Here is a 57671-nt window from a genome sequence, read left to right as displayed (position 1 = left end):
TTTAAGATGAGGTAGAGACCGAAAATTCTGCCGGGAACTTTGATCCGCTTCCGCAACATCCATAATACCAGAAACAAAGCAAAACAAACAATGATCTCGTATAAAGCAGTTGGGTAAACAGGGGCAGGTAACTGATTACAATATTGTCCCACACAACCCGGTATAGGTACACCCTCTCCCACTACATTGTGCGGATACGTATAGGCCCACATCCAGTCGGGCAGCCAGCTGAAGGGTTTGGGATGCAGGTTCACAATACCCCAGTCACCATCACCACTTACCTGGCAACCGATGCGGCCCAGCGAATAAGCCAGCATCATGGTAGGTGCCATCGCATCGCACAGGTGTACTACACCGATTTTTCGTTTGCGGGCATACAGAACAATTGCAATACCGGCACAGATCAATCCTCCATAAAAAGTAAGTCCACTGAAAGAAATCAGGGAACCGATCGGATCCTTAACAAAATCATTCCAGTTCTCGAGATTGTGAAAAATCTTGGCACCAAGAAAACCGAAACCAGCCGCATAGATCACAATATCTCCCACCCTATCCTGTGGCCAGATGCGGATGGTTCTTGTTTCGGGTTTGGCTAATTTTTGTTTATTCTTCTCCCACCATTTCAAACCGGCAAATGCAAGGCCCACCAATAAACCCACCGGAAGATTTCCTTTGGCAGATAAAATAAACGATTGGGGATCATTCAAAGCATCCGCAATCGTGAAAGCACCAACGATCTTGTAGCCAAAAATAAATCCGACAATAAAGTTGATCAACAGTTCAGAAAAACTGGCCGGTGCACCTATGGTGATGGTTTCTTCGGTATGCACAAATAAACCCAGTTGCTGTTTTCTGCGGAGCTCCATCGTAAGTACCCAGGCGCAGATGATAAAAGCAAGTGCTACAAAAAAGCCAAAGGAATTCACCAGTTTCAGGCCGGATAATTCGATGCCAAAAAGATCCTGGAATACGTAGTATAAATTGGGATACATTATGATCGGGTCTTAATAAATCGTTAGAGCGGTTACCGCTGCAATGTTACTCAGAAATACTGATACATAAGTGACTGGAATGGCAGGCAGCTAATAAAACATCGCTAAAAAAAGCAAGGCCCCACTTTTCGTGGAGCCCATACTTACTAACCCATCTATAACAAAACTACATGAAAATTAATTACAGAACTCATCGAACATAGAAATTAAATGCTGCGCCAGCACCTGTGCCGGCCTGCCTTCAATCTGGTGTCTTTCTACCATACTCACCAGCTGGCCGTCTTTAAACAATGCAATCGCCGGTGAAGAAGGTGGGTAAGGCAATAAATGAGCCCTCACCTGGTTTACCGCTTCAATATCAAAACCCGCAAAACTAGTGGCCAGCCTGTCCGGACGCTTACCGGCATTCTGCACTGCCATCAATACACCTGGTCTACAACTACCTGCTGCACAACCACATACGGAGTTAATCACCACTAAAGTGGTGCCTTTTTCGGCCAGGGTCTTGTCTACTTCCCCTGCTGATACCATTTCATCAAAACCATTATCAGTTAACTCGGCTTTCATCGGTAACACTATCTCTGCTGGATACATATTCGCTCGTTTATTAGATTAGAACACAAAAGTACAACAAAAGTTGAAACACTAAAGGAGAATGAAAACAGTCGTTATGACACTATTTGAAATTAAAAAGCGACATAATGGCATAAATAAAATTCTCCTATATGCCAGAATGTAAGAAAGATAACAGGCAAATGTGATGGTACAGCATTTGTCCAATGATTGTTACCATATATTCTAAACAATTAAAACTTATAGCCATGACACTCGTAAAACAAAATCCAGCTTATCTCGGAAACCTGTTCGATGAATTGTTTAACCAGTTCCCTGCTTCCTGGGGTAAAGATGCACAGGCCCTCAGTTCAGCTCCTGCCAACATTCATGAGACCAAAGATGGTTACCACATTGAGATGAATGCACCCGGACGTAACAAAGAAGATTTTAAAATCAATGTGGAAGATGGTTTGCTCACCATCAGTTTCGAAAAGAAAGAAGAAACTGAAAAGAAAGAACATAAGACCCTGCGCAGAGAATTCAATTACCAGAGCTTTTCAAGAAGCTTCAGTCTGGATGATAAGATCAATTCCGCAGGTATCCAGGCTAAATATGAGAACGGTATTCTGAAACTGTTCCTGCCTAAAAAAGAAGAAGTCATTGTTACCCCTAAACAGATCGAAATTCTGTAACTGGATAACAGAAAATTACATACTGTTTCATAAGCAGTTGGTTTTGGTTTACGCCCCGTGTTTTTACTCGGGGCTTTTTTATGAAATTTTACCTCTAAACGTAATATTCCGGCTGCCCAGGCTACTCATAGGAAAAAGCTGTATGAACCGGTTCTCAGGTTGGTTATTCCTGCTCTTATGTACGTCATCGCTGCAGGCACAGCAAGCCCGCTCTTCCCTGTTATGGGAAGTGAGTGGAAATGGTTTACAGCAACCCTCCTACCTGTTCGGCACTTTTCACCTGCTTTGCAAGGGCGATTTTACCGTAACGCCCGAACTGGAAAACAAACTCAGGGCTTCAAAACAGTTTTACGGAGAGCTTAAAATGGACGATCCCGGACTGCTGCAGGCCAGCATGATGTCGAAGCTGATGATGCAGGGGCATACCCTCCAAAGCCTGATCGGAGAAAGGGATTATACCAACGTTAGCCAGAAATTTCAATCCATCACCGGCATGCCCATCACCCTCTTTAATACTTTCAAACCCTTTCTCAGTCTCAGCATGCTGGTGCAGAAAGGAGCAGATTGCCCAGACAAAGTGCAGCCCGAAACCGAATTTGTAAAAGTGGCCAAAAGACTGCAACTGCCTGTATTGGGATTGGAAACAGTGGAAGATCAGCTGAACGCAATTGACAAAGAGCCCCTCGACTCCCAGATCCTGTCACTGAAAAAGACCATTCTGAATTTTGACAGTGTAAAACTGGTGATGACGAAAATGATGGCAGTATATCAACTGCGGGATATTGATTCGCTGCAACAGTTTATCAACAGTTCAGGGGGAAATGAAATGTTTACGACCGAAATGATCAATAAAAGAAATGCCAACTGGATACCGGTGATGCAAAGCGCCATGAAATCCCAACCCAGTTTTTTTGCTGTGGGGGCAGGTCATCTGGGTGGAACAGCAGGACTGATCAGCTTATTGAAAAAAGAAGGATACCGGGTAACCCCATTAAAGTTTTAATTTAGCCGGATGTCCGCCGAAAAGGAATTTATTACTTTACTGAACCAACATCAGAAAATTGTATACAAGGTTTGTAACCTGTATATGGATCTGCATGCCGATCGTGAAGACCTTTTCCAGGAAATTACTTTACAGGCATGGAAAGCCTATGGCAATTTCCGGGGAGATGCCAAGTTCTCTACCTGGTTATACCGGGTGGCATTAAATACAGCCATCACTTATTTCCGGAAAGAAAAAAGGCAACCGGCTATTTATAGTACCGACAGTCTTCCGGAAAAACAACAGGAAGCGGCAGATCCGATTGAAGAACAGGTGAAAGCGATGTATGCGGCCATTGGTACCCTATCGAAAATTGATAAAGCAATTGTGATGTTATACCTCGAAGACTATGATTACAAAGAAATTGGTGAAATGATGGGGATCACCGCTAACAATGTGGCCGTTAAAATGAACAGGATTAAAACCAGGTTAAAGGAAGAAACGCAAAAAAACGCCGCTAATTACTAAGTTATTATGGAATTAGATGAACTGAAATCATTACTTAATCAAAAGCTGACCACCGCTCATTCCGGCAGGTCCTCGGATGATATTGCCCATCTCCTCACCCGGAAAACCAGTTCGGTTATCGACAAACTGAAACGGAGTCTCTGGATAGAGATCATATCCTGCATTGTCATCATTCTTGGATTCGGTTACATTGGTATTGCGGGCAGTTACCGATCACTAAGAATCTATTTTTCTGTATTTGCCATACTGGCCATTGTTTTCCTTTTCATTGTTATTTACCTGCTGAGAAAAACACAGGCGTTAAGTGCTACGTCCCTACCGGTTAAAAGCAACCTGCAAATGATCGTCAGCATTATCGAAGCTTTTATGAAAAGGTATTTCCAGTTTACCATCGGACTGATACCGGTTTGTGTAATATTTTCTTTTCTATTGGGATACAACGAACCCATGTCGATACCTGAAGTTGATAAAGTAACTTCTTCCCTGTTTACACATCTCTGGCAGATGCTGTTGTTTCTCGGTCTCTACATAGTGGCACTCTCTGTAGGTATTTATTATTTTACCAAATGGTACCTGCGGAAATTATACGGACGTTATGTGGCTCAACTGAAAGAGTGTATTGCTGAGCTCGAAGAACAACCCTGATCTTTATTCGCATCCCTGTTTCCGGCGTGTATCGATCAGGTACTGAATTTTCCAGTTGCCGTTCTGGCGGATCATCTGAAAGGAATTTACCCCACAATGACTGAACTGGCCGTTGAAATAAAAATGGTAGGGTGTCCATACACTGGCCAGCGGACCATCTATTTTCACCACATCAAATGTGATTCTTTCATCGGCAGCTGCTTTGGGCATGGTACCCACTACGGTGGCGAAATCAACTAATTTTTCGTTTTTGATCCTGATGCCGCCTTCTTTATCACGAACAATGGTTTGTAATAAAGCGCTATCTGCAAAACAGGCCAGCAAGGCTTTGCTGTCTGAATTACGCATTGCGGTGAAAAGGTTGCCGATGGCTACTTTTACAGAATCTTCTGCAGAAACCGTCTGGGCACTGCCGGTAGTGGTTACCAGGAGTAATACAACAAATAGTATTTTATACATACCTTGATTTTACCTAAAAATAAACGGAAAACAAATACGTTTCTGTTATTTGGGATGAATGACAGCCGAAGCCTTTAGCTGTGAAACGGGATTATTTGATAAATTGTAGCTTCAACACCCATCAGCTTAACAAAACCTACATGAACCGGTCAGAGATTCTTTTTTGGGTATGCACCGGCATTGTGTTTTACAGTTTCCTGGGATATGGGCTCCTGCTGCTGATCTGGGCCGGCATCAAACAACTGTTCCGGCCGGCTGCTTCTGTACCTGCCGAAGGCTTTGAACCTGCGGTAACCCTTGTCATCCCCTGTTATAACGAAGCAGCTGTACTGGACGAGAAGATCGCGAATTGCCGTTCACTGCAGTACCCTGCCGGTAAACTTACACTGATTTTTATCACAGATGGTTCCACCGATCAGTCGGTTACTATCATTGAAAAATACCCGGAGATCCTTTTACTCCATCTCCCCGAAAGAAAGGGCAAAACAGCAGCGGAGAACAGAGCCATGACATTTGTACATACACCCATTGTTATTTTTTCAGATGCCAATGCCATATTGAACCCCGAAGCCATCCGCCAGATGGTCATTCATTTTGCCGATGAACGTACCGGCTGTGTTGCCGGAGAAAAGAAAATAGCCGTTCAGCGTACAGCCAATGCCGGAACTGCGGGCGAAGGAATTTACTGGCGTTATGAATCCTGGCTCAAAAAACTGGATTCGCAATGTAACAGTGCGGTGGGTGCTGCAGGAGAATTGGTGGCCTTCCGGACAGCTTTGTACCGGCCTTTACCGGAAGATACCATACTGGATGATTTTATGCAATCCATGCAGATAGCTGCCGCAGGTTACCGGATCGCGTATGAGCCCAAAGCCAGCGCCACAGAAAAAGCATCTGCCAATGTGCAGGAGGAATTAAAAAGAAAAATCCGCATCGCCACCGGCAGCTGGCAGGCGATGAAACGTTTACGCAGCATTCTTCACTGGCAAAAAACACCGGCACTCTGTTTTCAGTATTTTTCACACCGGATATTACGCTGGGCAGTTACCCCCTTCCTGCTCATCGTTTTGTTATTGCTGAATCTATTTCTCTGGATAGAAGGGAACCGTTTGTATGAACTGCTTTTTTATTTACAGGTCTGTTTTTACCTGGCTGCATGGATGGGTTACTTACTCCGTAACAGGAAATTATCCCAGCAATGGATCTTTGTTCCGTATTATTTCTGTGTGATGCATTATGCAGTATTGGCCGGATGGATACAATATAAAACCCAAAGAAACCCGAACGGCATTTGGGAGAAAGCCCGCAGATCAGAGCGCTAATCTCGCTGTTAACTGGCTGCATACAGATTCCATCACCTGGTTTAACCGGCTGATAGATGCATCCAGTTTCCCGCCTTTGAGCTGATTGGCAGCCATTTTTTCTATAATCACCAGGTCCTGTTGTATCGAAACAATACCCATGGCTTCTGCAGTTGATTTCAGGCGATGTGCCAGTGATTTTACGATTGCCGGATCATCCTGTTCATAGGCCCTGTTCAGCTCTGCGAGAATGGGAGGAATGTCAGAAAGAAACAAACGGATCATCCGTTCCAGAAAAGCGGGATCACCCCGTCCCACTTCGTTGAGAAAAGCAAAATCGTAGAGTTGAGGGGTGCTTTGTGACACAGGCTTCTAATAAATTCTACCAAAAGATAACCCAAATTTCCTTTCGCAGAAAATTTGGGTCAGTATGTTATTGATAGCTATTGAAAAAGTATTACCTGAGATAACCCAGAATTTTGAGCATACTCTGTGCTGTTTGTTCTTTGGCATATACCCAGTCGATCAGCTTTCCGTTTTTATCATATTCCACAATCACGTGTTTGGGCGAAGGGATCAGGCAATGTTTGATACCACCGTAACCGCTGATCTGGTCCTGGTAAGCACCCGTATGAAAGAATCCCACATAGAGCGGTTCCTTGTTATCAGCCGCATCTTTCGGATCAGTTGAAGCAATCTTGGGCAGGAACACTTCATTGATATGTTCTTCCGAATCATAATAATCATGGCTGTCGCAGGTGATACCACCCAATACCACCCGGTGATATTCATTGTCCCATTTATTCACCGGCAGCATCAGGAATTTTTCCCCGATACCCCAGGTGTCTGGCAAAGTGGTAATAAAAGAAGAATCGATCATATACCAGCACTCACGGTCGTTCTGGATCTTCTGCCCGATCACACTGTAAATATGCGCCATACTTTCTCCAACGGTAAAACTGCCAAACTCTGTATAGATATTCGGCATCGGCACTTTGGCTTTTTTACAGGCTTTTTTGATATTACTTACGATCTCATTGATCATAAACTGGTAATCGTACTCAAATCCCAGCGAGTGTTTGATGGGGAAACCACCACCGATATTGATCGAATCGAGTTCGGGACAAATCTTTTTCAACTGGCAGTACAGGTTGATAATCTTATTCAGCTCTGACCAGTAATAGATATCGTCTTTAATTCCTTTGTTGAGGAAGATGTGCAGCATTTTCAGCTGAAACTTATCTTCATATCCTTCGATCTCATCTACATAAAATTCCAGGATATCCTTGGCCCTGATGCCGAGGCGGGATGTATAAAAAGGAAAATTAGGTTCTTCTTCAGCCGCCACCCGGATACCCAGACGGAAAGGCACTTTGGCACTGCGTTTATACGCCTGCAGTTCTTCTTTGTTATCGAGAATGGGAACCACGTTCTTGAAACCGGAATTGATCAGTTTGGCAATCCGCGAAGTATAGTTCTTCTGTTTGTATCCGTTACAAATGATATAGGTTTCCTTATTGATCTTTCTGCGCTGGTACAATCGGTTGATGATCTCGATATCATATGCATAGGATGTTTCGAGATGGATATTGTGCTTCAGGGCTTCTTCTACGATAAAAGAGAAGTGGGAACTCTTGGTGCAATAGCAATAAAAATACTCCCCTTCGTATTTGTGCTTTTTAAAAGCATTTTCAAACATCTTCTTCGCCTTGTTGATCTGCATACCGATCTTGGGCAGATAGGTCAGTTTCATCGGCGTACCATACTTATCAATCAGCGATTTCAGATCGAGGCCATTGAATTCGAGATAACCATCATCATTCTGGTCAAACCCTTCTTGTGGAAAATGGAAAGTCTGGTTAACCAGCGAAGTGTAGGTATTATTCATTTACGGGGTAGTGGGTTAGATAGTGAACATGGCTTTTTTAGCAGGTACAAAAATAACAGTTTGTTCAGTTTATCGGCCAAAAAAATAAACCCTGCTTTTACATCTCCTACTGCGGGATAAACAGCCCCGGCGCATACCACATACAGCACAAAAAAACCGGAACAGTTTACCTGTTCCGGTTACGTATGTTGGTAGCTGATCTTATTTTACAGAATCCACCAGCGCTTTGAAACTGGCTGGTTCGTTCATAGCCAGATCGGCCAGTACTTTACGGTTCAGATCGATACCTTTTGTGCTCAGTTTGTTGATGAACTGGCTGTAGGTGATTCCTTCGGTTCTTACAGCGGCGTTGATACGTGCAATCCATAACTGGCGGTATTCACGCTTTTTCAGTTTACGGCCCACATAACTGTAGGTCATACCTTTTTCAACGATGTTTTTGGCAACGGTATATACGTTTTTACGCTTACCGTAGAAGCCTTTTGCTTGCTTCAGGATTCTTTTTCTCCTGGCTCTTGATGCTACTGCATTTTTTGAACGTGGCATACTATAATTTTTTGGAACCGGTTGCTATACAGCGAACTGGTTGTGTTTTTGAATGATGGATAACTTTCTGATCGCTGAATTAGCCCTTTAAACGTAATAAACGCAGAACAAAGTCCTTATTGGTAGAACCTACCAGGCCTTTTTTGTTCATTGCTCTTTTGCGTTTTTTGGATTTTTTCGTCAGGATGTGACGTTTGAAAGCTTTCTGGAAAGTGATCTCTCCGGTTCCAGTAACCTTGAAGCGCTTTTTGGCGCTTGAATTGGTTTTTACCTTTGGCATGTTAATAATCTATTGAAAGATTACACCCTGCTGGCGTTCCTGCACAGGCAGGAAACTTGTTGAGCCATACGGGAAAATGGGCTGCAAAGGTAAGGAGATTTGGCTATATTTCAAGCGAGAGAAGGAGGATAATTAACAATTGGAAATTAGCAATTAAAAATCAACAGACTTACACATAGTATAAATTGTTAATTTTTAATTGCTAATTGTTAATTCAACTAGGATGCTGCTTTTTTCTTGCTGCTGGTCTTCGGTGTGAAGATGGCAAACATGCGCTTTCCTTCCAGTTTGGGCATGCTTTCCAGTACACCGGATTCTGCGAGGCGTTCTGCAAATTTCAGCAATAAGAGCTGTCCGCGGTCCTGGAACATGATGGCACGCCCCTTGAACTGTACATACGCTTTTACTTTATTACCGTCTTTCAGGAATTTTTCTGCGTGTTTGGCTTTAAAGTCGAAATCGTGATCATCGGTTCCCGGTGTAAAACGGATCTCTTTCACCTCACTCTGTTTGGAATTGGCTTTCATTTCCTTTTCCTTCTTCTTCTTCTCGTACAGGAACTTTTTGTAATCGATCACTTTACAAACAGGGGGATCGGCGGTTGGAGAGATCTCAACCAGGTCCAGCTCCTGCTCCTGCGCAATTTTCAGCGCTTCCATGGTGGAATACACGCCAACCGTTACATTGTCGCCAACCAGTCGAACCTGTGGTACCCGTATTCTTTCGTTGATACGATGTTCAGGCTCGGGTTGCCTGTTAAACCTGGGATTAAATCTTCCGCCCCCTCTTGGTGGTAATGCCATTAAAACTTGTTTAGTGAATAATTGATTTGTTGTTAAAGATATACAATTGGCGATTATTCGCCTGATTTACGGTTTTCTATTTCATCCCGGATCATTTCCACGAACGAAGCGATGTCCTGGCTTCCCAGATCACCCTTACCCTGTCTGCGCACTGACAACAGGTTTTCGTTCATCTCTTTCTCTCCTACCACCAGCATATACGGCACCCGCATCAGTTCGGTATCACGGATCTTTTTGCCGATCTTCTCCTGTCTGTCATCCACTTCTACCCTTACGCCTGCTTTTTTCAGCTGTTTCTGAACAGACAGGGCATAGTCCATGAATTTATCACTTATCGGAAGAACCTTTACCTGTAACGGTGCCAGCCATACCGGGAATTTACCTGCATAATGTTCGAGCAGGAAGCCGATAAACCTTTCATGTGTACCCAGCGGTGCACGGTGAATGATCAAGGGCACTTCCGGTGAATTGTCTTTATTGGTGAAAGAAAGGTTGAAACGGCGGCCCTGTGCAAAATCTACCTGGTTGGTAGCCAGTGTAAACTCCCTACCAATCGCACTCCAGATCTGTACATCGATTTTTGGCCCGTAAAAAGCACCTTCATCCTGCACTTCCACAAAGGGCGTTCCGCTTTCGATCAATACCTGGCGAACCATCTCTTCTGTCTCCAGCCATAGTTCGGGTTCATTGATATATTTCTGCCCCAGTTTAGCAGGATCATGTAAACTTAAACGCATCACATATTTATCGATCCCGAAGATCTCAAAATACTTCAGGTACATATCGTTCACTGCCTTGAATTCCTGCGCAAACTGTTCCTTGGTGCAATAGATATGTGCATCATTCATGTGCAGGCAACGTACCCGCATCAGCCCGAATAATTCCCCGCTCTGTTCGTAACGATAACAGGTACCATACTCTGCCAAACGGTAAGGTAGGTCTTTGTAGCTTTTCTGTTCCGCATCAAAGATCTTGTGGTGATGCGGGCAGTTCATTGCTTTCAGGTAGTATTTGGTTCCGTCCAGTTCCATCGGAGGAAACATACTATCCTGGTAGTAAGGCAGGTGTCCGCTGGTAATGTATAAATTCTCTTTAGCAATATGCGGGGTAACCACACGTTTATAACCGGCATCTTCTTCTGTTTCCTTGGCCAGTTTTTCCAGTTCTTCAATAATGATACTGCCATTGGGCATCCAGAGAATCAGGCCCGGACCAATATCTTCATCCATGGTAAAAATACTGAGTTCTTTACCCAGTTTGCGGTGATCGCGTTTCTTGGCTTCTTCCAGCATCACGATGTATTCGTCGAGTTCTTTCTGGTTAGGGAAAGTAACGCCGTATACACGGGTCAGCATTTTGTTTTTCTCGTTCCCCTTCCAGTAGGCACCGGAAATATTGGTGAGTTTGATGGCTTTGATAAAACCGGTTTCAGGGATATGTGGCCCGCGACAGAGATCGGTAAAAGAACCCTGTGAGTAGAAAGTGATTTCACCATCGTTCAGGTTCTGTAAAAGATCCAGTTTGTATTCATCTCCTTTCTCTTCAAAATAGGCAACCGCTTCGGCCTTCGGCATTTCCTTGCGGATATAGCGGTTACCCTGCTTGGCCAACTCATTCATTTTTTTCTCGAGCACCAGCAGGTCGTCTTCCGTCATTTTACGGTCGCCGAGATCCATGTCGTAATAAAAACCTTTGTCCAATGCCGGTCCTACCCAGAATTTCACACCGGGATATAACTGTTCTACCGCTTCTGCCATCAGGTGGGCAGAAGAGTGCCAGAAAGTGTTTTGTCCTTCCGCGTCGTTCCAGGTTAATAATTTCAGTGAAGCGTCGGTAGTAATAGGTCGGGTTGCGTCCCATACCTGACCATTCACACTTGCGGCCAATACTTTCTTAGCAAGGCCTTCGCTGATCGACTTAGCGATATCCAAAGCGGTAACACCACTTTCGTATTGTCTTACTGCGCCATCCGGGAAACTGATACTAATCATATTCTTGTAAATCAACCTCTTTTTTAGAAATGCAAAAGTAAAGAATAAACAGCACCCAAAACGGGGCAAGCTGGTTTTGGCCCGAAAAACCTTAACGCTTCTTTAGTAAGGGTTACTATATTGCAAGCGTAGATTTGTTATATGAGATTGAATTTGACCCTTTTCTCTCTTTTACTGCTCAGTTTTACCGCCCAGGCCCAGAAAATAACGGGGATCTGGCGTGGTTATTTCAGTTCTTCGAGCGGTATTTACCGGGAGGGGTTCAAGGAAGAGACCTATAAATACGAGATTCAGCTGGATCAACAATCCAATAACAGTGTAAAAGGGGTCACTTACTCCTACAAAACCACGGTTTTTTATGGAAAAGCGGAGCTGAACGGGATTTACACCCCTACTTCCAAAAGTATTATTATCAAAGAAATCCGGCTGGTTGACCTTAAGATCGGCGATAAAAGTGAGCCTTGCCTGATGACCTGTTACCTGGATTATTCCCGCATTGGCAGGCTGGAAGTGTTATCAGGAACCTTTATTTCTACCAATGTTAAAGACAAGGGTGATTGCGGCAGCGGCCGGGTTTATCTGGAAAAAGTGGTTGAATCCGACTTCAAAAAGGAAAATTTTTTGCTGAAGAAGAAACCTGCTGATACCAGTAAAACCCTATCGGGCCTGCTTGCCAAAAAAACATCAAAGCCAGCCACTAAACAGCCAGCCACCGGTAAACCGAAACCTGTTATTGCGAAAGTTGTTCCCAAAAACACCACTGGCAAAACCCCTGTTAAACCGGGTACCCAGAAAGCTGTGACTCCTGCCAAACCATTGGCGAAAACGCAAACTGCACCTATAAAAAAAACAGCAAGCCAAACAGCGCCACCGCCACCAGTACAAAAACCGGGAACAACAGCAAAGCCTGCAGACAGAATTCCCGAGCAAATGGTCAATCAACAAAAAGCGGAAGCAGTTACTTCGCCTAAACCCGAGAACAAAGAACGGAAAATGCCGATCCCGAAAGTATTGGTTGAGCGGGAGAATAAACTGGTCAGAACCATTACCACTTCTGAAGAGAATATTCAGATCCATATCTTCGATAACGGCACCATCGACAACGATACCATCTCCTTGTACCACAACAACGCGCTGGTGATTAGCAATGCCAAACTGGATATCCGGCCACTAATTCTAAAGATCAAATGCAGCATAACCGATAACCGGCATGAACTGGTGATGGTTGCCGAGAACCTGGGTGAGATTCCACCCAATTCCGCTATGATGGTGATCACGGCAGGCAAAGAGCGCTACGAAGTTTTCCTGGCTTCCGATGAACAACGTAATGCCAAAGTGGTCATCAACTATGTTCCCAAAGAGTAACTACAACACTGATTATAAACGAATATTCCAGGTTACAGAAGGCAGAATGGGAAACAAGGAAACTTGTTTGGCCGTTACTTTCAGGGTACCTGCTGTGGCTGTTCCTTCCTGGTCGTAATAAATGAAATAGGGATTCATGCGGCTATATAGATTATAAACGCTGAATACCCAGCTACTGCTGTATTTCCTGATCTTTTTAGGCGTTGGTGTATAGGTGGCGGAGATATCCATTCGATGATAGGATTTCATCCGGTAGGCATTGATGCGGCTGAATTCCTGCGTAAGCACTCCGGAAACAAAATAAAACCGCTCGGGCAAAGACGTTGCATTTCCCGTTCCGTATGTAAACACAGATCCCAGTTTCCATTTCGGATTGAGTTCATAACTGGCCACTATTGACAGGTCATGGCGGCGATCGTAACGGCTGGGATATTTCAGTCCATCATTCAGATCGGGAAATTTGCGCCAGGTCCAGCTCAGGGTATACCCTACCCAACCGGTAAGTCTGCCTTTGAGTTTATTGACAAAAAACTCCGCTCCATAACTCCAGCCCTTTCCAAACACAAATTCTTCTTCCGGATCTTTTAGGGAAGGCGTATATCCTTCGCGGTATTCGATCTGGTTCTCCATGGTTTTGTAATAGGCTTCCACAGAAGTTTCGAACATACCTTCAGCGAAGTTTTTAAAGTAGCCGGCTGCATACTGCCAGCTGACCTGTGGTTTTACGCGGATAGTACTGGGCACCCAAAGATCGGTAGGCAGTGTAGAACCCGCGTTGGTAACCAGGTGGATATACTGCAGGTTACGGGTAACGGCAAATTTGACAGACTCATTCTGGTTGATCGTATACCGAAGCGTAACCCGGGGTTCAATGCCACCATAGGTTTTCACATTCTGCCCGGGTCCGAATACGGTGCTGTCCTGTTTGTTGCCGAAAGCATCCCGTTGATACAAAGTATATCGTCCCACTTGCTGAAACATACTGTAACGCAGTCCCACATTCAATTTCAGTACAGAAGTAATTTCCCAGTCGTCCTGGATATAGGCCGACATTTCATTAGCGAATTTTTTAGAAGAATTATTCGGTGTAAATACCACACTGTCCTGGTTGCCGCTGAGAATATTCGGCAGAAAAGTATGGTAGGTATATTGTACCCCGAACCGGATCTTATGTTCGGGTACGGGATAAAAATCCACATCGGTTTTGGCAGTAAGGTCACGGATGCCGGAGGAAAGGTTGATATTGAAATTATTCTGTCTGCCATCCAGTGCAAAACGGTAATCGTTATACACCAGAGTGGTATTGGCAAATAGTTGTTTGTTGAAAACATGGTTCCAGCGCAGTGTGGCGGTAGAATTACCCCAGGGGATGGTTGTGCTGAAAGAACGTTTGGTATTGTTAAAGTTGAATTTATCTCTCCCGAAATAACCACTCAGAAACAGTTTATCTTTTTCTGAGAACTGGTAATTCATTTTGGCATTCAGGTCGTAGAAATAATAACCGGAACCATAATATTCACTGGTTTTGCTGATCATGGGTTTAGCCAGTGCATCAATATAGGTTCTGCGGGCAGAGATCATATACGAGGCTTTGTTCTTTTTCAGCGGGCCCTGGATAGAAAAACGGGAAGCGATCAGACCGATACCGGCATCTACCTGTGTTTTGTTCTGATTACCTTCTTTCATGGCGATATCTACCACCGACGACAGTCGCCCGCCATATTGCGCCGGCATACCACCCTTGATCAGGGTTACATTTTTAATGGCGTCTGAATTGAACACGGAAAAGAATCCAAAGAGGTGACCGGTATTGTACACCACTGCATCATCGAGCAGGATCAGGTTCTGGTCAGGTCCGCCGCCCCGCACATAAAAACCGGCATTGCCCTCGCCGGCATTACGAACACCCGGCAATAATTGCAGGGTTTTCAGGATATCCACTTCTCCTAAAAAAGCAGGTAAGGCTTTGGCCGTATTGATACTCAGTTCAAATTTGCCCATTTGAGCAGTCTTGATATTATTGTCTCTCCGCCTGCCATAAACCGTTACGTTATTGATCTGCGCTGAATTGGGTACGAGCAAAATATTCTGCTGGCGGTTATCATCGAGAGTCAGTTCAAATTCTTTGGTCTGGTAGCCGACAAAAGAACAGGCAAGAATGAGCTTTCCTTTTTTAACGGTGATCGAGTAAAAACCATACTGGTTACTCAGCACCGTTTTGCTTTCTGGTCTAACACTGAGACTGGCCCCGATCAGGGTTTCGCCGCTGAGCGAATCTTTGATATAACCATTCAGGGTGAATTTATCCTGTGCCACTGCCGTGATACCGGCCAAACAGCTAAGCCACAAAATCAATAATTTCCGCATAGTAGTCTTCTTCCAACAAAAAAGGAATGCTAATGTTGTCCGCAATACTTTTTCGTTCAGTTATAATTTGTGCCGCATATCAATGGTATCCTTCAGTTCTCCGCAGTTGAGCATTTTTTTAGGAATAAAAGGATTCCTGACTTCAATGCTGTTACTTAACCAGGTGGCACCCTGGTCGCTGAAAGCTTCAGCACAATAGAAATGATAGATCACCTGTCCGTCGTAATGAACCGTGCGGATCAGGTCGTACAGTTGCTCTCCCACCAGTTGAAAAGATCTGCGCTGTTCAGCGATCCTGGGCTCGCCCAGTAATCCTTTCAGCTCTGCAGAAATACCCAGGGAATAGGTTCTGGCAGTTGCAATCACATTGGTATCAGCCTTTAATTCATCCAGTTTCAGGCTGTCTGTGGCTACCAGCATCCGGCGCGAAGCCTGCACGATACCGGAGTCTTTTTCAGCGATAAACTGCTCTTTCAAAGCATAATATCCGTTCAGCACCTCCCCGAACGACTGATTAAACACTTCAGAATTAGCGCTTTGGGCCAGTGCCGTTTGTGCTGATGCCGTATTTGCCGGGGCTTTTGCTTCCTGGTCGCCGTTTTTGCAGGACACCAGTATCAGCAGGCCAAAAAAGAGCAGGTAAGTCCGCATAAGGAAAAATTTAGTCCCCAAATTTAAAGCAAATAGAATTGGGAGCTGTTTGCATTTACCTTTGCGCACTTAAATACTTGTTAAGAGATGTTGATAGGATTCCAGAATGTTACATTTGAGTTTGGTGCAAGGGTGATTGTTGAAGACGCCACCTGGCATATACAGCCCGGCGACCGGATTGGCCTGATCGGGTACAATGGTACCGGAAAATCCACTTTGCTGAAAGTGCTGGTGGGTGAATATACCCCCTCTAAAGGAACTGTAGAGAAAAGCAAGGAAACCACGATCGGTTACCTGCACCAGGATCTGCTGAGCTTTGATACCAACGATAATATCACCGAAGTAGCTTTAAGCGCTTTTGAAAGGGTGCGTGAACTGGAGAAAGAGATCGAGAAACTGGGACATGAACTGGAGCAGGATTCTGAGAACGAAGCCCTCCTGATCCGCTATACTGATGCCCTGCATGAACTGGATGTACTGGATGGCTATAATATTCACCACAAAGCGGAAGAAGTACTGCATGGACTGGGTTTCAGCAACGAAGATCTCGTTAGGCCGTACAAGGAGTTTAGTGGAGGCTGGCGCATGCGGGTGTTGCTGGCCAAGATGATTCTGCAGCAGCCGGATGTATTGCTGATGGATGAACCTACGAACCACCTTGATCTTCCCTCGATTGAATGGCTGGAGAAATACCTGCTTCATTACAAAGGCAGTGTGGTAATAGTGAGTCACGATAAATTTTTCCTGAACCGGATGGTGAATAAGATCGTGGAATTGTACCAGCAGCAATTACACATTTATTCTGGTGATTATGAGTTTTATGAGCAGGAGAAAATGATCCGGATAGATATGCAGCAGAAGGCTTTTGAGAACCAGCAGGATTATATCCGGCAGCAGGAACGGTTTATTGAGCGTTTCAAGGCCAAAGCCAGTAAGGCCGCACAGGCGCAGAGTGTACAAAAGCGTTTAGACAAGATCGAAAAGATTGAAGATGTAAAACTGGAACGCCCCGATCTGCGGATCAATTTCCAGTTAGACAAAGTACCCGGGAAAGTACTGGTTGACCTGAAAGACGTGAGTAAAAATTTTGGTAAACTGAAGATCGTAGAACATGCCGTAGCCGAAATAGAACGGGGCGATAAGATTGCGCTGATCGGAGCCAACGGCAAAGGTAAATCTACCGTGTTACGCATGATTGCCGGTACCGAGCAATTTGAGGGAGAAAGGATCTGGGGACATAATGTAGAAGAAAGCTTCTATGCCCAACACCAGTTGGAAGCCCTGACCCTGAATAATAATCTGCTCGAAGAACTGCAGCAATGCGGCAGTAAAAAAACGGATGTGGAACTGCGTGCCCTGCTGGGCGCCTTCCTGTTCAGCGGGGATGATGTAGACAAGAAGATCAAAGTACTGAGCGGAGGAGAAAAAGCCCGGGTAGCATTGGCCAAAACCATTGTGAGCAAAGCCAACTTCCTGATTTTGGATGAACCTACGAACCACCTGGATATGCACTCGGTAGAACTGCTGGCCCAGGCCCTGAACAAATACGAAGGAAGTTATATCCTCGTTAGTCATGACCGTTATTTTATTTCGATGACAGCCAATAAGATCTGGGAGATCGTGGATCACCAGATCAAGGAATTCAAGGGCACTTACCAGGAATGGGTGGATTGGAATGAGCGGATGGCCAAGATCAATGCAGAGAAACAGAAACTGGGTGTACCCGATATTAAACCAGAACCGGCACCGGTAGCCAAACCCGTGGTTGCCGAAAAAACACCTGCCACGCCGATCAACCGGGAATTACAAAAGGAACTGCAGAAAGAACAGCGGCGTTTAAGCAATGTAGAAACCCAGTTAACCAAAGCCAAGGAAGAAGAAACCCGTTTTGAGAACGCATTGGGCGATCCGGCCAATTATGCCGACAGGGATAAATTTGTAAAGATCGAAGCCGATTATAAAAAAGCAAAATCAGAAAGGGAACGGCTGGAAAAAGAATATGAAACGGTTTTTGAAAAAGTAATGGAACTGGAGGGGCAGTCTTAACCGCCGGCTGTCATCGCTTTCACAAAATCGCTGACGAGATAACTGATCATTTTACCTGTTCCGGGATTGGTTCTGCCATCAGATAACTGAACGGCCCCTTCGCAGATATGCAGGTAAGCCACTTTACTGTCTGCCGCCGCAAAATTCAGGAACTGTCTTGCATGATTGAGTGAAATACCGGCCGGACTGGTGGCACTGCTGAGCGTATGTTCGATACAGTCCAGATCCAGTTCCAGTCCGCAAAAAGTATCACTGGTAAAATCAGCTGCATGACCTACAGCCTGCAGGAAAGTACGTTTTTCGTGTATGAAAATGTCTTCGTAAGTGATGCAATCCACAAAAGGGTTGTTCACGATATCCATCCACACATTCTGCGGCAGGTAGTTCTCGTGTAAACACAAAACACAGTATTTCTCCAGGTACCCATCTGCTTCTGCATAACTGAATCCATTGCCGCTATGCCTGCCTTCCATGGGCCTGAAATCGGCATGGGCATCCAGGTTAATGGCATTGATCTGCGCAATGGGAATCACACCTGCTTTATAAAATCCTTTGGCTGCTCCTTTGATACAGGGATAGGAATTATTATGTCCACCACCAATCACGATCGGAATTTTTTTGTTCTGGGTAATGATATGGATCAATTGTTCCACTTCATCATCAATCGCATTCACAGCATGCCGATAGGCAGCCAGGCGTTCTTCCTGGTCGTGGGCATTCTGTTCAATCAGCCGCTCCATCTCAGAAAAATCAAAATGTCCCAGCAGCAGGATATTACTTCCTTCAAAAAAATCATTACTCTGTACATTCAGGAAAGCCTGCAGAAAAGCCAGCCAGGCCGAGTCGGCACCACCAATGCCCATATTGGCTTTTACACCGATATCTTCAGGGATGCCCAGTAACACAAATGAAGCGGATGAATGCTGCAAAGAAGCTTCCAGCTGATGCGGGTCGGCCAGCACCTGTAAGCGTTCGCCCAGTTTGGTTTCAAAACGACGGATCCGGGTTAGCGAGAGAACATCCTGTTTATGGTAAAACTTGAAGTGGCTCATATGGCTGGGTTTTACTGGATAAAAGAAACAGCAACGATCAACAGTACTTACCTAAATATACTTAAATAAACACACCGTTGAGCATCACTTTATCAATCAGGTTGGTACCAAATGCATAGGGCAGATAGGCCAGCGAGGGAATGGGTTGGGTAAAGATGAGGTTGGCCCTTTTTCCCGGGGTAATGCTGCCCAATTCGTGTTCCAGTTCCATGGCATAGGCTCCGTTGAGGGTGGCGGCATTGATGGCTTCTTCCGGCAGCATTTTCATCTGGATACAACTCATGGCCACTACCAGGTTCATATTGCCGCTGGGACTGGATCCGGGATTAAAATCCGAAGCCAATGCAATGGCACAACCCTGATCCAGCAAGGTTCTGGCAGGCTGAAAAGGCATACGAAGGAAAAAAGCGGCAGTAGGCAGTAAAGTGCCGATCGTTTGAGAGCCCGCCAACGCATTGATCGCATGGTCATCCATGGTTTCGAGGTGATCTACCGAAACAGCGCCCAGCTTCACCCCTGTTTCTGTACCACCGGAAAGATGCAGCTGGTTGGCATGGATCTTAGGCTTGAGGCCGATGGCCATTCCGGCAAGGCAGATGCGTTCGGTTTCTGCCGGACTAAAAAAGCCTTCTTCACAAAACACATCAATATAATCGGCCAGTTTTTCTGTGGCAATGGCGGGAATCATCTCATCAATGATCAGCCGGATATACCCTTCATGATCCTCTTTGTAAGCGGTTGGATAGGTATGCGCTCCCAGAAAAGTGGCTTTGATGGGAATAGGTGATCTTTCCTTCAGTCGTTTGATCACCCGCAGCATTTTCAGCTCGCTGTCAACGGTAAGTCCATACCCGCTTTTGATCTCAATGGCACCAGTACCCAGTTTCATGAGCGATTGGAGTCTTTGCCAGGCCTGTTCCAATAGTTCGTCCTCTGAAGTATCCTGTAATTTTCGCGCCGACTGCAGAATACCACCACCTTTAGCGGCAATCTCGGCATAAGAAAGGCCTTTGATCTTATCCACGAATTCTGCTTCCCGGCTGGCTGCAAATATGAGGTGGGTATGACTATCGCACCAGGTAGGTAATACTGTGGCGCCCCTGGCATCATACAATTCCTCAGATGTTAATACGGTTGTATCTGCCAGTTCGGCCATGGTGCCATATTCACTGATCTTTCCTTCACGAATGCGCAACCATGCATTTTCGATCACCGGCAGCTCGGCCATTTCTTTTCCCCGTAACAATTGTGTCGTGGCCCGAACATTTACGAGTTGATGTATGTTGGTGATCAGGAGGTTCATACGGGCAAATTAACCAGAATCTGAAGAATCCCCAACAATGCGCTAATTTTCGCTCATGATCTGTCAATTGATAGTTGTTAGATATCCCAAATGGATGGGATGGGCAGGTTTTCTGTCCATGGCAGTTTTCCGTTTACCGCTCCTCTTTAACAAACAGATCCGTTTCTGGAAACTTATGGGTTGCGGCCGCAACGGCACATTCGACAAAACACCCGATTGGCGGCAATGGGCGGTTTTGTTAGTCAGGAGTGAGGAGTCTGGAGTCTGGAGTGAACCAGACTCACCGCTCCCAACTCCCAACTCCCAACTTCAAACTCCTAACTCCAAACTCCTAACTCCAAACTTCCTCTCCTCCTGGTGGAAATTCTTTGGTTGTGAAAAATGGGAACTGCTGCTGGAACCGATCGAGGGACATGGCACCTGGGACGGGCAGGCATGTTTCGGGGATCTGCCCAAACAGACAGACTATGCAGGTATGATCGGCATTCTCACCCGGGCTACCATCCGCGTAAGCAAGTTGGGTAGTTTCTGGAAGAATGTGGATGGTGTTGCGTCGCAAATGGCTGGTGCTGATGGCTTTATCACTTCTTTGGGTATTGGAGAAGTACCCTGGCTCAAACAGGCCACTTTCAGCATCTGGCAAAGCAGGGAACAGATGAAACAGTTTGCTTACCAGATGCACCAACATGCAGAAGTGATCCGTAAAACCAGGAAGGAGAACTGGTACAGTGAAGATATGTTTGTTCGGTTCCGGATCCTTTCTTCACAGGGAACTTTGAACGGAAAGTATCCTTTGCAGGGAAAGTTGTAATTTGAGTCAGTTTTATGAATCATTGCAGCACCATATCGTTCCTCACCGCCCATTTTGCATGGATGTACCGTGGATTGAATTCCATGCCCGATCATTGACCTGCCGGCTGCCCTATTCTGTTTTACTGCCTTTCATTCATTGATCACATTATTTATCATTTTGTATGGATACGACATTATCTGTAAGCTCCGAAACAGGAACTTTAAAACGTTTATTGGTACACAGTCCCGACAGTGGTTTGGGCAAAGTAGTACCTTCTAAAGCGCAGGACTGGCTTTTTGAAGACATTGTTCATCTGGATACCATCCGCCGTAATGAATATGATTATTATACCAAGATCCTGCTCTACTTTCTGGATCCTGCCAAAATCAAGGGCAAACTGGCCAAAGTGGATGCCGAAGAAGCACAGCGTAATTTCTACAAACCCGAGCATCCTGATTTTTTTGCTTCCGAAAATGTAGTAGAGCTGCAATGGCTGCTGGCGCAGGTATTGGCCGATAAGGATATTCTCACCAAACTGGTGGCTTCTGTCTGTGCCATTGAAGGATGCACCTATGAAGTGCAGAACCAGTTATTAAATTACACACCTGCCGAACTCGCAAAAACCTTTATCTCTGGTACGTCTAACAGCAAACAGTTATTGTTTGCGCCTATCCCCAATTTTATTTTTACGCGGGATATCGGTATCACCATCAAAGACCATGTATTACTGAACAAACCCGCCAAAAAAGCCAGAACCCGGGAAGCTTTGCTGGCGAAGTATATTTTCTTCCATCATGTTATGTTCAGTCAGTATCGAAGCAATATTATTGAGCTGGCTGATTCGAATCATAGCTTTCTGATGCCCAAAGAAGAAGATGATCGCAAGATCACACTGGAGGGTGGCGATATAATGGTGATCAGCGATAACCACCTGCTGGTGGGTGTGAGTGAAAGAACTTCTTCGGAGGCGGCAGTAAAGATCACTAATACCCTGTTTCAAAAGGGATTGATGGAGAAAGTGAGTATTATCAAGATCCCGAAAAAGCGGGATTACATGCATATTGATACGGTGTTTACGCAGGTGAAAAGAGATGTATGGGTGATGCTCGGTAATTTTTCACGGAAAGCGATGAAACACGAAGATGAAGATGCCATTGAGCGGATCCTGGAAGTGAAAAAGGAAGAGAAGATCAAGATCCTTCAGTTTCACCGGCAGGATCCGGAGAACCCCGTGTCCTTTGATAGTCTGGAAGACCTGCTGATCGATATCAGCAAAAACGACCTGCATTGTAAAACAGAAGTGCGGTTTATTTATTCCGGTAATAACGAGTTTCCCTATAATGCCCGCGAGCAGTGGACGGATTCCTGTAACCTGCTGGCCTTAAAAGAAGGTGTTGTGTTGGGATACGACAGGAATGATAAAACCACAGAAGCTTTCCGTAATGCCGGATTTGAGGTAATTCATGCCCGCGATCTGTTACAGCAACTGGAAGCCGGCACTATTCAAACCGCTACCATTACAAACACGCTGATCCTGATGCCATCGGCTGAATTATCACGAGCCAGAGGTGGTTTTCATTGTATGAGTATGCCGCTCTGGCGCGAGTCGTTGGCCATTGATCAGTAAACAGCTATTTGTCTTTACCCAAAATCTGAAAAATGCAGCATAGTTCTCATATACTGATGATCAAACCGGTGCAATTTGATTTTAACAGTCAAACCGCTGTTAACAACAGTTTCCAGTCCAGTTCGCCGGATGGCGAAAAACAAAGCAGGGCTTTGGCCGAATTCAACCAATTCATAGCGGTACTGGAAAAAAAAGGCATCGATGTTACGGTGGTAGAAGACACGGCTGAACCGCATACACCGGATTCTGTTTTCCCCAACAACTGGATCTCATTTCACGCAGATGGCCGGATTGTATTATACCCCATGTTTGCCGAAAACCGGCGACTGGAGCGTAAACAACATGTACTGGAAGCGATACAGCAGAAATTTCTGATCCGGCAGACCATCGATCTTACTCATTTCGAAAAAGAAAGTCTTTTTCTGGAAGGTACGGGCAGCATGGTGCTGGATCGGGAACACCAGATCGCTTACGCCTGTTTATCGTCCAGAACCATGGAAAAGCCCCTGGCCGTTTTTTGCGCGGAAATGGGATACCGTTCTGTCAGGTTTACAGCGGTGGATGGAAATGGTGATCCTATTTATCATACCAATGTGATGATGTGTGTGGCGGATGAATATGTGATCATCTGCCTGGACTGCCTCCCGAACGAAACAGAAAAACAGACACTGGTTAACAGTTTCCGTGAAACAGGCAAAGAAATCATTCCGATCAGTTACGACCAGGTGAACCAATTTGCGGGTAATATGCTGCAGGTGCATAACCGGGGGGGAGAAAAATGGCTGGTCATGTCATCGCAGGCTTATCATAGTTTAACTGCCGGGCAGATTACATTGATCGAAAAATACAATCCGATCATTCACAGCGATATTAGAACGATTGAAACCAATGGAGGAGGAAGTGCCCGTTGTATGATGGCCGAAATTTTCCTGCCGGAGAAAACAAAACATCATTGAAACAGCCCACATTTGACTAACATACGTTAGTTGTAAAATAAAAATATATTTACTTTTTCACAGGGTTACCTGCTTTTTTTGTGCAAACTCCCTGGCTGAAAACCTTTGATAGCAAAGCATCACAGCTTTTTCCGCAAAATACCGCAACTGCTTGTACACAAAATACTTGTGCAGTAGCAAGTCTGAATTGTGTTAATCGCTGTTCATTCCTTGGCATTTATTTTCAAATGCTTATTTTTGGAACTCCGTGTATTTAATACACACATTTACGAATGATTGCCGTTAATGTTTCACCGCTTTAAAGAAGAATTGCAAAATTACAATGTCTGCTAAACAAGTAACTAAGATTGGTGTACTGACTTCCGGTGGAGATGCCCCGGGTATGAATGCCGCTATCAGGGCCGTAGTAAGAACGGGGATTTATCATGGACTGGAAATTTACGGTATCATGCGTGGGTACAGCGGGATGATCGAAGATGATATTTTTGAAATGAACTCCCGTTCCGTTGCCAATATTATCCAGCGGGGAGGTACTATTTTAAAAACCGCCCGCAGCAAAGAATTTTTTGAACTGGAAGGACGTAGAAAAGCCTACGAGAACCTGAAGAAAAGAGGAATTGATTCTTTGGTGGTGATTGGTGGCGATGGCAGCTTCCGTGGTGCACAGAAATTCAGCAACGAATTTGATATTCCCTGTATCGGTCTGCCCGGTACCATCGATAAAGATATCGCCGGCAGTGATTTTACCATTGGTTTTGATACGGCTGTAAACACGGCTGTAGAAGCGATTGATAAAATCAGGGATACCGCCGATGCACACGACCGCCTTTTCATTGTAGAAGTGATGGGCCGCGATGCCGGTTATATTGCCCTGCACAGTGGTATTGCCACCGGTGCCGAAAATATCCTGATTCCGGAAACCAAAACAGATATTGAAGAACTGATCGCCTCTCTCACCGAAAAGGAAAAGAGAAGAAAACTCGTGAACCTGATTGTGGTAGCAGAAGGCGATGAATTTGGTGGCGGCAATGAAATAGCCGCTATCATTAAAAAAAGATTGCCCAATGCAGATACACGTGTTTGTATCCTCGGTCATATACAACGAGGCGGTTCTCCGAGTTGCCTCGACAGACTGATCGCCAGCCGGATGGGATACCATGCGGTTGAATGCCTGATCAACGGCAGACATAATGTGATGGTGGGCATCCTGAACAACAAGCTGCATTATACACCCCTCGACAATGCCGTAAAAGCCAAACAGAAAATTTCAGACGACTGGTTCAAGATCGTAAAGATCCTCGCCAGTTAATATAAACGCATATTCGTACAAGCAATCCCCACTAAAAAAAATACAATGTCAAAAAACCTTGAGAAGTACCTGCACAAAGACATGGATAAAAAAGCAGGTCTTGCACATGTAGATCACCGTACCAAAATTGTGGCTACTGTTGGCCCTGCCTGTGATTCATACGACCAGCTGCTGGCATTGGTAAGAGCCGGTGTAAATGTTTTCCGCCTGAATTTTTCACATGGCAGTCATGAAGACAAACTGAATATCATTGAGCATATCCGGAACATCAATAAAACACAACCTTATAATATTGCCATCCTTGCCGATCTGCAGGGACCCAAATTAAGGGTAGGTGAAATTGAAAACAATGCATTGGATGTGAAAGTGGGTGATGTGCTTACTTTCACCAACGAGAAATGTATCGGTACACTGGAAAAAATTTATGTATCGTATCCTAATCTGGCGGGTGATGTAACTCTGGGTAATATCATCATGATTGACGATGGTAAAATTGAAGTAAAAGTTACCGGCATTGAAAAAAACGGCGATGTAAAAGTAACCGTTACCCTGGGCGGAATCCTTTCTTCCAAAAAAGGAATTAACCTGCCTGATACCAAAATCTCTTTACCTGCCTTAACAGAAAAAGACCTTGCAGACCTGGAATTTATTATTGAACAGCAATGCGACTGGGTGGCACTGAGTTTTGTAAGAAGTGTAAAAGACATCGTTATCCTGCGCAGCAAACTGGATGAGAAGAAGAGCAAGACCAAAATCATTGCCAAAATAGAAAAACCGGAAGCCCTGGTCAATATCCGCGATATCATCCTGGAAAGTGATGGCATCATGGTAGCCCGTGGAGACCTGGGTGTTGAGTTACCTGTGGAGCAGATTCCTTTGATCCAGAAAGAACTGATCCGTAAATGTATCCATCGCGCCAAACCTGTGATTGTTGCTACCCAGATGATGGAAAGCATGATCGATCGGGTGAAACCCAACCGAAGCGAGATCACAGATGTGGCCAATGCCGTACTGGAAGGTGCTGATGCGGTGATGCTGAGTGGAGAAACGGCTGCCGGACAACACCCGGTACTGGTAGTAGAAACCATGCGTAAGATCATTGCGGAAGTAGAGAAGAAGGAATACCGCTATAACCGCGAAGCTGATCTGAAACCTCAACCCCACTCTCCTTCTTTCCACAGCGATGCCATCTGTTACAATGCCTGTAAGATCTCTGATGATGTAGAAGCCAAAGCTTTGATCGGTATGACGCAAAGTGGTTATACAGCATTTATGCTGAGCAGTTACCGTCCTTCATCACCACTTTATATCTTTACCAAAGAGAAAACACTGGTAAACCAGCTGAGCCTGAGCTGGGGTGTACGTGCGTTCCATTATGCGGAAGAAGAAAGTCTGGACGATATTATCCAGGACCAGATCCAGATCCTGAAAGAAAGAGGGTTTGTAAATTCCGGCGATGTAGTGATCAATACCGGAAGTACGCCGGTAGCCCTGCATCTTCCTACCAATATTATCAAGCTTACCAAAGTTGATTAATTAATTATCCTGACTACTGTAAAAAAGATTCCTGTTCTCACAGGAATCTTTTTTATTTTGAGGACTATAATCCCCAATTATGAAAAAAATCTTCTATTTGCTGCTTTTGCTTACTCCATTCGCGGTTTTGGCACAGAATGCAGACTCTGCTTGGATCAGGAACAACTACACCAAAAAAGAACTCTATATCCCCATGCGGGATGGTGTAAAACTTTTCACCGTAGTGTATGCACCGAAGAGTACCGATGAAAAACATCCGATCATCCTTACCAGAACACCTTATTCCTGTGCTCCGTATGGTGAAGATAAATTTCCTCCACTCTGGTACTCTACCCGTAAATATTTTCTGAAGGAGAATTATTATGTTGTTCAACAGGATGTACGTGGCCGATGGATGAGTGAAGGAAAATTTGTAGATGTACGGCCATACAATCCCAATAAAAAATCTGCGAATGATATTGACGAATCAACCGATGCATTCGATACCATTGACTGGCTTACCAAAAACCTGGCGAATAATAATAACAAAGTAGGTGTGTACGGCACTTCCTATCCCGGTTTTTATGCCACCCTGTCTGCACTGAGTAATCACCCGTCTTTAAAAGCTGTGAGTCCGCAGGCTCCGGTTACTGAATGGTTTCTGGGTGATGATTTTCATCACAACGGTGCATTTATGATGATGGATGCTTTTAATTTTTATTCAGGCTTCGGCAAACCCCGCCCTGCTCCTACCACCAAGGGCCCTTCCGGTTTCCCGATCCCGGTTAAAGACAACTATGAATTTTACCTGCGTGCCGGTGCCTTACCTAATCTTACCAAACTGATGGGCGATAGTATTGAATTCTGGAAAGACCTGATGAGTCATCCAACCTATGATGCTTTCTGGCAGGCAAGGAATACCCGGAATTTTGTACAGCATATCTCTCCCGATATTCCTACGCTGATCGTGGGTGGCTTATTTGATGCAGAAGATTGCTACGGTGCATGGAACCTGTACAAAGCTATTGAGAGCAAAAACAAAAACAATAACCAGATAGTGATGGGGCCCTGGTTTCATGGACAATGGGGCGCACCTGATGGCAGTTATCTCGGTAATGTACAATTCGGTAGCAATACCAGTGACTGGTACCGCCAGAACATAGAACTACCCTTTTTCAATTATTACCTGAAAGGAAAGGGATCTGTTGACGCGATCAAAGAAGCCAATATCTTTTTCAGTGGTGCCAATGAATGGAAGCAATTACCCGCCTGGCCACCCGCCAATAGTCAACCCCAGCCCATGTACCTGCAGCCCAATGGCAAACTGGGTTTTACAGATGCGGCGGCCGGAACCGTAAACAGTTTTGCAGCGTACACAAGTGATCCTGCCAAACCGGTTCCCTATACAGAAGATGTACATCTCGGACGTACCAGAGAGTATATGACAGACGACCAGCGTTTTGCTGCCCGCAGACCGGATGTATTGGTATTCAAGTCCGATATCTTAACAGAAGATGTAACGCTGGGTGGTGTGGTAACAGCTGATCTGCTGGTGAGTCTTTCTACTACTGATGCAGATTTTGTCGTAAAACTGATTGATGTATTCCCCGATGATTTTGCGTATGCTACCCCGGGTAGATCCAATTATGAAATGAGCGGATACCAGATGCTGGTACGCGGAGAAGTGATGCGCGGCAAATTCCGGAACAGTTTTGAAAAACCGGAAGCTTTTGTTCCCAACAAACCTACCCAGGTTAAATTTGCACTGCCCGATGTGGCACATAGCTTTAAAAAAGGCCACCGGATCATGATACAGGTACAAAGCAGCTGGTTTCCATTGGTAGACAGGAACCCGCAGAAGTTTACAGATATTTACCAGGCAAAGGACAGTGACTTCCAGCCTGCTACTATCAAACTGTACCACCATGCTTCTAAAGTAATATTACCTGTGCTTAAATAAAACTGATTACGGCGATTTATATCGCATTTAAAACATTGCCCCCATATGAAACAAAGATTGTTTGCCTTCGCGTTTTTAGTATCTTTTTATCTACAGGCACAGGAACCTGCCATTATTCCCAAACCATCCCGTTTAGAGATGCAGGACGGAAATTTCAGTATCACCCCCGCCACACAGATCGTAACTGCCGGAGCCGGTGTGGAGAAAGCAGCGATGTTCCTGAATGATTACCTGCAGAAATTTTATGGCTTTCGACTGAGTGTTTCAAAAACGGCGGTTGCCAAAAACAGTATTGCACTGGCCCTCGCTAAAAAAGCCGGCGATGTTGACGGAGCCTACCATCTGCAGGTAACCAGAACCGGTATACAGATCACAGGTGATAATGCTACCGGTACTTTTTATGGCGTACAATCACTGTTGCAGTTATTACCTGTGGAGAAAAAAAGGGAATTGATTATTCCGGCACTGGAGATCGATGACCAACCCCGTTTTGCGTATCGTGGTATGCACCTGGATGTGGGTCGCCATTTTTATCCGGTAGGTTTTGTCAAAAAGTTCATCGATTATATTGCCCTGCACAAGATGAATACTTTTCACTGGCATCTCACAGAAGACCAGGGCTGGCGCATCGAGATCAAGAAATATCCAAAGCTGACGCAGGTAGGCGCTTACCGGAATGGTACCATTATTGGTCACCACCCCGGCACCGGCAACGACCAGACAAAATATGGCGGCTATTATACACAGGAGCAGGTGAAAGAGATCGTAAAATATGCCAGCGACAGATTTATTACCGTTATTCCCGAGATCGAAATGCCGGGTCATGCATCTGCAGCCATTGCGGCTTATCCTGAACTCAGCGCTTTCCCTAATGAAGCTACCAAACACCCGGCCAAAGTAACCTGGTTCGGCGATAGCACCGGCAAACAGGTACAACAGGGCTGGGGTATTTACCCGGATGTATTTGCACCAACGGAGTTCACTTTTAAGTTCCTTGAGAATGTGCTGGATGAAGTAATGCAGCTTTTCCCCTCTACCTATATTCATATCGGTGGCGATGAGTGTCCGAAAGAAAACTGGAAACGTTCGGCTTTCTGTCAGCAACTCATCAAAGAAAAAGGATTAAAGGACGAGCATGACCTGCAGAGCTATTTTATCCAGCGGATCGAGAAATACCTGAACGGAAAAGGTCGGCAGATCATTGGCTGGGATGAGATCCTGGAAGGAGGTCTGGCACCCAATGCTACTGTGATGAGCTGGCGTGGAGAAAAGGGCGGCATTGAAGCGGCCCGGCAGAAACACAATGTGATCATGACACCCAACAGTTATGTGTATTTTGATTATGGCCAGAACAAAAAAGAAGATTCGCTCGTGATTGGCGGCTACCTCACCGTACAGAAAGTGTATGGTTACGAACCGGTACCGGCAGCATTACCAGCCGAAAACACCAAATATATCCTGGGTGCACAGGCCAATGTATGGTCGGAATACATGAAAACCCCTTCTAAAGTGGAATACATGATCTTTCCCCGCATGACGGCTTTAAGTGAAGTTTTATGGAGCCGGAAAGAAAGCCGGAACTGGCCCGATTTTGAAAAAAGAATGGAACAGCAGACCAAACGTTATGCTTTATGGAATACCAGTTATAACAGTAAATACCTGGATCCATTGAACAAATAATGTAGGTTTCTGCCTATTTTAAACAAAAAGATGCGTTTTTTTGCGTTTTTATATAGAATTTAGCCGCAGAAACATCCAATAACCGTTAAAAGTAATAAAACAGACAAACCATGGTTGACTCATTTGAAAAGATCCCGGTAAAAATATACCCGAATGCAGAAAAGGGTTCCGCATTTGTGGCCGCGGAAATTGCCAAACTGATCAGGGAGAAAGCTGCCGCTAACCAGTACTGTGTATTGGGGATGGCTACGGGTGGAACTCCGATTGACCTTTATGCCGAGTTGGTAAGGATGCACCGGGAAGAAGGGCTGAGTTTTAAAAATGTGATCACTTTTAACCTGGATGAATATTACCCGATTGAAAAGAATGCCTACCAGAGTTACTGGAGTTTTATGCACCGGCACCTGTTTAACCATGTAGATATTGACCCATCCAATATTCATATCCCCAACGGAAGCTGGCCCAAGGATGAGATCAAAAAATATTGTGCCGAATATGAAAGTAAAATGGAAAAAGCAGGCGGTGTAGACCTGCAGATACTGGGGATTGGTCTGAACGGGCATATCGGTTTTAATGAACCTGGTTCCAGCATCTATTCCCGCACCAGGCTGGTGAACCTGCAGAATACCACCCGTATTGCGAATACCTATGAGTTTGAAAATATTTCGAAAGTACCCCGTCTCGCTATTACCATGGGTATCGGTAATATCCTGAAAGCCAAACGCATTATTTTGATGGGATGGGGACAGAAAGCCGCCATTATTGCCCGTTCGGTGGAGGGAGATGTAACCGAACAGATCCCGGCCAGCATACTGCAGCAGCACGAAGACTGCACGTTTGTGATTGACGAAGCTGCCGCAACAGAACTTACCCGTATCAAATCGCCCTGGCTTACCGGCGATTGTGAGTGGACGCCGCAGATGATCAAAAGAGCGGTGGTACACATGGCCCTGAAAGTGAATAAATCGGTGCTGAGTCTTACATCCAACGACTATCTCGAAAACGGCCTCTCCGATCTGCTGGTAGAAAAAGGCGACGCTTACGAAATTAATCTGCAGGTATTTTACCTGCTTCGCGATAGTATTACCGGATGGCCGGGGGGTAAACCTGGGGCCCATATTCCGGCGCACCCGGAAAGAAGTGAGCCGCATCCCAAAAAATGTGTGATCTTCTCCCCTCATCCAGATGATGATATCATCAGTATGGGAGGAACCTTTATGCGCCTGCACGACCAGGGGCATGAAGTGCATGTGGCTTACCAGACCAGCGGTAATATTGCCGTTACAGATGAATTTGTAACGCGATTCCTGGATTTTGCTGTTGGATTTGAAGCAATGTTCGGGATCGATAATCACAAGAGTCAGGAAATCCTGACTGCTGCCAGAAATTATATTTCAGGCAAACAGAAAGACCAGCGCGATACGAATGAAATCCGCGCTATCAAAGGCCTGATCAGACGCTGTGAAGCAACTGCCACCTGCCGGTATGTGGGGCTAACTGAGGACCGCTGCCATTTCATGAACCTGCCTTTCTATGAAACAGGTACCATCGATAAAAAGCCCATGGGCGAAGAAGATGTGGTGCTGACCATGGAATTACTCCGCAAACTGAAACCGCACCAGGTATACTGCGCCGGCGATCTGGCCGATCCGCATGGCACCCATAAAGTGTGTCTCGAAGTCATTTTTGAAAGCTTACGCAGGATAAAAGCTGCGGGCGACGAATGGGTAAAAGATTGCTGGGTATGGTTGTATAAAGGCGCCTGGCAGGAATGGGATATTGCCGAAATTGAAATGGCGATCCCGATGAGTCCGGATCAGGTGATGAAAAAACGTTTTGGCATTTTTATCCATCAATCACAAAAAGATATGGTTCCCTTCCAGGGCAGCGACAGCCGCGAATTCTGGCAGCGTGCCGAAGACAGGAACGGCAATACCGCTAACCTGTATGCTGAATTGGGCATGACCAAATATGCGGCCATGGAGGCGTTTGTGCGCTGGCATTATTAACCGCTGGCCACAAAACCTGTTATCTAATTTCGTAGTGCTTATTTTTACCGGATGCAAGACCTCAGAAAAGGCCGCCAGGCAATTGCCATGGTTTGGAGTGAGTTATGGAAGAACCCGTCTTTCAAAAAAAAGACCATCGTTTACAGCAGCCTGCTGGTTGCCATACTGGTTATTTTACCTTTTTTCTTTTCCGCCATTGAAAAAAGAAACGGCATTCAGTTAAATGATCCGATCCTGCAATTGATTCCGGCAGTGGATGTATCGCTGGCAACCTTTCTGGTCATCTGGTCCATGACTATTTTTTTATGGGTGAGGATGCTGCAGAATCCTTCCCTGTTTCTCGTCACGCTCTGTTCCATGGTTTTACTGTTCCTTTCCAGGCTGGTCAGTATCAGCCTGCTGCCTCTCGATCCTCCAGTGGGTTTGATCCCCTTGAAAGACCCGATTGTGAATTTATTTTATGGGGGCACCAATGTATTTATTACGAAAGATCTTTTTTACTCAGGCCATACTTCCACCCAGTTCCTGTTCTTTCTTTGTCTGCATAAACGAAGGGATAAACTGATTGCCCTGGCGGCTTCTTTAGTGGTAGCTACGCTGGTACTGGTGCAACATGTTCATTATACCATTGATGTGGTTTTTGCATTTGTATTTACCTGGCCCATTTATCTGATCGGCAAGCGATTGGCCAAACATTAAGGAGATATCAGAAAGCCTCTCCCAACTGCAGGTAAAAACCATTGTTCTTTCCCTGACCAATGCCGTAGTCAAGGCGGATGTTCAGTTTTTCTTTTTTATTTACGGCTATCCGCAAGCCGCCGCCATAGGAATACTTGAGATCACGAAGCGTATAATCAGCAAAATCGTGGCCCACATTACCGGCACCACCAAAAACAACCGCGCTGATGCGTTTCAGCAAAGGGAAACGGTATTCTGTCTGAAAAACAAGTTGATTCTTGTCCTTATACCGTCCATCATAATAACCACGCATCCGGTTTGCTCCGCCAAAAGAGGCCAGGCTACGCACCGGAACCTCGCCCGTATTATTGAAGCTGAATAACTGAAAGGCCAATACTGATTTACGAACTGCTATGAACTTACGGAGATCGAACACATAATTGGTATACACATAATCAGACCCCAGCAGCTTGCTGAAATGATTGAAAGTGAACTGGTATAAGAATCCTTTGTCAGGAGCAAAAGCATTGTTTCTCGAATCCCAGGTAATACTTCCACCCAGGCCGGATACATGGTACCCATGCCTGCCAAAAACCTGCTGCTGATCAAACTTACCCCCTGCCTGGTATTCAATATCCCATACCTTCTGTTTCTCGAAAAGCAGTCCGGCAAATAAATGCGGCGCTACTTTCCGCATCAGATGCAGGTAAACATAGTACTGTTTGAATTTATAAGGTTCTTCATCCGCATCTGCGGTTTGCTGCCCCAATCCCCAGAACTTATCGGGATAAGAGCTGAAAGAAACCTGCTCATGAAGAATATATTTTTCTTGATTGAAATACTGGGAACCTGTAATGGCAACCACCAGCTGTTTTTTGGTGGAATAGAGCAATAAGGCATCCAGATCGGAGGTTCTGGATACAGTATCGGTTTTAAAAGGCCGGAAGGTTAAAGCACCCAGGGCACCAAACGACCAACCCGTTTCAATCGAACGGGCAATAACCGGGAAAAGAAGCAGGTTTTTCTGTTTGGCACTGTCTTTTTGTGAATAAACAAGCATAGGCAGGGATAAGAGCATGAGTATGCCTCCCAGATATGGCAGCTTTAGAGAACGTTTGTTTATCATAAAAGCTGTAAATTAACCACTTATACTTTAACAGGATAAAAACTCCCTATAAAAAACGTAGATTTGTTGTCATTTTGTGCTTTATCAGTTAACAATTTTGTAATATTAATTTAACATTACAGTCACCATAAACGCAACAGGATCAGGAATGAAAAAATGGGATAGTCATTTTCAGCTTGGGGATACGATAACAGAGGAGCAACTGGACTTTTTTGATCAGCATGGCGTTATCGTTTTCAGAAATTTTCTCAGCAAAGAGAAAGTGGCTGTATATATCAGTGAACTCAAAAGGCTGGAATCTCTCTGGCTGGAAGAGAAGCGGGACAAAGTGAACGGTATCCCCCTCAAATTCGGCAAAGACGAAGAAGGGAACAAAACCATCCAGCGTTTATGCTTCAGCAGCTTATACAGCGATCCTTTACACCAGTTACTGGAAGAACCCAGGCTAAAGGCCCTGATGTCTTTCTTAACTCCTTATGAAGGCCGGATCGCAGAAAATGAGAAAGATGGACTGGTAATCAATAATTATATCAATACCCCCAACAGTACTTTTACGCAGATGGGCTGGCATACCGATTCGCCCCGCGATCTGTTCCTTGGGCAAAAGATCATGCCGATGCTGAATGTGGGGATTCATCTTGACACCTGTCCGTTCGAAAACGGCGGACTACGTGTGATTCCCGGTACCCATAAACAGAACATGCTGAAATTACTGTTTGGTAAAAAATACTTTATTGATAACAGTGATGATTCGAGGGAAGTTGGCTTTGATATCAACGCAGGAGATCTGTCTGTACACGATGGCCGTTTATGGCACCGGGTAAAACAATCTCCCAAGTTCGGGGAAGAAAGCCGCCGCCGTGTAATGTATGTGCCCATGGTTACCGGCAAATACAAACCCAAAGACGAAAACAGTAAAACCCCGTTTTACCATCGTTTTACCGGCAAAGTGCACCATTGATTTTTTAAAACGCATTGCAGGAGCCAACTTTGTGTTGGCTTTTTGCTTTTAGAACGGAACCGACGTTTACCACAAACCCAACCATTATGTCGTACGCATTAATCACAGGTGCCAGCAAAGGAATCGGCAAAGCCATCGCTTTTGAGCTGGCAGCCCGGAAAATTGACCTGTTACTGGTAGCGAGAAGCGAATCGCTGTTACAGGCGTTAGGCAGCGAACTTTCGGGCCGGTTCGGGATACAGACCCATTATCTCGCCATAGACCTCGCCATCCCATCATCTCCCGTCGCTGTGGCAGCCTGGATCTCGCAAAATGACTATCCGGTTCATATACTCGTAAATAATGCCGGATTCGGTATCGGAGGCCCTTTTGACCAGCAAGATCCGGCCAGTACCCGGGACATGATGCAGGTAAATATGCATGTACCCGTAGAACTCTGCAGCCTGCTGTTGCCAGAGCTGAAAAAACATGCCCAAAGTTATATCCTGAACATTGCCAGTTCAGCAGCCTACCAGGCGGTACCAGGACTGGTAGTGTATGCGGCCACCAAGTCTTTTCTGTTGAGTTTTAGTCGCGGATTACAGTACGAGTTACGGAAAACCCCGGTTTCGGTAACAGCCGTGAGCCCGGGAGGAACCAGCACCGAATTTGCGAGTACGGCCCAATTGGGCGCCAAAGCGGTAAAGGCCGGCGAAAAACTGAATATGACGGCCGAGGCAGTAGCCCGTTTAGCGGTAAATGCGATGTTTACCCGTAAAACCGAACTGATTACAGGTACTTTGAACAAAATTGGCGCAGCAATGGTCTGGTTATTACCGAAATCTATAACCGAAAAAGCAGCAGCCGGGATCTATGAAATAAAATAATTTAGCAGGATAGCGCGGATTGGTTTTGTCAATTCTTGTTTACGTCTTATATTTGCAACCCCAAACGGGGAAATGGCTGCGTAGCTCAACTGAATAGAGCATCTGACTACGGATCAGAAGGTTTCAGGTTTGAATCCTGACGCGGTCACCAAGAGTCTCACAGAAATGTGGGACTTTTTTATGCCCGCAGTATTCCCTCACTTCCGTGTTTTGCTGTTCCGGGTTCCCTGTTCATCTGTTCAAATAAAAAGACCCGCTCAACCAGTGCAGATCTTTTTAGAACAATTACTAATTACTAATTATTAATTACTATTTCCCCCTCACAAATCCAACCGGTTCATCTGCTTCACCGCATAATCACAGGCCCTGGCGGTTATGGCCATATAGGTGATGGATGGATTGAGGCAGGCACTGGATGTCATGCAGGAACCATCTGTAATAAACACATTAGGCACTTCGTGCATCTGGTTAAACCCATTGAGTACAGAGGTCTTCGGATCTTTTCCCATCCTCGCCGTACCCATTTCATGGTTAGCATTTCCTGGTGAGGAAATTTTAGAACTATCCGTCACATTTTTATATCCCAGCGATTCCAGCATCTCGCGGCCCGTAGCCCTCATATCTGCATGCATGGTTTTTTCATTCTCGCGGAAAGTGCAATCAATACTGATCATGGGCAATCCCCAGGGATCGGTTTTGGTTTTACTAAGTGTTACCCTGTTATCCTGGTAAGGTAAACATTCGCCATACCCATAAAGCCTGATCTTCCATGGGCCGGGTTCGCACATGGCATCTTTAAAACCGGCACCTATCTGCTCTGCAGGTTCCGCAGCACCACGCGAAGCACCGGCATTCAAATGGTAGCCCCGCAGAAAACGGTTATCCGGTTCCAGGATATTTTTGAAACGGGGTATATACAGTGCCGTGGGCCTGCGACCACTATAATACGAATCTTCGAATCCATCTACCGATGCTGTAACCGAAATGCCTTTGTGGTGATCCATCAGGTTACGGCCCACCTGGTCGCTGCCATTACCGAGTCCGTTGGGAAAACGGTGAGAAGTGGATCGGAGCAGAATGGCTGCCGTAGCCACCGTTGACGCATTCAGGAATATCACACGGGCAAAGTATTTTTCTGTCTGTTTGCTCGTAACATCCATCACTTCTACGCCAGTGGCTTTCTTTTTTTGCTCATCGTAGAGTACCTGCAATACCAATGAGCCCGGACGTACCGTTAGTTTACCGGTGGCCAGGGCCGCAGGGATGGTGGCCGCATTACTGCTGAAATACGCTCCAAACGGACAACCACGGTGACATAGATTACGCGCCTGGCACTGTGTGCGGTTATGAATGGGCTGGGTAAGATTGGCGGTACGGCCCATGATCAGTTTGCGGGTGGCGTATTTGGATTCGAGACGGGCTTTCAGGTCTTTCTCCACACAATTCATCTCAAAGGGAGGGAGAAATTCGCCATCAGGCAAAGAAGCGATCCCGTCGCGGTTACCACTAACGCCCACAAATTTTTCTACATAATCGTACCAGGGAGCCAGATCACTGTAGCGGATGGGCCAGTCTACCCCATGCCCGTCTTTGGCATTCGATTCAAATTCATGATCGCTCCAGCGATAACAGGCCCTGCCCCATAACATCGATCGTCCACCTACAATATCACCACGTACCCAGTCAAAGCGACTGATCTCTTCGTAAGGGTTCTGGGTATCGTTGATGTAAAAATGTTTGTTGTCGTCCCGGTAAGAATAATGCCGGGTTTGTATGTGATGATCTTTCCTGTCTTCGGTAGAGAGGGTACCGCGGTGTTCAAATTCCCAGGGGGCTTTGTTGGCAGTGGGATAATCGGGATGCGCTACATTACGGCCCCGGTCGAGCAGCAATACTTTTAATCCCTTTTCACAGAGTTCTTTGGCGGCCCATCCCCCACTGATTCCCGAGCCTACCACAATTACATCAAACGTATTTTTTTCAGTTGCTGTATTGTTCAAGTAAGAAGAGTCGCCTGGCATAAAAATTATTTAATTGTTAACTCGGTAACCAAATGTATCCCATTCTGCTTTTTTATGCAAAGATTGTTACAGAGCCATAGCGGTCAGTTTCTGCAGCAGCACCAACTGGTTGCCGGCCCTCACAAAATTATGATCCGGATAACTGGCACCATAATACAGATCATGGTTGATATGATCGGTCAGAAACCGGAGTGCCTGCATGTAGATCATAAACTGACCGGCATAAAAAAAAGATCCCTTTTCTGCAGCCGAGAGCTCTTCGTCCATTTCTGAGAGATACCCTTTTACAATGGCATGGTACATATCTTCCCGTACATCAATCTTTGAAAAATCTTTTTCCTCTTCACTAACCGTTGGCAGGTAGGTTCGCATCATATCACCTACATCGCTGATAAAATAACCGGGCATTACAGTATCCAGGTCTATTACGCATAAAGCATGATCCTGTTCATCAAACAACACATTACTGATCTTGGTATCATGATGGGTAACCCTGATGCGGAAACCGGGATCGTTTTGTATCTCCACAAACCTGTTTACCAGCTGAGACTGTTCTTTTATCTGCTGAATCAACGCAGCAGACTGCCGGATCCTTTCCGGGTTACCTTGTTCGAGCGCCTGTAGAAACTGGCGGTAACGCAAAGACAGATCATGAAAGGAAGGAATAGTGGTATGTAATGTCTTTGCATCAAACCCCGACAACAAACGGGTAAATCTCCCAAACTGTTTAGCGGCTTCAAATGCCTGGTTTGCCTCGGTAGCCACTTCTTTTGAATGCGAGCCCGGAACAAAAGGGAAAACGCGGAAAGAACCGCCCTGCTCCCCTTCTATCGTAATCAATTGTTTTCCGTCAGCGGCGATCACAGGTGCTGCAAAGAAATAACCAGGTGCATGTTCCGCAAGGTATGCAGCAATACGACTGATATTATCCGCAATAGCTTCCGGTTGTTGAAAAACCTGTGTGTTGATTCTTTGCAGGATATACTTTTTCCCTTCCCTCGTTACCGTCCAGGTATGATTGATCAAACCGGTACCGAATGCGTTGATCACTGTATCCGGCCCGGTAAATCCATAGGCTGTTAAAACCGCTTGTGGTATGTCCATGATTTTCTTCCCGCCAGTGTTTAATAATCATCTCCTAATGCAAACACCGGTTTACGATACATCCATTGCCCGCCGGTAAAATCAGGAAACTCCACGATCTGGTTACCAAGGTCAATCGATTTTTCACTGAGCGGTGTAATGGCACTCCAGGCCGCCGCATCGTACACATCCAGCGGCGTAGGTGTTTTGCGTTTGATGGATTCGATGAAAGCATGGATCACAAAAAAGTCCATGCCGCCATGTCCTGCACCAGCCGTTTCTTTGCTCCAGCGCTGCCAGAGCGGGTGATCATATTTATCCAGCCAGGCTTTGGCATCATCCCACTGGTGTGCTTTGGCCGATTTACCTTCTACATAAATACTTTTGTTCACATCCATCCACAACCCTTCGGTACCCTGCACACGGAAACCGAGCGAATAAGGACGCGGCAGATTTGTATCATGCTGCAATAAAATGGTTTCACCATTGGCACAGTTAATGGAAGTGGTAACCACATCGCCCAGTTTGAAATTCACTTTGGCATTGGGATGGTTCTCTCCACCTTTTTTCACCACATAATTATGCAGTCCGCGGGCTTTGGATGAAAAAGAACTCAGAGTTAAAAACCGGTTGCCCCGGTTGATATTGATATAGTTCGCAATGGGCCCGATGCCATGCGTAGGATACAGATCACCATTGCGGTGAACCGAATGCTCCGTTCTCCAATGCGCTTCTGAATATCCTTTTTCACCAAACTCCACGCCATGACCATAGGTATTTACGCCATCATTAAATTTCACTTCGCGCAGATCGTGCTGGTAACCGCCCTGCAGGTGAATCAATTCACCAAATACACCCTGGCGCACCATATTCAATACCGCCATCACATCCCTGCGGTAACACACGTTCTCGAGCATCATTACCTGCGCCTTGTATTTTTCAGCGGCACGCACTACTTCCCAATGATCTTCGAGGGTAATGCCGATCATTACTTCAGAACCTACATATTTGATACCCGCTTCCAACGAGCCAATGATCATTTCTTTGTGCCATTCCCAGGGAGTAGCAATCACCACACCGTCTATATTCTTTTTCTCCACCATTTTTTTCCAGGCATACTTATCGCCTGTAAAAATTTCTGGCATGGGCTTACCTGATTTACTGATCATTTCTTTGGCGGCTGTAAGGGCTCGGGGTTCTATATCACAGATGCCCACCACTTCCACATCATTGCGGCGGAGTAAAAGATCCAGGTGATTCGCCCCCCTGGCACCGGTACCGATCAATACCATTCTTACTTTGGTATCGGGTGCAGCGGCAAATAATTTCATACCTGGTAATACGGCCATGGCGGCAGTGGCCAGGCCGGCTGTGCGAACAAATTCTTTACGGTTCATAGTGCATGTGCATTATCGTTAGCAATCAGTTGGTGGTGGCTGCAGGCAGCCCGTTGAAGCATCTAAGATAAAAAAGCTGAGGCATACATAAGTATGTTATTTAAGTTCCATAATGACGAATGCTTTCTCTATTTTTATCACATGAAAATGCAATTCTGGTCGGTAGGAAAAACACATGAAGTGTATGCAAAAGCGGGTATTGAAGAATTCTCCAAGCGACTCAATAATTATTTCCCGGCCGACTGGCTGATCATTGCCCCACCCAAAAATGCAGGTACTTTATCGGAAGCCGAACTGAAGAAAGCCGAAGCTGCCGTTATACTGGCGCAACTGCAAAAAGACGACCACCTGATTTTGCTGGATGAGCGGGGCAAAAATCTCAGCTCCCCCGAACTGGCCCAATGGATTCAACAAAGAGCTAACAGCAGTACCAAACGAATCGTTTTCCTGATTGGTGGCGCTTTTGGGGTGGATGAGTCTGTTAGCAAACGAGCCGATCTGGTCTGGAGTTTATCCCGACTGGTATTTCCGCATATGCTGGTCAGGCTGATCCTGGCCGAGCAGGTGTACCGGGCCTGTACCATTTTACGGAATGAGAAATACCATCATAGTTAAGTAACTCTCTGCGAAAACTCCGCCTCTCTTGTTCTCTGCGGTTGGTGAAAGCTCCATCCAACCGCAGAGAACAGGGAGGTTTCGCAGAGAGACAATAAACTGTGAAATATTTAATATATCTCTCCCACAGAATTTCATAAATTGCCTCTATGCTTACTATCACCCTTATCATATTGTTATTGACCTGTGTGATCTCTTTCACCGCTTTTTCGAATGAGAAGATCACCAATGATATGATCTTCTACCCCACGGCCGTTACCAATCACAACCAGTGGTATCGTTTTATTACCTGCGGTTTTATCCATGCCGATTTCATGCACCTGGCCTTTAACATGTACACGTTTTACCTGTTTGGCGATATGGTAGAAAGGGCATTCACTACTATTTATAGTGAGATGGGAAAAGCTTTGTACATCGTCATGTATATTTCATCCCTGGTGGTTTGTTTGCTGCCTACATATTTCAAACACCGCAACGATTATTATTACCGCAGCCTGGGCGCTTCGGGTGCGGTTTCTGCGGTAATTTTTACCGGGATCTTTTTAAATCCAACCATGGGCATGGGCATTTTCCCGATTCCTTTTCATATTCCGGCTTTTATCTTCGGGCCCTTGTACCTGGGCATTTCTGCCTATCTCGCTAAAAAGGGACATGGCAATATCAATCACTCCGCGCATATCTGGGGAGCCTTATACGGGGTTGTATTCCTCGTTATTACCAGCCAGTTTCTGAGTCCTTTCAGGCCACTGGAGAGTTTTGTAAATGAAGTGATGAATTATTTCAGATAGTTCAACTGTAGTACCTGCTTAGTTTTTCCGGTGATGCGGAAACGGTTATCAATCCGGTAACCCAGCACCCACAGAATCCTTTTATCGCTTTCAAGCACCCATACCTGTTCTTTTTCGGTACGGGATAATTTCAGGTCGATCAGAAACTTACCCAGCTTCTTTTTCTTCTGCATGCCCAGCGGATAAAAATAATCCCCGGCCTTCCATTTGCGCAGCAGCAGCGGGAAACGGATCTCACTGGCATCCAGAGAAGCTTCTGAGGAAGAATGAGTGAATGAGTGAATGAGTGGATGAGTGAATGTCTCTGATTTTGCAGTAATGAGGAGTTTCCCATTTTCGAATACCACTTCGGTCTGCCCTTCTTCTATCTGGATATGTTGCGCTGTGGCGGTGTGATTGGGCGAAATGATCATCCATTGGCGGTTACGGATGATGCGGTGACTGGGTGAAACCTGAAAACCCCCATTCTCCCCATCCAGCAGTTTGATGATTTCTGCTGTTTGCACCGCGTGAAATCCGAAACGACTGATCAGCTCCCAGGTAATGGTAGACAGGGGTTTTACCTGTTTCCATTTCATCACGGGCACATGCCACTCCGTACCTTTGGCTTCGAGCAAACGGTTCACCTGCTGGTCTACCGATTGCCGGTAAATCGCCTCGATCTCCCGGAACCGTTCAATAGTATGCAACAGGTTTTCTTCCACCTGCGGATACACTTCTTTGATCTGCGGTAATAACTGGTTACGGAAATAATTCCGCGTGTATTTATCAGATGCGTTAGAGGAATCTTCCACAAACGATAGGTCTCTCGCAGCTGCATACAACTGCAATTCATTTTTCCGGAAACCCAACAAAGGCCTGATCAGTTGCCGCTCTTTCAGCAAAGGTTGTATACCCGCCATTCCCTGTATACCGGTACCACGGAAAAAGTGCATCAATACCGTTTCGATATTATCATCCGCATGATGCGCCGTAACAATAAAATATGAAGTGAATTGTGGATTGTTGCCCGTACTTGTTGGGCTGTTGCGAGCTAACAGCCAACCAGCCAGTATTTCGCTGAACCAATCATACCGTAATACCCTTGCCGCTTCCTGGATGGAGAGTTTATGTTCCTGTGCGTATAGTTTTGTATCAAATTTCTTTACCAACAGTTCTTTGCCGTACATGTCAGCCAGCGATCGCACAAACTGTTCATCCCGCTCACTCTCCGAACCACGCAGTTGAAAATTCACATGCGCCATCACAAAATCAAAGCCCATGCAATTCAATAGATCCACCAGCACCACACTATCCACCCCTCCACTCACCGCCACCAGCAAACGGGTATTGGCCGGTGTTAGCTGACAGAATTCCTCCTGCCACTGCTCCTGAAATTTGTGTAGTAAATCCATCGCGAATAAATAGTATAGCAGCTTGGCTTACCCGTTTAGCAGTCAATACAAATAATAAAACCCCTGTAACCAGCAACCAGTAACCAGTAACCTGCATCCCCCTACCCCTTCTTCACCTCCTTCGCCCAGCCATCTTTTAAAGTAACGGTTCTGTTGAAAACGAGTTTACCGGGTGTACTGTCTTTATCGCGACTGAAATACCCTTTGCGGATAAACTGGTAGCGGTCATCGGCGGTATCGTTCAGTAAAGCGGGTTCTGCGTAGGCGTTCGGCAGCACGGTTAAAGAGGCTTCGTTGATATGATCTTTAAAATCGCCTTCTGCATTGGCCACATCTTCTACTTTAAAGAGCCGGTCGTACAAACGCACTTCGGCAGTTACCGCATGCGGCACACTTACCCAGTGCAAAGTTCCTTTTACGTTAATGCCCGATGTATCTGCGCCACTTTTGCTTTCAGGGATATAGGTACATCTTACTTCGGTGATATTTCCATCAGCATCTTTCACCACTTCTTCGCATTTAATAATGTAGGCGCTTTTTAAACGCACCATCATGCCGGGCGCCAGCCTGAAATATTTCTTGGCAGGTGTTTCCATAAAGTCTTCGCGCTCTATATACAGTTCTCTGCTGAAAGGGATCTCCCTGTGTCCGCCAACCGGATCTTCGGGGTTGTTCTCGCTCGGTAACCATTCTTCGCCCTCCGGATAATTGGCGATCACCACTTTCAGCGGATCAAATACCACCATACGGCGTAAAGCAATTTTATTCAGGTCTTCGCGCACACAGAATTCGAGCAAACTGAAATCGATCAGGTTCTCCCTTTTGGCAACCCCGATCCGGTCGCAGAACTCGCGGATGGCACTCGCGGTATATCCCCTGCGGCGCATACCACTAATGGTAGACATCCGCGGATCGTCCCAGCCATTCACATGCCCTTCATTCACCAGTTGCAGCAGTTTTCTTTTGCTCATGATGGTATAGGTCAGGTTTAACCGGGCAAATTCATACTGGCGCGAGGGATAAATACCCAGGTTCTCAATACACCAGTTATACAGATCGCGGTGAGGGATGAATTCGAGTGTACAGATAGAATGGGTGATCTTTTCGATCGCATCACTCTGTCCATGCGCAAAATCGTACATAGGGTAAATACACCAGTTATCACCGGTGCGGTGATGGTGGGCATGTTTGATGCGGTAAATGATCGGATCGCGCAGCAGCATATTGGGCGATGCCATATCAATCCGGGCACGCAGCACTTTACTGCCATCTTCAAATTTACCGGCACGCATGTCTGCAAACAACTGCAGGTTCTCTTCTATCGTTCTGTCAGCAAACCGGTTTCTCGTACCCGGTACCGTAGGTGTTCCTTTCTGCTGGGCAATTTCTTCACTGGTACTGTCATCCACATACGCCAGCCCCTTCTTGATCAGTGTTACTGCAAACCCGTATAACTGCTCAAAATAGTTGGACGCATACAGTTCATTACTCCACTCAAAACCCAGCCAGCGGATATCATCCTTGATGCTTTCTACATATTCTGTTTCTTCAGTGGTAGGATTGGTATCATCAAAACGCAGGTTGGTTTGTCCGCCATATTTTTTGGCCAGTCCAAAATTCAGGCAAATGCTCTTGGCATGCCCGATATGCAGGTACCCGTTCGGCTCCGGCGGAAAACGGGTGGTAATGGAACTATGTTTTCCACTCTTCAGATCCTCTTCGATGATCTCTTCAATAAAATTCAGGTTTTTTTCTTCGCTCATTGCTTTGCTTTGTAAGGGAACAAAGGTAAGGGAGAGTTTGGAGTTTGGAGTTTGGAGTTTGGAGTTTGGGGTTGGGGGTTTGGGGTGGGATAGCTTTTTTTTCTTGGAAACAGATGGGGCTGAGACCAGGGAGTATTGGGAGGATGTCTGACGTTTTTCCAGAGGTTGATTCCGCGTTAAAAGCAGGTGTCTGCCGTTTTGTAGAAAGATTACCCCTAACTCCAAACCCCAAACTCCAAACCCCAAACTACCGACTCCTACCTACCATACCCCTCCATAAAACGAATCGCCTCCACCATATCCTCATGCAACAACCTATCCGCTGCATTAAAGCTCACTTTTTCCCTAAAAGCGGTCATAAGTTGTTCCAGTGTGGACGAAGTACGCAGGGGGCGCCTGAAATCAAGCGCCTGGGCGGCACTGAGTAGTTCAATGGCCAGTACTTTTTCTACATTCTGTATTAACCGGTAACATTTGGTGGCAGCATTGGCACCCATGCTCACATGGTCTTCCTGGTTATTGGAGGAGGAAATACTGTCAACCGAAGCGGGTGTACATAATTGTTTGTTCTCGCTCACAATACCAGCGGCCGTGTACTGTGGGATCATGAAACCAGAATTGAGCCCGGCATCTTTTACGAGGAACAGGGGTAGTCCGCGTTGTCCGCTGATGAGCTGGTAGGTTCTCCGCTCCGAAATATTGGCAATTTCGCTCATGGCAATGGCGAGGTAATCCAGCGTAAGCGCCAGTGGCTGACCATGAAAATTACCACCGCTTACGATCAGGTCGTCTTCGGGGAAGATATTGGGGTTATCGGTTACAGAATTGATCTCCCGCACAAATACGTCCAGGATATGGTGAAAAGCATCTTTACTGGCCCCATGTACCTGCGGTATGCAGCGGAACGAATAGGGATCCTGCACCTGGCTCTTGGCCTGTTGGCCTATCTCGCTGCCTGCCAGGTGATTACGCAGTGTTTCGGCCGTATGCACCTGCCCTTTGTGGGCTCTTACGGCATGAATATGGGGGTCGAGGGGCTGACTGATACAATCAAAAGCATCAAACGACAAAGCACTGATCAGATCGGCCATGGCCAGCAGGTGTTCGGCTTTTTTGAGGCAATACATACCATAGGCACTCATGAATTGTGTACCATTGATCAGGGCCAGCCCTTCTTTGCTCTGTAACTGGATGGGCTGCCAGCCAAATTTCTGCAGGGCTTCGGCTGCGGGCATTTTACGGCCCTCGTGGTACACTTCGCCGAGACCCAGTAAGGGCAGGCTCAGGTGACTCAAAGGCGCCAGATCGCCCGATGCCCCCAGCGAGCCCTGGGTGTAGATCACGGGCAGCACATCGTTATTGTACATACTCATCAGGCGGATCACCGTATCTATCTGTACACCGCTGTTACCGTAACTGAGCGATTTGATCTTGAGCATCAGCATCAGTTTCACAATATCGCGGGGCACTTCTTCTCCCAGCCCGCAGGCATGGGAAACGAGCAGGTTGTACTGCAGTTGTTCTATCTGGCTGGCATCGATCTTAACGTTCTGGAGAAAGCCAAATCCGGTATTGATCCCGTAAAAAAGGCCGTTTTTATCTTCCATTTTGGCATCCAGGTACTGGCGGCAGGCCAGTATCCGTTCATGGGCGTCGAAAGTGATGGAAACCTGCTGGTTGTAGTCGAGCAGGTTTTTTACCTGGTCAAAGTGGAGCCATTTCCGGTCTAAGGGAAGATAATTATAACTCATTGGCAATCGTTTGCCGCAAAGTAAAACGTTTTTGGTACAGACCGAGGGCATTTCTATGCACAGCACCTTTGAATCTGTTTCTGTTTGTTTCGATACCGTTTTTTCCGTTATTTTGCAGCCCGTTCGAGCAGTTTTAAGGGATGGTCTTTAGTCTTAGGTCTTTGGTATCAATTAGATACTGACTACCAAAGACCTAAGACTAATAGCCAAAGACTATAAGGACCGGTAGCTCAGCTGGATAGAGCAGCTGCCTTCTAAGCAGCAGGTCATTGGTTCGAATCCAATCCGGTTCACGAGAGAAGTCTATATGGCTTCTCTTTTTTTTGCACCATAACCCAAACTAAACAGGACCAGTAGCTCTGCTTGATAGAGCATCCCGCTGCAAGCGGGAAGGTCATTGGTTCGAATCCAATCCGGTTCACGAGAGAAGTCTATATGGCTTCTCTTTTTTTGCACCCTACGGAACACGGAACGACTTAAAATGGTGTTGGAAGGATTTTGGCGCCGGTTGCAGACATTTATCTGCCTTTTGCATACCGGGTTGTCAAAATGCGAAAGAAAAGCGTCAATTGCACCATGAGATACCTTGTCTTTCCTATTCTCCTGTTACTTAGTTACATTAGTGGATCGGCGCAAGCGCCATTTACATTGGGATTTGCGGACAGTGTTTACTCAACGATCCTGCATGAAGAGCGCCCACTTTTGATCTGGACACCGTATGGGATCAAGAAAAAGAAAACAGCCACAAGTGAAAGATTCCCGGTATTGTATGTCCTGGATGGAGAGAATAACTTCCGTTCAGTGGCAGCGATGGTGGAAAGAATGGTCAGCTCGGGTACTGTTCCGCCAATGATGGTTGTAGGCATCCCTAATACGAACAGGGGACGCGACCTGACGCCCACTGCTGTAACAGCTGGCCCTGATGGAATCAGTAGTTCAGGTGGCGGTGAAAAATTTGTAGTGTTTCTGGAGCAGGAGTTACTACCTTATATCGGGGCGAATTACCCGGTATCTGAATATAAATTACTGATGGGTCATTCACTGGGTGGTTTGATGGTGATTCACACCCTGGTACACCACCCGGCTTTGTTTAATGCATATCTATCTTTTGATGCAGCGCTTTGGTGGGATGATCATGCAATCGTAAAAGAAGGGCTAAGGGCCATTGCGAAAGGTCAATACGAAAATAAAACACTGTTCATGTCCATAGCAAACCGCATGGAAAAAGGTATGGATACAACGGCCGTTCAATCAGACACCACTGATAATACAGAGCTGATTCGTGATAATTTAGAACTGATTCATTTAGTTAAACAACACCCGGAAAATAAACTGAGGTTTCAGTATGCTTACTACGAGAACGAAACACATGGCACTGTTTCATTTATTTCCGCCTACAACGCCCTGAAATTTATATTTGACTATTACGCGTTTCCGATCAATGCGGATCATCAGGTATCTAACCCTCAATTAGTACCCGTTATAAAGGAACATTATCTGACGATTTCCCGGCAACTCGGCTATACGGTGTTGCCCGACGCTTCGCTGGTAAACAGCCTGGGCTATCGTTCGTTGAATGCAAAGCAGTTCAATATGGCAGGGCAGTTGTTTGCACTGAACGTGCTGAATTATCCTTTAGACGCCAATCTCCAGGATTCTTATGGAGATTATTACTTAGCGATTGGCGATAAACAACAAGCCATTGAACGATTCAGGAAAGCATTGTCCATCCGGGAAATCGCTGAAACAAGAACAAAACTAAACGCCTTGATCAAATAGTCATAAAATCACTAATTGCACATGATTCAAAATGGCGGGAATAACTCAGGGTCTACGGGGTATTTTGAACGGATACAGCAGCAAGATGTTAATGTGATCATCCTAACTATCATCTACAACCACCAGATCGAATCCATCAGCTTTCTATATTTGCGATCCAGTTCTGTAGCAGACAATACCAGCTAAGTATTCAAAAGAATAGTGATCAGCAGCAGTACGCTATTGCTATAAAAAGGTCATATTTTTTCAAAAGGATGATGTTATCAGGGTGTCTTTCCAGGATAACAGTGGCATAGTTGACCGGGGTACCACTATGGAAGGCCCGAATACCAAAAAGGTAGACAAAAATTAAAAATCAGTAAGTATTTAACCCTACATTCATATTGGTTCCTCTCATTTTGAAGACATATTTGCCGGTTTTGCATATAAATTGCAGAAACGACGGGACTGAGAGAGACTTTTACAGGATACTACTTAACATCTCTAATGAAAAAATCATTTGTCATCCTGTTGCATGTCGGATTCTGGTTCTGCTACGGTATGTTGATTTTTATCATGCTCTCGGTATATTACCGCAGCAGCGCCAACACAGCCGAGCACCTGCCGAGAATGATCAATGCGCTTAAAAACCTGTTCTTTTTTGCCTTTATCCCTTCGGTGATCGCCTATTTCCTGAATTACTTTTTACTCTTTCCCCGGTACCTGCAGCAGAAAAAATACCTGCTCTCTATCCTGATCGGGATCGGCATTGCAGCGGGAGCCGCGATAGTGGGCTATACGCTCCTGCGGTTCTATATCGAGACCGGCAATATGAAGGATATGGATAAAGGCGGAAGAAACGGCAGATCAACCGCTGTAACGGTGATTGCATTTATGACATTTATAGGCTCCATATCGGGTGTAGTGGCGCTTATTATCAAGGGATTTGTTACCTGGGTGAACGAGATCAAACTAAAGGAGAATTTCCGGGAAAAGAATCACCAGATGGAAATGGCCTTAATCAAGTCTCAGCTTGACCCTCACCTGCTCTTTAATACCATCAATAACATTGATGCATTGATTCTGAATGATTCCGTGGCGGCTTCCGAATATTTAAACAAGCTTTCGGATATCATGCGTTTTATCCTCTATGAAACAAAACCTGACAAGATCCTTTTATCGAAAGAGATCGAATACATCGGGAAATATATCTCTTTACAAAAGATCAGGACCGCAAATGAGAACTATGTTCATTTTTCGGTGACCGGTGTTGTTGGTACCAGGAGCATTGCCCCTATGGTTTTTATCCCATTTATTGAAAATGCTTTTAAGCACGCCAATAACAAGAAACTGGAGAATGCCATCACCATCAGTATTCATATCATGAGCGAAACCGTACAATTGGTCTGTGAAAACAAATTCGACCAGAAGATGCTGTTGCCGGAAGCCTATGGCGGTTTGGGTAATAACCTGATCAGAAAAAGAATCGAACTGATCTATGCCGGGAGGCAAAAACTGGAAGTAACCAAAACAGATGAACGTTATTGCATTGACCTAACCATCCCTTATGAATAAGTACACCTGCATCATCATCGAGGACGAGCCGCTGGCCCTGGGCAAAACAAAAAGTTTTGTTGCCAAAGTTCCTTTCCTTGAATTATCTGCCACTTTTGATAATGCGCTGGCAGGGCTTGCTTACCTGAAGAATAATAACGTGGATATCTTATTGCTCGATATCAATATGGACGAACTTTCCGGTATTGAATTACTGGAAAGCACCCGGATCTCAAGCCAGGTGATCATTACCACGGCTTACCAGGAATATGCGCTCAAAGGTTATGAACTTTCTATCACGGACTATCTGCTGAAACCCTTCACCTTCAACCGCTTTCTGCAGGCGGTCAACAAGGCGCAGGAAAACATCATGCGAAGAAGTACCGACCAGTCTGCGCCTGAGTTCATTTTTGTGAAAACAGAGAACCGGCTGGAAAAAGTGAGGATCGATGAGATCCTCTATATTGAAGGGATGCGCGATTATTTAAAGATCCATACAACGGGCAAAAAGATCATGACCCTGCAGAGCTTCAGTGAATTTGAAAAACTGATCCCGCCCAATTTGGTGTGCAGGGTGCATAAATCGTATATGGTGTCACTAAACAAAATAGAATCCATTGAGCGCAGCCGTATCAGGATCGGCGCCGAACTGATTCCTGTTTCTGATACATATAAGGAAGCTTTCTACCAGCACATCAATAATAAGCCCTTAAGCTAAACCCTCTTGAAGATGAGTAAGGGCAAAACGTAGATACCTCAACCCGCTTTGCATACTTCGATTGTTGCACCTCTCCTGCACAGATACTTTTGTTCGAGTTAATTATATCTCCACCTCAAACAAAGTATTATGAAAAAGAAAACGCACATCACCATCCTGCTGGCACTGCTCTTAGTAAGCGCTGCGGGTTTGGGCCAGACAACCTACCTCGACCCTGTTATTAACCTGGTCGGCACCAACTTCAACTATGGCAAGGCCAACAGTTCATTAAAGGATTACAGGAAAGCTGTGCTGGGTGTACAGGTAGGTGCCACTTTCCAGGCAGGTATCACAAAACATTTTTCCCTAGTCACTGAATTTTATTTCATGTCAAAGGGTGGGAAGTTAAAAGAAAACAATCCATTCAACGGTAAAGAGACAACAACACATGTATACAGTCTTGAATTGCCTGTCCTGGCCCGTGTTCACTTTGGACCGGTTTACCTGAATGCCGGACCATCCATTGCGTATAATCTGTCAGGAACCCATAAGATCGACAATTTATCTAAGAACATTGTTTTTAATAAGACCTCGGAAGGATTTAAACGTTGGGATGCCGGTATACAGGCAGGTGGGGGCTTTGAATTCCCGTTCAGGCAAAAAAGGGTTGCGATCGATTTACGGTACAACTACGGTCTGACCAATATCTCATACGGACAGGAATCTTATAACAGGAGTTTCATTGTAAGCATCCATTTTTCAAGAGCCTGGAAGAAGAACCCATTACATGCAAAATTATGAGCACATTCCATCAATTAAGTCCAGATCGTAAGGTCTCACTTACAGCAGGTTTGTTTTACCTTCTGACCTTTGTATCGATCCCCACCCTTTCGCTGTATGCCGGGATCCATGAGCCGGGGTACATGACCAGTGTGGGAGCAGATACAAAAGTGATCATTGGAGGAATACTGGAAATTATCGTAGCCCTCGCTGGTATTGCTACCGCGCTGGTACTCTATCCGGTACTTAAAAAGCAGCACCGGGTCATGTCAATGGGCCTCCTGCTATCAAGGGTACTGGAAGCATCCACCATCTTTGCTGGTGTGGCTTTCCTGCTTGGTACTGTGAGCCTGCACCAGTCTGGTTTGGGTGCCAGCGGCAACATTACTGCACAGGCATTGGTGGCACTATATGACCGGATCTTTCTGCTTGGCCAAAGTTTTCTACCCGCCATCAATGATCTGTTGTTGGGATTCTTATTATACAGATCAGGACTAGTGCCACGTTGGCTGGCCATGATAGGGATACTGGGGGCGTTCCCGTTAATTGCCGGGTATCTCGCTATCATGTTTGGCAGTATCGGGCAGCACAGTGCGCTGGCAGGCTTATCTGCACTACTTGTGGCAGTTTTTGAATTTTCGTTGGGCCTTTACCTGGTTAGTAAGGGTTTTCGGCGGGTAAAATAGAAATGCATTAAGTAAACCCGGGTTCGGCACCCTGACCGCAGAGTCTCTGCCCCAGGCGGAAGACATTTGCTGAGACCCATCATGAAAGAACACGCTGAGAAGACTAAATATGCCCGAGCGGCTGACTTTGATTAAACTTCTATTTACGTTTATAGGCATATCTTTGTTTACTTACAGTCTGGCTGTATAGTCGCCTCTTCTGAAAGAACAACAGGTAAGAAAAGGCAAAATACGCTGCAGCCATGGGTAAATAATTCACTAACCTTAAATTAAAATCTATGTCGAAAAAGACAGCTGAACCAAAAAAGAATAAGCCTACTAAAAAGAAAAGCTCCGCACAGAAGAAAGCGGATCCAAAGAAAAAAGCACGGTAAGGTCAAAGGCGCTGAGAGCCCGGTTCACAGAGCCGGGCTTTTTTTATGCCGTTGTTTGAGTGTTGATTTAGGAGGATAGCACCGGGTTTTTCCTTCAGCGATTAAAACAAATCCGGGAATGCTTTAAATATGAAGAAAGCCACCCATCATTTCGGCTTAGGAGGAGTGCGCACAACTTAATTTGACACGATAAATTATTGCGCCAATAGAGCTATTTAGCACAGCCTTGCGTGTATAACCAGCTTAAATTAAATGATTATAACTATATTCTAAGCCGTCAAAAGGTGTTTTATATTTTTAGAATACGCAGAGGAAACTTGCCGTGAGTAAAATTGAACTACAGGACGTAGACAGAGGTTCGGCATCTTGATCGCAGCGTCTGCGGAGACAACATTCTGTAGCCCCACTTTTGCAAAGCCACTTGTCAGGTGCAGAAAGGTTCACTTTATTTTTTTGTAGGTTATATTCCAAATCATAGGTTGTAAAGTTTGAATTCCACTCCATTTCATTTCACAGCTAATGGGCAATCCCTCGCTATTATATTCATATGACCAAGTTGTTCCTCTGTTTTGAAATTTTTGTAGATTACAAGCAGACAGTTCTCTGGCATATCCTGTTTCTGTTCCTAAGTTTTGAAATGGTGAATAGACAAATAGATAATCTAACCCTATATTAGGTTTTGATTTATCATCATATTCATACATATAATTCAACTCCATGAATTCGTTAGGGACGGGGAAGCCAAATACGTCGGTTTTCGGAATTCGATACGAATGTTTTATCAGATTTCCAGAATTATCATAATAAAGTGTATTTGTTTCGAAGGGTTTAGAATTATCAGCATAGATGCTTACCATTTTATTGTCCAAATAATAAAAATTTTGGTGTCCCATCCTAGTATTGTTCATCCAGGTTTCTTCTCTTAGAAGTTGATTTTTTGAATTATAAAACAGATGTAGCTCGTAACTTGACATAAAATAGGTTAAGTCCTGGATACGAATTTTTGAAACAAGTCCATTCGTGTATTCAAATTCATCCACATATTTCTTTTCACGCACCTTCCTATTTTCAACAAATTTTCCTGTCGTTATTCTTTTGACAAGATGGTTGTTGCTATCATATATAAAAGAGGTATTAGTGAAATTTGCAGTGTCCAGAACTATTGTTATTTTATCCACTAAATAATTCTCACGCTTATTTAAGCTATATTCCAAAGCATTTTTAGTACAACTGCAGAAAATTAGTTGTACTGAGAATAAAATAATTAGTTGGTTTAATATATTCCTCACAATTACTTGCTTTTTGACTGTTTTTTAGAGAATGCCTGTACCTAACGTCCCAGCATTGGCGTTGTGGCGGCATTCCGTGATCCGTCTGCCGGGAACTGTTGCTGATTAAAGATACAAAAGGCGATGATTTATTCTGTCGCAAAATTGATAACATCAAGTTGGAACTATAGCTGATTTCTTGTTGCTGCTGGGCACCTGCATTCCGTCAGCCGCCATAATGCCAATGCAATGTTGGCTGCAGCCTTTTTTTGTCAGTTTTTTTTTGTCAAGTAGTTTAGTTCTACTGGTAATGCGTTTTGTATTATAGTTTCCAGTTTCCGTATGTTTTTCTTTTTCAATTCTTCTGGTGTGAACATTACACAAAAAAAGATAGCTTTATCAAACTCCACAAAGCCAGTATATTCTTTGGTTGGATAGCCAGAAGTTTCAATTGTTCTCAATTTAGTAGCGAAGTCGGTTCTTTTAATTGTGTTCAAGTAATTAATTTTTGCATTGCGGTCGTGTTTCAAAGTGTCTTGCTCTTGCTGCTTTATCAAGTCGTCTAAACTGTTTATTTGGTCACCCTTTGTCCAAATGTTAGCATAAATCCATTCTTTCTTTGTCTGTGCATCAATTAAAGTCAGTCCACGCTGATAAAGTGTTGCCAAAACTCCTTCATATTGTGTTGCGTCAATTATCCAACCAAAGGGTGCAGGAAAAGCAACACCTTCTTTACCACGATGAATTACACCTTCAAAACCTTGAAAATCATAAAGCTCTTTGAAATTTAAAATGTCTAACTCAATATCAATAGGGTCGAAAAATGCTCTATTTATTGCAGCTTGGGAATATCCTTCTTGTGTTATAAGCAAGCCTTTGTTTGCTTCACAATCATTGAGCAATCCGATAAACATTTCTACACCTTTAACGTCAATGTTTGCAGAAAAAAATTTTCCATCAACTACAATTCTCATTCTATTCCCAGCAACATAGTCTTCTATTAAAATGTCTATTTGTCGTTGAATTTTAGAGTAGCGTCCTTCAACTTTTACATTGTGGCTTATGTCAGCATTAGGAAACTGTCGTTTAAAGTATTCTGAAATTTCTATTTCGTAATCTTTCCAAGTCATTGTAAATTGTCATATAAGGTTGCAGCCAACTTAGTTATACCCGCTACACTATAGCGCCAATCCAGCTATTTAAGTTGGCTTTGCGTGTATAACTATCGTATAATAAACATAAGTAAAATATATTATAAGTTATCAAAAAGGGTTCTATTATTTTTGTAAGTCTCCCACATATTCAGTCAGTAAGATGAGAACTAACAACAAATCTATCCCTCATTCCTTCCCATAAAACCTCACCACATACTCCGACAAATACATCGCCGTATCCTTCGCATTATCCTTAAAAAACAAACGGGCGGTTTTGCCTACCTGTAAGCAGGTGTTTTTGTTTTGCACTTCCGCGGTTCCGCCAATGGGTTGTAAAGAAGGGTACCAGATGGTATGTCCGGGTTTGCTCACCAGCAGTTCGGGTGTGCTCCACTCCTGCCCTGCTTTACCAGCCAGCGAGGGGTTGGTATTGAAAGAGATGTATACATTCGAGCCCATCCACTTAGGGCCTTCCGCCCTGGCCATCAGCATTACCCAGGCTTTCAGGTGGGTATTCCAGCTAACAGATGGGCCCCAGTAATATTTACTTTGGGGCGAGGAAGTGGGCCCGCCACCAGCCGCTACCGGGATCTGCAAAGAACGGATGGGTGTGCCAATGCCATCATAGGGCACGGTAAAATCAGCACCATCCCAGCGTTTGGCTTTACCTGCGGGATTGGGCAGATCGGCCAGCGCAATCCGGGCCATGCTGATGCATTGCCCGCTGTATTCTTTCAGCGGGTCATAACTGGCCTGTTCATATTGGCCGGGATACCCATATTCGCCATAAAAAATATAGAGATAACCCTCACTCGCAATAGCAGAAGGATCTCCCACCCCACCCGCAAAGGTAACCGAAGTATTATGCGGTTTCAGGATCATACGGGGCTGGTTATCTTCCAGCACAATGCCTTTGTTCTCCCAGCTATGCCCACCATTCAGCGATCGCATGATACCGATACGGCAAACCGCTGCCGGTGTTTTTTGTCCGGTTAAACCCTCCGGCCAGTTTTGATCAATATAACCTTTCCCTGTGTTGGTACGGTAAGGAAAAGTATTGGGATAATTTTCGTTGTGATACAATGCATACAAGGTTTTGCCTGATTTGTCTTTGGGATCCTGGTAAACGGTTTCAAACCAGACAGCACCATGCAGGCCCTCTGCCTTGGGTGCCACATTTTTGGGAAGGATGGGTTCTGTAAATTCTTCGAAGCGGCGGTTAAAGGCTTCTGCAGCATTTTTGCCATCGGCATATTTCAGGTCGCGGGCATCGCCCCACAAGGGGTCTTCGCCATATTTGCCCGGGAATATGCGAAAGGTATCGCCCACCCAGGCTTCGGCCATATTGCAGTCTACAAAAGATTTAAAATACACCGGCTCTGCAGCGGTAATGGTAAAGGAAGGTGTGGTTGTTTTGGGTGTTGAGGTACAGGCTATCAGTAAACAAAACGGAATTATTCCTACAAGCAGGTATTTTCTCATAAGGCAGACATTGAATTTCTAAGTTAGCGAAAACTCTTATTGATAGTGAGAAGCTATCTCCTTGCCCCCTCTCTGCGACAACTCCCCGTTCTCCCGTTCTCTGCGGTTGGTGGTAACTCCATCCAACCGCAGAGGGGCAGAGAAGCGGAGTTTTCGCAGAGAGATTTCCTGACTAACTACCTAAAACTTTTCACGCTAACCCGTTTTAATAGCAGAACTCAGTAGTACCTTCATTTTTCAACCATTCCAATACAAACAGTTCATGGTTTTTTTATCCGTATCGCATCTCTGTGATCCTCTGTTGCTCTGAGGACGCTGTGTTAAAAAATAAGCTGGATGTTTTTGCGTAATTGTGATTCAGTGGTGTTTTTCAACACAGAGGGACAGAGATCAGGAGTTACACAGAGAAAAGCTGCTGTTTTACCGGCCGTAGTGATGAAAGCAAATTCTTCCAATTGCTCCCTCTCTGCGCAAACTCCCCGCTCTCCCGTTCTCTGCGGTTGGTGGTAACTCCATCCAACCGCAGAGGGGCAGAGAAGCGGAGTTTACGCAGAGGAATTTTCTGACTAACTACGGAAAACATTTTACGCTAATCCGCTTGAATAGCAGAACTCAGTAGTACCTTCATTTTTCAACCATTCCAATACAAACAGTTCATGGGGTTTTTATCCGTATCGCATCTCTGTGATCCTCTGTTGCTCTGAGGACTCTGTGTTAAAAAATAAGCTGGATGTTTTTGCGTAATTGTGATTCAGTGTTGTTTTTCAACACAGAGGGACAGAGATCAGGAGTTACACAGAGAAAAGCTGCTGTTTTACCGGCCGTAGTGATGAAAGCAAATTCTTCCAATTGCTCCCTCTCTGCGCAAACTCCCCGTTCTCCCGTTCTCTGCGGTTGGTGGTAACTACATCCAACCGCAGAGGGGCAGAGAAGCGGAGTTTACGCAGAGGAATTTTCTGACTAACTACGGAAAACATTTTACGCTAATCCGCTTGAATAGCAGAACTCAGTAGTACCTTCATTTTTCAACCATTCCAATACAAACAGTTCATGGGGTTTTTATCCGTATCGCATCTCTGTGATCCTCTGTTGCTCTGAGGACGCTGTGTTAAAAAATAAGCTGGATGTTTTTGCGTAATTGTGATTCAGTGTTGTTTTTCAACACAGAGGGACAGAGATC

48 protein-coding genes and 3 tRNA genes (1 of these 51 running past the window's edge) are annotated in these 57671 nt (G+C 45.2%); 28 read left to right on the top strand and 23 right to left on the bottom strand.

Going from position 1 to position 57671, the window contains the following annotated elements; translation table 11 throughout:
* Both AC1RNB_RS10590 and AC1RNB_RS10585 read right to left on the bottom strand, forming a co-directional pair.
* Positions 1–992, bottom strand: the 5' portion of a protein-coding gene (locus tag AC1RNB_RS10590; RefSeq protein WP_493082644.1) for a prolipoprotein diacylglyceryl transferase. 169 nt of this gene lie to the left of the window's left edge; only the first 992 of its 1161 coding nucleotides appear in the window; it begins with the start codon at positions 990–992; the stop codon falls past the left edge of the window.
* Between the two features lie 177 nt (positions 993–1169).
* Complete coding sequence (locus AC1RNB_RS10585; RefSeq protein WP_493082643.1) at positions 1170–1586, bottom strand: BrxA/BrxB family bacilliredoxin; 417 nt, start codon at positions 1584–1586, stop codon at positions 1170–1172.
* A 227-nt stretch (positions 1587–1813) separates the two neighbouring features.
* On the opposite strand from AC1RNB_RS10585, the gene AC1RNB_RS10580 reads away from it, so the two are divergent.
* The 4 genes from AC1RNB_RS10580 (at position 1814) to AC1RNB_RS10565 (ending at position 4394) form a co-directional block, all read left to right on the top strand.
* On the top strand, positions 1814–2239 hold the full coding sequence (locus tag AC1RNB_RS10580) for an Hsp20/alpha crystallin family protein (RefSeq protein WP_493082642.1): 426 nt from the start codon (positions 1814–1816) through the stop codon (positions 2237–2239).
* Between the two features lie 142 nt (positions 2240–2381).
* Positions 2382–3242 (top strand): TraB/GumN family protein, encoded by an 861-nt coding sequence (locus tag AC1RNB_RS10575; RefSeq protein WP_493082641.1) that lies wholly within the window; start codon positions 2382–2384, stop codon positions 3240–3242.
* Positions 3243–3251: 9 nt separating this feature from the next.
* Positions 3252–3749 carry an RNA polymerase sigma factor gene (locus AC1RNB_RS10570; protein ID WP_493082640.1) on the top strand — a complete coding sequence of 166 codons (498 nt, stop codon included), beginning with the start codon at positions 3252–3254 and terminating at the stop codon, positions 3747–3749.
* Between the two features lie 6 nt (positions 3750–3755).
* Positions 3756–4394, top strand: a complete 639-nt coding sequence (locus tag AC1RNB_RS10565; protein WP_493082639.1) for a DUF8845 family protein — start codon at positions 3756–3758, stop codon at positions 4392–4394.
* Positions 4395–4397: 3 nt separating this feature from the next.
* Here the strand turns inward: AC1RNB_RS10565 and AC1RNB_RS10560 are convergent, their stop codons facing one another.
* On the bottom strand, positions 4398–4853 hold the full coding sequence (locus AC1RNB_RS10560) for a nuclear transport factor 2 family protein (protein ID WP_493082638.1): 456 nt from the start codon (positions 4851–4853) through the stop codon (positions 4398–4400).
* Between the two features lie 140 nt (positions 4854–4993).
* Here AC1RNB_RS10560 and AC1RNB_RS10555 point away from each other — a divergent pair, with 140 nt between their 5' ends.
* The gene (locus tag AC1RNB_RS10555; RefSeq protein ID WP_493082637.1) at positions 4994–6175 is read left to right on the top strand and encodes a glycosyltransferase family 2 protein; all 1182 of its coding nucleotides are present in this window, start codon (positions 4994–4996) and stop codon (positions 6173–6175) included.
* On the opposite strand, the gene AC1RNB_RS10550 is transcribed toward AC1RNB_RS10555, so the two are convergent.
* The 6 genes from AC1RNB_RS10550 to thrS form a co-directional block, all read right to left on the bottom strand.
* The gene (locus tag AC1RNB_RS10550) at positions 6164–6520 is read right to left on the bottom strand and encodes an Hpt domain-containing protein (protein ID WP_493082636.1); all 357 of its coding nucleotides are present in this window, start codon (positions 6518–6520) and stop codon (positions 6164–6166) included. The genes AC1RNB_RS10555 and AC1RNB_RS10550 overlap by 12 nt on opposite strands.
* Before the next feature lie 91 nt (positions 6521–6611).
* The gene (locus AC1RNB_RS10545) at positions 6612–8042 is read right to left on the bottom strand and encodes a type III PLP-dependent enzyme domain-containing protein (RefSeq protein ID WP_493082635.1); all 1431 of its coding nucleotides are present in this window, start codon (positions 8040–8042) and stop codon (positions 6612–6614) included.
* Between the two features lie 201 nt (positions 8043–8243).
* Positions 8244–8588, bottom strand: a complete 345-nt coding sequence (rplT, locus tag AC1RNB_RS10540) for a 50S ribosomal protein L20 (protein ID WP_493082634.1) — start codon at positions 8586–8588, stop codon at positions 8244–8246.
* Positions 8589–8667: 79 nt separating this feature from the next.
* On the bottom strand, positions 8668–8868 hold the full coding sequence (rpmI, locus tag AC1RNB_RS10535) for a 50S ribosomal protein L35 (RefSeq protein WP_493082633.1): 201 nt from the start codon (positions 8866–8868) through the stop codon (positions 8668–8670).
* A gap of 218 nt (positions 8869–9086) precedes the next feature.
* Complete coding sequence (gene infC, locus AC1RNB_RS10530) at positions 9087–9671, bottom strand: translation initiation factor IF-3 (RefSeq protein WP_493082632.1); 585 nt, start codon at positions 9669–9671, stop codon at positions 9087–9089.
* A 53-nt stretch (positions 9672–9724) separates the two neighbouring features.
* Positions 9725–11662, bottom strand: a complete 1938-nt coding sequence (gene thrS, locus AC1RNB_RS10525) for a threonine--tRNA ligase (protein WP_493082631.1) — start codon at positions 11660–11662, stop codon at positions 9725–9727.
* Positions 11663–11803: 141 nt separating this feature from the next.
* On the opposite strand from thrS, the gene AC1RNB_RS10520 reads away from it, so the two are divergent.
* Positions 11804–13027 carry a hypothetical protein gene (locus tag AC1RNB_RS10520; RefSeq protein WP_493082630.1) on the top strand — a complete coding sequence of 408 codons (1224 nt, stop codon included), beginning with the start codon at positions 11804–11806 and terminating at the stop codon, positions 13025–13027.
* A gap of 12 nt (positions 13028–13039) precedes the next feature.
* Here AC1RNB_RS10520 and AC1RNB_RS10515 read toward each other — a convergent pair whose 3' ends face one another.
* Positions 13040–15394: a TonB-dependent receptor gene (locus tag AC1RNB_RS10515; RefSeq protein WP_493082629.1), complete on the bottom strand. Its 2355-nt coding sequence runs from the start codon at positions 15392–15394 to the stop codon at positions 13040–13042.
* 60 nt (positions 15395–15454) lie between these two features.
* Positions 15455–16045 (bottom strand): DUF3347 domain-containing protein, encoded by a 591-nt coding sequence (locus tag AC1RNB_RS10510; RefSeq protein ID WP_493082628.1) that lies wholly within the window; start codon positions 16043–16045, stop codon positions 15455–15457.
* A gap of 87 nt (positions 16046–16132) precedes the next feature.
* Here AC1RNB_RS10510 and AC1RNB_RS10505 point away from each other — a divergent pair, with 87 nt between their 5' ends.
* The gene (locus tag AC1RNB_RS10505; protein WP_493082627.1) at positions 16133–18091 is read left to right on the top strand and encodes an ABC-F family ATP-binding cassette domain-containing protein; all 1959 of its coding nucleotides are present in this window, start codon (positions 16133–16135) and stop codon (positions 18089–18091) included.
* Here the strand turns inward: AC1RNB_RS10505 and AC1RNB_RS10500 are convergent.
* Entirely contained in the window at positions 18088–19143 is a 1056-nt protein-coding gene (locus AC1RNB_RS10500) for a formimidoylglutamase (RefSeq protein WP_493082626.1), read from the bottom strand. The two genes, AC1RNB_RS10505 and AC1RNB_RS10500, sit on opposite strands and share 4 nt — an antisense overlap.
* A 61-nt stretch (positions 19144–19204) precedes the next feature.
* On the bottom strand, positions 19205–20446 hold the full coding sequence (gene hutI / locus AC1RNB_RS10495; protein WP_493082625.1) for an imidazolonepropionase: 1242 nt from the start codon (positions 20444–20446) through the stop codon (positions 19205–19207).
* A 55-nt stretch (positions 20447–20501) separates the two neighbouring features.
* Between hutI and AC1RNB_RS10490 the strand changes: the two genes are divergently transcribed.
* The 9 genes from AC1RNB_RS10490 to AC1RNB_RS10450 all read left to right on the top strand — a co-directional run bounded on the left by AC1RNB_RS10490 (position 20502) and on the right by AC1RNB_RS10450 (position 32994).
* A complete protein-coding gene (locus AC1RNB_RS10490) occupies positions 20502–21257 on the top strand; it encodes a spheroidene monooxygenase (protein WP_493082624.1) in 756 nt (251 codons plus the stop codon).
* Between the two features lie 163 nt (positions 21258–21420).
* Positions 21421–22866 carry an arginine deiminase family protein gene (locus AC1RNB_RS10485; RefSeq protein ID WP_493082623.1) on the top strand — a complete coding sequence of 482 codons (1446 nt, stop codon included), beginning with the start codon at positions 21421–21423 and terminating at the stop codon, positions 22864–22866.
* Positions 22867–22898: 32 nt separating this feature from the next.
* Positions 22899–23822 carry a citrulline utilization hydrolase CtlX gene (gene ctlX, locus AC1RNB_RS10480; RefSeq protein ID WP_493082622.1) on the top strand — a complete coding sequence of 308 codons (924 nt, stop codon included), beginning with the start codon at positions 22899–22901 and terminating at the stop codon, positions 23820–23822.
* A 322-nt stretch (positions 23823–24144) separates the two neighbouring features.
* Positions 24145–25131: a 6-phosphofructokinase gene (gene pfkA / locus AC1RNB_RS10475; protein ID WP_493082621.1), complete on the top strand. Its 987-nt coding sequence runs from the start codon at positions 24145–24147 to the stop codon at positions 25129–25131.
* A 45-nt stretch (positions 25132–25176) separates the two neighbouring features.
* Positions 25177–26667, top strand: a complete 1491-nt coding sequence (pyk, locus tag AC1RNB_RS10470; RefSeq protein WP_493082620.1) for a pyruvate kinase — start codon at positions 25177–25179, stop codon at positions 26665–26667.
* A 79-nt stretch (positions 26668–26746) separates the two neighbouring features.
* Positions 26747–28606 carry a CocE/NonD family hydrolase gene (locus tag AC1RNB_RS10465; RefSeq protein WP_493082619.1) on the top strand — a complete coding sequence of 620 codons (1860 nt, stop codon included), beginning with the start codon at positions 26747–26749 and terminating at the stop codon, positions 28604–28606.
* A gap of 45 nt (positions 28607–28651) precedes the next feature.
* Positions 28652–30286, top strand: coding sequence for a beta-N-acetylhexosaminidase (locus AC1RNB_RS10460; protein WP_493082618.1), 1635 nt, complete (start codon positions 28652–28654; stop codon positions 30284–30286).
* 110 nt (positions 30287–30396) lie between these two features.
* Complete coding sequence (nagB, locus tag AC1RNB_RS10455) at positions 30397–32295, top strand: glucosamine-6-phosphate deaminase (RefSeq protein WP_493082617.1); 1899 nt, start codon at positions 30397–30399, stop codon at positions 32293–32295.
* Positions 32296–32346: 51 nt separating this feature from the next.
* Positions 32347–32994, top strand: a complete 648-nt coding sequence (locus AC1RNB_RS10450; protein WP_493082616.1) for a phosphatase PAP2-related protein — start codon at positions 32347–32349, stop codon at positions 32992–32994.
* 7 nt (positions 32995–33001) lie between these two features.
* Here the strand turns inward: AC1RNB_RS10450 and AC1RNB_RS10445 are convergent, their stop codons facing one another.
* Complete coding sequence (locus tag AC1RNB_RS10445) at positions 33002–34033, bottom strand: BamA/TamA family outer membrane protein (protein WP_493082615.1); 1032 nt, start codon at positions 34031–34033, stop codon at positions 33002–33004.
* Positions 34034–34247: 214 nt separating this feature from the next.
* Between AC1RNB_RS10445 and AC1RNB_RS10440 the strand changes: the two genes are divergently transcribed.
* The 3 genes from AC1RNB_RS10440 (at position 34248) to AC1RNB_RS10430 (ending at position 36077) form a co-directional block, all read left to right on the top strand.
* Positions 34248–35060, top strand: a complete 813-nt coding sequence (locus tag AC1RNB_RS10440) for a phytanoyl-CoA dioxygenase family protein (RefSeq protein WP_493082614.1) — start codon at positions 34248–34250, stop codon at positions 35058–35060.
* A gap of 86 nt (positions 35061–35146) precedes the next feature.
* Complete coding sequence (locus AC1RNB_RS10435) at positions 35147–35926, top strand: SDR family NAD(P)-dependent oxidoreductase (RefSeq protein ID WP_493082613.1); 780 nt, start codon at positions 35147–35149, stop codon at positions 35924–35926.
* 74 nt (positions 35927–36000) lie between these two features.
* Positions 36001–36077 (top strand) — tRNA-Arg (locus tag AC1RNB_RS10430).
* Between the two features lie 169 nt (positions 36078–36246).
* Here the strand turns inward: AC1RNB_RS10430 and AC1RNB_RS10425 are convergent.
* From AC1RNB_RS10425 to AC1RNB_RS10415, 3 genes are all read right to left on the bottom strand, one after another.
* Complete coding sequence (locus AC1RNB_RS10425; protein WP_493082612.1) at positions 36247–37947, bottom strand: GMC oxidoreductase; 1701 nt, start codon at positions 37945–37947, stop codon at positions 36247–36249.
* 66 nt (positions 37948–38013) lie between these two features.
* Positions 38014–39051, bottom strand: a complete 1038-nt coding sequence (locus tag AC1RNB_RS10420) for a phosphotransferase enzyme family protein (RefSeq protein ID WP_493082611.1) — start codon at positions 39049–39051, stop codon at positions 38014–38016.
* Between the two features lie 20 nt (positions 39052–39071).
* On the bottom strand, positions 39072–40427 hold the full coding sequence (locus AC1RNB_RS10415) for a Gfo/Idh/MocA family protein (RefSeq protein WP_493082610.1): 1356 nt from the start codon (positions 40425–40427) through the stop codon (positions 39072–39074).
* A 141-nt stretch (positions 40428–40568) separates the two neighbouring features.
* On the opposite strand from AC1RNB_RS10415, the gene AC1RNB_RS10410 reads away from it, so the two are divergent.
* Complete coding sequence (locus tag AC1RNB_RS10410; protein ID WP_493082609.1) at positions 40569–41042, top strand: 23S rRNA (pseudouridine(1915)-N(3))-methyltransferase RlmH; 474 nt, start codon at positions 40569–40571, stop codon at positions 41040–41042.
* Between the two features lie 149 nt (positions 41043–41191).
* A complete protein-coding gene (locus tag AC1RNB_RS10405; protein WP_493082608.1) occupies positions 41192–41830 on the top strand; it encodes a rhomboid family intramembrane serine protease in 639 nt (212 codons plus the stop codon).
* Here AC1RNB_RS10405 and tilS read toward each other — a convergent pair.
* The 3 genes from tilS to hutH all read right to left on the bottom strand — a co-directional run bounded on the left by tilS (position 41818) and on the right by hutH (position 46738).
* The gene (gene tilS, locus AC1RNB_RS10400; RefSeq protein WP_493082607.1) at positions 41818–43224 is read right to left on the bottom strand and encodes a tRNA lysidine(34) synthetase TilS; all 1407 of its coding nucleotides are present in this window, start codon (positions 43222–43224) and stop codon (positions 41818–41820) included. The genes AC1RNB_RS10405 and tilS overlap by 13 nt on opposite strands.
* 101 nt (positions 43225–43325) lie before the next feature.
* Positions 43326–44987: a glutamine--tRNA ligase/YqeY domain fusion protein gene (locus AC1RNB_RS10395; protein ID WP_493082606.1), complete on the bottom strand. Its 1662-nt coding sequence runs from the start codon at positions 44985–44987 to the stop codon at positions 43326–43328.
* 257 nt (positions 44988–45244) lie between these two features.
* The gene (hutH, locus tag AC1RNB_RS10390) at positions 45245–46738 is read right to left on the bottom strand and encodes a histidine ammonia-lyase (RefSeq protein WP_493082605.1); all 1494 of its coding nucleotides are present in this window, start codon (positions 46736–46738) and stop codon (positions 45245–45247) included.
* A 219-nt stretch (positions 46739–46957) separates the two neighbouring features.
* On the opposite strand from hutH, the gene AC1RNB_RS10385 reads away from it, so the two are divergent.
* The 7 genes from AC1RNB_RS10385 (at position 46958) to AC1RNB_RS10355 (ending at position 52213) form a co-directional block, all read left to right on the top strand.
* A tRNA-Arg gene (locus AC1RNB_RS10385) sits at positions 46958–47031 on the top strand.
* 54 nt (positions 47032–47085) lie between these two features.
* A tRNA-Cys gene (locus tag AC1RNB_RS10380) sits at positions 47086–47159 on the top strand.
* A 128-nt stretch (positions 47160–47287) separates the two neighbouring features.
* Positions 47288–48517: an alpha/beta hydrolase-fold protein gene (locus tag AC1RNB_RS10375; protein ID WP_493082604.1), complete on the top strand. Its 1230-nt coding sequence runs from the start codon at positions 47288–47290 to the stop codon at positions 48515–48517.
* Positions 48518–49003: 486 nt separating this feature from the next.
* Complete coding sequence (locus tag AC1RNB_RS10370) at positions 49004–50071, top strand: sensor histidine kinase (protein WP_493082603.1); 1068 nt, start codon at positions 49004–49006, stop codon at positions 50069–50071.
* Positions 50064–50768 carry a LytR/AlgR family response regulator transcription factor gene (locus tag AC1RNB_RS10365; protein WP_493082602.1) on the top strand — a complete coding sequence of 235 codons (705 nt, stop codon included), beginning with the start codon at positions 50064–50066 and terminating at the stop codon, positions 50766–50768. Before AC1RNB_RS10370 ends, AC1RNB_RS10365 begins: the two co-directional genes overlap by 8 nt.
* A 129-nt stretch (positions 50769–50897) precedes the next feature.
* Positions 50898–51548, top strand: a complete 651-nt coding sequence (locus AC1RNB_RS10360; protein ID WP_493082601.1) for a porin family protein — start codon at positions 50898–50900, stop codon at positions 51546–51548.
* The gene (locus tag AC1RNB_RS10355) at positions 51545–52213 is read left to right on the top strand and encodes a DUF4386 domain-containing protein (RefSeq protein WP_493082600.1); all 669 of its coding nucleotides are present in this window, start codon (positions 51545–51547) and stop codon (positions 52211–52213) included. Before AC1RNB_RS10360 ends, AC1RNB_RS10355 begins: the two co-directional genes overlap by 4 nt.
* Before the next feature lie 814 nt (positions 52214–53027).
* Here the strand turns inward: AC1RNB_RS10355 and AC1RNB_RS10350 are convergent.
* From AC1RNB_RS10350 to AC1RNB_RS10340, 3 genes are all read right to left on the bottom strand, one after another.
* Positions 53028–53801, bottom strand: coding sequence for a hypothetical protein (locus tag AC1RNB_RS10350; protein WP_493082599.1), 774 nt, complete (start codon positions 53799–53801; stop codon positions 53028–53030).
* 326 nt (positions 53802–54127) lie between these two features.
* Positions 54128–54985 (bottom strand): restriction endonuclease, encoded by an 858-nt coding sequence (locus AC1RNB_RS10345; RefSeq protein WP_493082598.1) that lies wholly within the window; start codon positions 54983–54985, stop codon positions 54128–54130.
* A 210-nt stretch (positions 54986–55195) separates the two neighbouring features.
* Positions 55196–56491 carry a hypothetical protein gene (locus AC1RNB_RS10340; RefSeq protein WP_493082597.1) on the bottom strand — a complete coding sequence of 432 codons (1296 nt, stop codon included), beginning with the start codon at positions 56489–56491 and terminating at the stop codon, positions 55196–55198.
* Positions 56492–57671: the final 1180 nt, after the last annotated feature.

Source organism: Sediminibacterium sp. GW821-FHT12F12 (assembly GCF_058806635.1).
This window is presented reverse-complemented; position numbering and strand designations above follow the sequence as displayed.

Bases quoted from the DNA above. Each gene is read 5' to 3' on its own strand.
- AC1RNB_RS10585 (WP_493082643.1), bottom strand. From the start codon at position 1,586: ATGTATCCAGCAGAGATAGTGTTACCGATGAAAGCCGAGTTAACTGAT.
- AC1RNB_RS10580 (WP_493082642.1), top strand. From the start codon at position 1,814: ATGACACTCGTAAAACAAAATCCAGCTTATCTCGGAAACCTGTTCGAT.
- AC1RNB_RS10575 (WP_493082641.1), top strand. From the start codon at position 2,382: ATGAACCGGTTCTCAGGTTGGTTATTCCTGCTCTTATGTACGTCATCG.
- AC1RNB_RS10570 (WP_493082640.1), top strand. From the start codon at position 3,252: ATGTCCGCCGAAAAGGAATTTATTACTTTACTGAACCAACATCAGAAA.
- AC1RNB_RS10565 (WP_493082639.1), top strand. From the start codon at position 3,756: ATGGAATTAGATGAACTGAAATCATTACTTAATCAAAAGCTGACCACC.
- AC1RNB_RS10560 (WP_493082638.1), bottom strand. From the start codon at position 4,853: ATGTATAAAATACTATTTGTTGTATTACTCCTGGTAACCACTACCGGC.
- AC1RNB_RS10555 (WP_493082637.1), top strand. From the start codon at position 4,994: ATGAACCGGTCAGAGATTCTTTTTTGGGTATGCACCGGCATTGTGTTT.
- AC1RNB_RS10545 (WP_493082635.1), bottom strand. From the start codon at position 8,042: ATGAATAATACCTACACTTCGCTGGTTAACCAGACTTTCCATTTTCCA.
- rplT (WP_493082634.1), bottom strand. From the start codon at position 8,588: ATGCCACGTTCAAAAAATGCAGTAGCATCAAGAGCCAGGAGAAAAAGA.
- rpmI (WP_493082633.1), bottom strand. From the start codon at position 8,868: ATGCCAAAGGTAAAAACCAATTCAAGCGCCAAAAAGCGCTTCAAGGTT.
- infC (WP_493082632.1), bottom strand. From the start codon at position 9,671: ATGGCATTACCACCAAGAGGGGGCGGAAGATTTAATCCCAGGTTTAAC.
- thrS (WP_493082631.1), bottom strand. From the start codon at position 11,662: ATGATTAGTATCAGTTTCCCGGATGGCGCAGTAAGACAATACGAAAGT.
- AC1RNB_RS10520 (WP_493082630.1), top strand. From the start codon at position 11,804: ATGAGATTGAATTTGACCCTTTTCTCTCTTTTACTGCTCAGTTTTACC.
- AC1RNB_RS10515 (WP_493082629.1), bottom strand. From the start codon at position 15,394: ATGCGGAAATTATTGATTTTGTGGCTTAGCTGTTTGGCCGGTATCACG.
- AC1RNB_RS10510 (WP_493082628.1), bottom strand. From the start codon at position 16,045: ATGCGGACTTACCTGCTCTTTTTTGGCCTGCTGATACTGGTGTCCTGC.
- AC1RNB_RS10505 (WP_493082627.1), top strand. From the start codon at position 16,133: ATGTTGATAGGATTCCAGAATGTTACATTTGAGTTTGGTGCAAGGGTG.
- AC1RNB_RS10500 (WP_493082626.1), bottom strand. From the start codon at position 19,143: ATGAGCCACTTCAAGTTTTACCATAAACAGGATGTTCTCTCGCTAACC.
- hutI (WP_493082625.1), bottom strand. From the start codon at position 20,446: ATGAACCTCCTGATCACCAACATACATCAACTCGTAAATGTTCGGGCC.
- AC1RNB_RS10490 (WP_493082624.1), top strand. From the start codon at position 20,502: ATGATCTGTCAATTGATAGTTGTTAGATATCCCAAATGGATGGGATGG.
- AC1RNB_RS10485 (WP_493082623.1), top strand. From the start codon at position 21,421: ATGGATACGACATTATCTGTAAGCTCCGAAACAGGAACTTTAAAACGT.
- ctlX (WP_493082622.1), top strand. From the start codon at position 22,899: ATGCAGCATAGTTCTCATATACTGATGATCAAACCGGTGCAATTTGAT.
- pfkA (WP_493082621.1), top strand. From the start codon at position 24,145: ATGTCTGCTAAACAAGTAACTAAGATTGGTGTACTGACTTCCGGTGGA.
- pyk (WP_493082620.1), top strand. From the start codon at position 25,177: ATGTCAAAAAACCTTGAGAAGTACCTGCACAAAGACATGGATAAAAAA.
- AC1RNB_RS10465 (WP_493082619.1), top strand. From the start codon at position 26,747: ATGAAAAAAATCTTCTATTTGCTGCTTTTGCTTACTCCATTCGCGGTT.
- AC1RNB_RS10460 (WP_493082618.1), top strand. From the start codon at position 28,652: ATGAAACAAAGATTGTTTGCCTTCGCGTTTTTAGTATCTTTTTATCTA.
- nagB (WP_493082617.1), top strand. From the start codon at position 30,397: ATGGTTGACTCATTTGAAAAGATCCCGGTAAAAATATACCCGAATGCA.
- AC1RNB_RS10450 (WP_493082616.1), top strand. From the start codon at position 32,347: ATGCAAGACCTCAGAAAAGGCCGCCAGGCAATTGCCATGGTTTGGAGT.
- AC1RNB_RS10445 (WP_493082615.1), bottom strand. From the start codon at position 34,033: ATGCTTGTTTATTCACAAAAAGACAGTGCCAAACAGAAAAACCTGCTT.
- AC1RNB_RS10440 (WP_493082614.1), top strand. From the start codon at position 34,248: ATGAAAAAATGGGATAGTCATTTTCAGCTTGGGGATACGATAACAGAG.
- AC1RNB_RS10435 (WP_493082613.1), top strand. From the start codon at position 35,147: ATGTCGTACGCATTAATCACAGGTGCCAGCAAAGGAATCGGCAAAGCC.
- AC1RNB_RS10425 (WP_493082612.1), bottom strand. From the start codon at position 37,947: ATGCCAGGCGACTCTTCTTACTTGAACAATACAGCAACTGAAAAAAAT.
- AC1RNB_RS10420 (WP_493082611.1), bottom strand. From the start codon at position 39,051: ATGGACATACCACAAGCGGTTTTAACAGCCTATGGATTTACCGGGCCG.
- AC1RNB_RS10415 (WP_493082610.1), bottom strand. From the start codon at position 40,427: ATGAACCGTAAAGAATTTGTTCGCACAGCCGGCCTGGCCACTGCCGCC.
- AC1RNB_RS10410 (WP_493082609.1), top strand. From the start codon at position 40,569: ATGAAAATGCAATTCTGGTCGGTAGGAAAAACACATGAAGTGTATGCA.
- AC1RNB_RS10405 (WP_493082608.1), top strand. From the start codon at position 41,192: ATGCTTACTATCACCCTTATCATATTGTTATTGACCTGTGTGATCTCT.
- tilS (WP_493082607.1), bottom strand. From the start codon at position 43,224: ATGGATTTACTACACAAATTTCAGGAGCAGTGGCAGGAGGAATTCTGT.
- AC1RNB_RS10395 (WP_493082606.1), bottom strand. From the start codon at position 44,987: ATGAGCGAAGAAAAAAACCTGAATTTTATTGAAGAGATCATCGAAGAG.
- hutH (WP_493082605.1), bottom strand. From the start codon at position 46,738: ATGAGTTATAATTATCTTCCCTTAGACCGGAAATGGCTCCACTTTGAC.
- AC1RNB_RS10375 (WP_493082604.1), top strand. From the start codon at position 47,288: ATGCGAAAGAAAAGCGTCAATTGCACCATGAGATACCTTGTCTTTCCT.
- AC1RNB_RS10370 (WP_493082603.1), top strand. From the start codon at position 49,004: ATGAAAAAATCATTTGTCATCCTGTTGCATGTCGGATTCTGGTTCTGC.
- AC1RNB_RS10365 (WP_493082602.1), top strand. From the start codon at position 50,064: ATGAATAAGTACACCTGCATCATCATCGAGGACGAGCCGCTGGCCCTG.
- AC1RNB_RS10360 (WP_493082601.1), top strand. From the start codon at position 50,898: ATGAAAAAGAAAACGCACATCACCATCCTGCTGGCACTGCTCTTAGTA.
- AC1RNB_RS10355 (WP_493082600.1), top strand. From the start codon at position 51,545: ATGAGCACATTCCATCAATTAAGTCCAGATCGTAAGGTCTCACTTACA.
- AC1RNB_RS10345 (WP_493082598.1), bottom strand. From the start codon at position 54,985: ATGACTTGGAAAGATTACGAAATAGAAATTTCAGAATACTTTAAACGA.
- AC1RNB_RS10340 (WP_493082597.1), bottom strand. From the start codon at position 56,491: ATGAGAAAATACCTGCTTGTAGGAATAATTCCGTTTTGTTTACTGATA.